This window comes from Amorphoplanes friuliensis DSM 7358 (assembly GCF_000494755.1).
Lineage (GTDB): Bacteria > Actinomycetota > Actinomycetes > Mycobacteriales > Micromonosporaceae > Actinoplanes > Actinoplanes friuliensis.
The window spans coordinates 252,471-310,141 of sequence record NC_022657.1 but is presented as its reverse complement, the minus strand read 5'-3'; the positions used below and the strand labels follow the sequence as shown (position 1 = coordinate 310,141).

Annotated in this window: 47 protein-coding genes (2 of these 47 cut by a window edge); 17 read left to right on the top strand and 30 right to left on the bottom strand. The window is 69.8% G+C overall.

All coding sequences use genetic code 11. The annotated features are described in order from the left end of the window. Nucleotides 1-585, top strand: partial view of a C40 family peptidase gene (locus AFR_RS01515; RefSeq protein WP_023357525.1) — the 3' portion only. 1,062 nt of this gene lie to the left of the window's left edge; only the last 585 of its 1,647 coding nucleotides appear in the window; its start codon lies off the left edge, out of view; its stop codon occupies nucleotides 583-585. A gap of 242 nt (nucleotides 586-827) precedes the next feature. Here AFR_RS01515 and AFR_RS43265 read toward each other — a convergent pair whose 3' ends face one another. Next, the gene (locus AFR_RS43265) at nucleotides 828-1,331 is read right to left on the bottom strand and encodes a hypothetical protein (protein WP_148307845.1); all 504 of its coding nucleotides are present in this window, start codon (nucleotides 1,329-1,331) and stop codon (nucleotides 828-830) included. Here AFR_RS43265 and AFR_RS45770 point away from each other — a divergent pair. The 3 genes from AFR_RS45770 (at nucleotide 1,309) to AFR_RS01495 (ending at nucleotide 5,251) form a co-directional block, all read left to right on the top strand. After that, a complete protein-coding gene (locus AFR_RS45770) occupies nucleotides 1,309-2,445 on the top strand; it encodes a hypothetical protein (RefSeq protein WP_148307844.1) in 1,137 nt (378 codons plus the stop codon). The two genes, AFR_RS43265 and AFR_RS45770, sit on opposite strands and share 23 nt — an antisense overlap. Before the next feature lie 416 nt (nucleotides 2,446-2,861). After that, complete coding sequence (locus AFR_RS01500; RefSeq protein WP_084298315.1) at nucleotides 2,862-4,529, top strand: DEAD/DEAH box helicase; 1,668 nt, start codon at nucleotides 2,862-2,864, stop codon at nucleotides 4,527-4,529. Nucleotides 4,530-4,630: 101 nt separating this feature from the next. Continuing rightward, a complete protein-coding gene (locus tag AFR_RS01495) occupies nucleotides 4,631-5,251 on the top strand; it encodes a putative glycolipid-binding domain-containing protein (RefSeq protein WP_023357521.1) in 621 nt (206 codons plus the stop codon). Here AFR_RS01495 and AFR_RS01490 read toward each other — a convergent pair. From AFR_RS01490 to AFR_RS01480, 3 genes are read right to left on the bottom strand one after another with little or no spacing between them, the layout of a single operon-like run. Continuing rightward, nucleotides 5,248-6,720, bottom strand: coding sequence for a hypothetical protein (locus tag AFR_RS01490; protein ID WP_023357520.1), 1,473 nt, complete (start codon nucleotides 6,718-6,720; stop codon nucleotides 5,248-5,250). The two genes, AFR_RS01495 and AFR_RS01490, sit on opposite strands and share 4 nt — an antisense overlap. Before the next feature lie 43 nt (nucleotides 6,721-6,763). Then, nucleotides 6,764-7,888: an L-cysteine desulfhydrase Cds1 gene (gene cds1, locus AFR_RS01485; RefSeq protein WP_023357519.1), complete on the bottom strand. Its 1,125-nt coding sequence runs from the start codon at nucleotides 7,886-7,888 to the stop codon at nucleotides 6,764-6,766. A 3-nt stretch (nucleotides 7,889-7,891) separates the two neighbouring features. Continuing rightward, nucleotides 7,892-8,353 carry an Lrp/AsnC family transcriptional regulator gene (locus AFR_RS01480; RefSeq protein ID WP_023357518.1) on the bottom strand — a complete coding sequence of 154 codons (462 nt, stop codon included), beginning with the start codon at nucleotides 8,351-8,353 and terminating at the stop codon, nucleotides 7,892-7,894. 220 nt (nucleotides 8,354-8,573) lie between these two features. On the opposite strand from AFR_RS01480, the gene AFR_RS01475 reads away from it, so the two are divergent. Then, complete coding sequence (locus AFR_RS01475; protein WP_023357517.1) at nucleotides 8,574-8,849, top strand: BldC family transcriptional regulator; 276 nt, start codon at nucleotides 8,574-8,576, stop codon at nucleotides 8,847-8,849. A gap of 37 nt (nucleotides 8,850-8,886) precedes the next feature. Here AFR_RS01475 and AFR_RS01470 read toward each other — a convergent pair whose 3' ends face one another. The 5 genes from AFR_RS01470 to AFR_RS01450 are packed head-to-tail and all read right to left on the bottom strand — an operon-like array spanning nucleotide 8,887 to nucleotide 13,632. Beyond that, nucleotides 8,887-9,513, bottom strand: a complete 627-nt coding sequence (locus AFR_RS01470) for a UbiX family flavin prenyltransferase (protein WP_023357516.1) — start codon at nucleotides 9,511-9,513, stop codon at nucleotides 8,887-8,889. 14 nt (nucleotides 9,514-9,527) lie between these two features. Beyond that, nucleotides 9,528-10,736, bottom strand: a complete 1,209-nt coding sequence (locus AFR_RS01465) for a hypothetical protein (RefSeq protein ID WP_148307843.1) — start codon at nucleotides 10,734-10,736, stop codon at nucleotides 9,528-9,530. Next, a complete protein-coding gene (locus tag AFR_RS01460; RefSeq protein WP_023357514.1) occupies nucleotides 10,717-11,244 on the bottom strand; it encodes a SigE family RNA polymerase sigma factor in 528 nt (175 codons plus the stop codon). Before AFR_RS01460 ends, AFR_RS01465 begins: the two co-directional genes overlap by 20 nt. Before the next feature lie 31 nt (nucleotides 11,245-11,275). Then, complete coding sequence (gene mqnP / locus AFR_RS01455; RefSeq protein ID WP_023357513.1) at nucleotides 11,276-12,172, bottom strand: menaquinone biosynthesis prenyltransferase MqnP; 897 nt, start codon at nucleotides 12,170-12,172, stop codon at nucleotides 11,276-11,278. Continuing rightward, nucleotides 12,169-13,632: a menaquinone biosynthesis decarboxylase gene (locus AFR_RS01450; protein WP_023357512.1), complete on the bottom strand. Its 1,464-nt coding sequence runs from the start codon at nucleotides 13,630-13,632 to the stop codon at nucleotides 12,169-12,171. The genes mqnP and AFR_RS01450 overlap by 4 nt, the downstream gene beginning before the upstream one ends. 176 nt (nucleotides 13,633-13,808) lie before the next feature. Here AFR_RS01450 and AFR_RS01445 point away from each other — a divergent pair, with 176 nt between their 5' ends. Next, nucleotides 13,809-14,651 carry a hypothetical protein gene (locus AFR_RS01445; protein ID WP_238547220.1) on the top strand — a complete coding sequence of 281 codons (843 nt, stop codon included), beginning with the start codon at nucleotides 13,809-13,811 and terminating at the stop codon, nucleotides 14,649-14,651. On the opposite strand, the gene AFR_RS46625 is transcribed toward AFR_RS01445, so the two are convergent. From AFR_RS46625 to AFR_RS01415, 8 genes are all read right to left on the bottom strand, one after another. Beyond that, nucleotides 14,626-14,793 (bottom strand): hypothetical protein, encoded by a 168-nt coding sequence (locus AFR_RS46625; RefSeq protein WP_158510504.1) that lies wholly within the window; start codon nucleotides 14,791-14,793, stop codon nucleotides 14,626-14,628. The two genes, AFR_RS01445 and AFR_RS46625, sit on opposite strands and share 26 nt — an antisense overlap. Further along, nucleotides 14,783-15,289 carry an RNA polymerase sigma factor gene (locus AFR_RS01440; RefSeq protein WP_023357510.1) on the bottom strand — a complete coding sequence of 169 codons (507 nt, stop codon included), beginning with the start codon at nucleotides 15,287-15,289 and terminating at the stop codon, nucleotides 14,783-14,785. Before AFR_RS01440 ends, AFR_RS46625 begins: the two co-directional genes overlap by 11 nt. Nucleotides 15,290-15,479: 190 nt before the next feature. Continuing rightward, a complete protein-coding gene (locus AFR_RS46620; protein ID WP_158510503.1) occupies nucleotides 15,480-15,644 on the bottom strand; it encodes a hypothetical protein in 165 nt (54 codons plus the stop codon). Between the two features lie 37 nt (nucleotides 15,645-15,681). Further along, a complete protein-coding gene (locus AFR_RS01435) occupies nucleotides 15,682-16,707 on the bottom strand; it encodes a LacI family DNA-binding transcriptional regulator (RefSeq protein WP_023357509.1) in 1,026 nt (341 codons plus the stop codon). Then, a complete protein-coding gene (locus AFR_RS01430; RefSeq protein ID WP_023357508.1) occupies nucleotides 16,704-18,287 on the bottom strand; it encodes a glycoside hydrolase family 13 protein in 1,584 nt (527 codons plus the stop codon). The genes AFR_RS01435 and AFR_RS01430 overlap by 4 nt, the downstream gene beginning before the upstream one ends. 11 nt (nucleotides 18,288-18,298) lie before the next feature. Then, entirely contained in the window at nucleotides 18,299-21,172 is a 2,874-nt protein-coding gene (locus AFR_RS01425) for a carbohydrate-binding protein (protein WP_023357507.1), read from the bottom strand. After that, nucleotides 21,169-22,524: an ABC transporter substrate-binding protein gene (locus tag AFR_RS01420; protein WP_023357506.1), complete on the bottom strand. Its 1,356-nt coding sequence runs from the start codon at nucleotides 22,522-22,524 to the stop codon at nucleotides 21,169-21,171. Before AFR_RS01420 ends, AFR_RS01425 begins: the two co-directional genes overlap by 4 nt. Before the next feature lie 187 nt (nucleotides 22,525-22,711). Continuing rightward, on the bottom strand, nucleotides 22,712-23,686 hold the full coding sequence (locus AFR_RS01415; protein WP_023357505.1) for a LacI family DNA-binding transcriptional regulator: 975 nt from the start codon (nucleotides 23,684-23,686) through the stop codon (nucleotides 22,712-22,714). A 1,392-nt stretch (nucleotides 23,687-25,078) separates the two neighbouring features. Between AFR_RS01415 and AFR_RS01410 the strand changes: the two genes are divergently transcribed. Further along, the gene (locus AFR_RS01410) at nucleotides 25,079-25,627 is read left to right on the top strand and encodes a helix-turn-helix domain-containing protein (protein ID WP_023357504.1); all 549 of its coding nucleotides are present in this window, start codon (nucleotides 25,079-25,081) and stop codon (nucleotides 25,625-25,627) included. On the opposite strand, the gene AFR_RS01405 is transcribed toward AFR_RS01410, so the two are convergent. From AFR_RS01405 to hemL, 8 genes are all read right to left on the bottom strand, one after another. Continuing rightward, entirely contained in the window at nucleotides 25,618-27,330 is a 1,713-nt protein-coding gene (locus AFR_RS01405) for an ABC transporter ATP-binding protein (protein ID WP_023357503.1), read from the bottom strand. The genes AFR_RS01410 and AFR_RS01405 overlap by 10 nt on opposite strands. A gap of 71 nt (nucleotides 27,331-27,401) precedes the next feature. Beyond that, nucleotides 27,402-29,102, bottom strand: a complete 1,701-nt coding sequence (locus tag AFR_RS01400) for an ABC transporter ATP-binding protein (protein ID WP_023357502.1) — start codon at nucleotides 29,100-29,102, stop codon at nucleotides 27,402-27,404. Between the two features lie 466 nt (nucleotides 29,103-29,568). Beyond that, the gene (gene ccsB / locus AFR_RS01395; protein WP_023357501.1) at nucleotides 29,569-30,543 is read right to left on the bottom strand and encodes a c-type cytochrome biogenesis protein CcsB; all 975 of its coding nucleotides are present in this window, start codon (nucleotides 30,541-30,543) and stop codon (nucleotides 29,569-29,571) included. Continuing rightward, on the bottom strand, nucleotides 30,543-32,162 hold the full coding sequence (resB, locus tag AFR_RS01390) for a cytochrome c biogenesis protein ResB (protein ID WP_023357500.1): 1,620 nt from the start codon (nucleotides 32,160-32,162) through the stop codon (nucleotides 30,543-30,545). Before resB ends, ccsB begins: the two co-directional genes overlap by 1 nt. Continuing rightward, nucleotides 32,159-32,989: a cytochrome c biogenesis CcdA family protein gene (locus AFR_RS01385; protein WP_023357499.1), complete on the bottom strand. Its 831-nt coding sequence runs from the start codon at nucleotides 32,987-32,989 to the stop codon at nucleotides 32,159-32,161. Before AFR_RS01385 ends, resB begins: the two co-directional genes overlap by 4 nt. Then, nucleotides 32,989-33,552, bottom strand: a complete 564-nt coding sequence (locus AFR_RS01380; protein ID WP_023357498.1) for a TlpA family protein disulfide reductase — start codon at nucleotides 33,550-33,552, stop codon at nucleotides 32,989-32,991. Before AFR_RS01380 ends, AFR_RS01385 begins: the two co-directional genes overlap by 1 nt. Beyond that, nucleotides 33,549-34,205 (bottom strand): histidine phosphatase family protein, encoded by a 657-nt coding sequence (locus tag AFR_RS01375; RefSeq protein WP_023357497.1) that lies wholly within the window; start codon nucleotides 34,203-34,205, stop codon nucleotides 33,549-33,551. The genes AFR_RS01380 and AFR_RS01375 overlap by 4 nt, the downstream gene beginning before the upstream one ends. Continuing rightward, nucleotides 34,202-35,539 (bottom strand): glutamate-1-semialdehyde 2,1-aminomutase, encoded by a 1,338-nt coding sequence (hemL, locus tag AFR_RS01370; RefSeq protein ID WP_023357496.1) that lies wholly within the window; start codon nucleotides 35,537-35,539, stop codon nucleotides 34,202-34,204. Before hemL ends, AFR_RS01375 begins: the two co-directional genes overlap by 4 nt. A 146-nt stretch (nucleotides 35,540-35,685) precedes the next feature. Here hemL and AFR_RS01365 point away from each other — a divergent pair, with 146 nt between their 5' ends. The 3 genes from AFR_RS01365 (at nucleotide 35,686) to AFR_RS01355 (ending at nucleotide 37,379) form a co-directional block, all read left to right on the top strand. After that, nucleotides 35,686-36,012, top strand: a complete 327-nt coding sequence (locus AFR_RS01365; RefSeq protein ID WP_023357495.1) for an STAS domain-containing protein — start codon at nucleotides 35,686-35,688, stop codon at nucleotides 36,010-36,012. A gap of 111 nt (nucleotides 36,013-36,123) precedes the next feature. Continuing rightward, nucleotides 36,124-36,498: a VOC family protein gene (locus AFR_RS01360; RefSeq protein WP_023357494.1), complete on the top strand. Its 375-nt coding sequence runs from the start codon at nucleotides 36,124-36,126 to the stop codon at nucleotides 36,496-36,498. 80 nt (nucleotides 36,499-36,578) lie between these two features. After that, nucleotides 36,579-37,379 carry an LLM class flavin-dependent oxidoreductase gene (locus tag AFR_RS01355; protein ID WP_023357493.1) on the top strand — a complete coding sequence of 267 codons (801 nt, stop codon included), beginning with the start codon at nucleotides 36,579-36,581 and terminating at the stop codon, nucleotides 37,377-37,379. On the opposite strand, the gene AFR_RS01350 is transcribed toward AFR_RS01355, so the two are convergent. Continuing rightward, complete coding sequence (locus AFR_RS01350; protein ID WP_023357492.1) at nucleotides 37,376-37,924, bottom strand: response regulator; 549 nt, start codon at nucleotides 37,922-37,924, stop codon at nucleotides 37,376-37,378. The genes AFR_RS01355 and AFR_RS01350 overlap by 4 nt on opposite strands. Next, the gene (locus AFR_RS01345; RefSeq protein WP_023357491.1) at nucleotides 37,917-42,317 is read right to left on the bottom strand and encodes a HAMP domain-containing hybrid sensor histidine kinase/response regulator; all 4,401 of its coding nucleotides are present in this window, start codon (nucleotides 42,315-42,317) and stop codon (nucleotides 37,917-37,919) included. Before AFR_RS01345 ends, AFR_RS01350 begins: the two co-directional genes overlap by 8 nt. Nucleotides 42,318-42,429: 112 nt before the next feature. Between AFR_RS01345 and AFR_RS01340 the strand changes: the two genes are divergently transcribed. The 6 genes from AFR_RS01340 to AFR_RS01315 all read left to right on the top strand — a co-directional run bounded on the left by AFR_RS01340 (nucleotide 42,430) and on the right by AFR_RS01315 (nucleotide 52,278). Next, complete coding sequence (locus AFR_RS01340; protein WP_052359286.1) at nucleotides 42,430-44,439, top strand: SpoIIE family protein phosphatase; 2,010 nt, start codon at nucleotides 42,430-42,432, stop codon at nucleotides 44,437-44,439. A gap of 347 nt (nucleotides 44,440-44,786) precedes the next feature. Continuing rightward, a complete protein-coding gene (locus AFR_RS01335; RefSeq protein ID WP_084298314.1) occupies nucleotides 44,787-45,554 on the top strand; it encodes a glycosyltransferase in 768 nt (255 codons plus the stop codon). After that, the gene (locus tag AFR_RS43260) at nucleotides 45,551-48,592 is read left to right on the top strand and encodes a glycosyltransferase (protein WP_148307840.1); all 3,042 of its coding nucleotides are present in this window, start codon (nucleotides 45,551-45,553) and stop codon (nucleotides 48,590-48,592) included. Before AFR_RS01335 ends, AFR_RS43260 begins: the two co-directional genes overlap by 4 nt. Further along, a complete protein-coding gene (locus AFR_RS43255) occupies nucleotides 48,589-51,096 on the top strand; it encodes a glycosyltransferase (RefSeq protein WP_023357487.1) in 2,508 nt (835 codons plus the stop codon). Before AFR_RS43260 ends, AFR_RS43255 begins: the two co-directional genes overlap by 4 nt. Beyond that, nucleotides 51,059-51,622, top strand: coding sequence for a dihydrofolate reductase family protein (locus AFR_RS01320; RefSeq protein ID WP_023357486.1), 564 nt, complete (start codon nucleotides 51,059-51,061; stop codon nucleotides 51,620-51,622). The genes AFR_RS43255 and AFR_RS01320 overlap by 38 nt, the downstream gene beginning before the upstream one ends. Before the next feature lie 41 nt (nucleotides 51,623-51,663). Beyond that, nucleotides 51,664-52,278: a dihydrofolate reductase family protein gene (locus tag AFR_RS01315; protein WP_041841653.1), complete on the top strand. Its 615-nt coding sequence runs from the start codon at nucleotides 51,664-51,666 to the stop codon at nucleotides 52,276-52,278. 87 nt (nucleotides 52,279-52,365) lie between these two features. Here AFR_RS01315 and AFR_RS01310 read toward each other — a convergent pair whose 3' ends face one another. After that, nucleotides 52,366-53,538 (bottom strand): FAD-binding oxidoreductase, encoded by a 1,173-nt coding sequence (locus tag AFR_RS01310; protein WP_023357484.1) that lies wholly within the window; start codon nucleotides 53,536-53,538, stop codon nucleotides 52,366-52,368. A 128-nt stretch (nucleotides 53,539-53,666) separates the two neighbouring features. On the opposite strand from AFR_RS01310, the gene AFR_RS01305 reads away from it, so the two are divergent. Beyond that, a complete protein-coding gene (locus AFR_RS01305; protein ID WP_023357483.1) occupies nucleotides 53,667-55,754 on the top strand; it encodes a S9 family peptidase in 2,088 nt (695 codons plus the stop codon). Nucleotides 55,755-55,800: 46 nt separating this feature from the next. Here the strand turns inward: AFR_RS01305 and AFR_RS01300 are convergent, their stop codons facing one another. Both AFR_RS01300 and AFR_RS01295 read right to left on the bottom strand, forming a co-directional pair. Further along, entirely contained in the window at nucleotides 55,801-57,321 is a 1,521-nt protein-coding gene (locus AFR_RS01300) for an FtsX-like permease family protein (RefSeq protein WP_023357482.1), read from the bottom strand. Further along, nucleotides 57,318-57,671: the 3' portion of an ABC transporter ATP-binding protein gene (locus AFR_RS01295; RefSeq protein WP_023357481.1), read on the bottom strand. 336 nt of this gene lie beyond the right edge of the window; the window shows 354 of its 690 coding nt (coding positions 337-690); the start codon falls outside the window, past its right edge; its stop codon occupies nucleotides 57,318-57,320. Before AFR_RS01295 ends, AFR_RS01300 begins: the two co-directional genes overlap by 4 nt.

Sequence of the window (57,671 nt, the reverse complement as noted above, 5' to 3'; positions counted from 1 at the left end):
TTCAGCTCCAGCAGCAGCTGGAAGGGCATCCACCACGTCGCGATGTACGCCGGCGACGGCATGATGGTCGAGGCGCCCCGCACGGGCCTCAACGTGCGGCTGACCCCCGTCCGCTGGACCCGGCTCTTCGGTGCGACGCGCATCTACGGCTCGGTCGAGGGCACCGTCGAAGGCCCCGCGCTCGGCTCCCCGGACCCGGAGACGCCCAGCGACAACCCGCCGGCGACCAAGCCCACGACAAAGCCGACGCGGCCCACCACCAAGCCGCCGACCACCAAGCCCACGACAAAGCCGACCACGCCTACGACAAAGCCGACCACCAAGCCGACAACCCCGACCACCAAGCCGACGACGCCGACGACGAAGCCGACGGACCCGACAACGCCGCCGACCACTCCGGCGACACCGCCGACAACGCCGGCCGCACCGACGACGCAGCCCACCGGCGCGACGCCGACCGGCTCGGACGACGACGCGGAAAGTTCGCCGTCGGACTCGGGCAGCTCGTCGACCAAGTCGGCCTCGGCCTCCGCGGCTGCGGCGTCGAAAGCTGCGGAGACATCAGCCTCGGCGTCCGGTGACTGACCGTTCTTCCTGATCTTCAAGCGGGGACCGGTTGACGCCGGGTGCGCTTATGAGCGCTGATATGGCACGGTAGTTACCAGCGCCCGGCAATCGACGTGCCCGGCGTCCGGCATTTTTGCGTCGGCACGCGGGTGACGGCGATCGGGAGGACCCATGGACGAGCAGCTGGCGAAACCGGACAGCGACGGCAGGACGCCGCCCGCTGCGCGGACGCCCGCGGGCAGCGCCGGGCCGCAGAACGATCAGGGATACGAGCTTCCGCCGCCGCCCGCGCCGGGTGCCCTCTGGGCCGGGACCAGCGATCGGCCGTCTTCCGGCGCGCCGGCGGGCAGCAACGGTTCGGCGCCGGCCAACGGCCACGCGGCAGGTTCGGTCTTCGGCAGCCCCTCAGGTTCCCCGGCCGCGCCCGTGAGCTCACCCTCAGCAGGCTCAGCGTCCGCGAACGCAGGCTCAGCGTCTGCGAACGCAGGATCCGCATCCGTGAACGCGTTTTCAGCGGGCTCCGCGTCGGTCAAGGCGCCTGCCGCCGGCTCCGCTTCCGTGCCCGTCAGCGCACCGGCCTCCACCGGATCGCCCGCAAGCGACTCAGCCTCGAGCGGCTCAGCGGCGAGCGGGTCGGCCGCGAGTGGATCGGCCGCGAGTGGATCGGCCGCGAGTGGGTCAGTCGCGCCGCACAGGTCGGCGTCAGCGCAGGTCAGCTCCGTCGGCGGGGCCACGCGACCGGTGTCCGTGCCGCCGAGCGCCAACGCCGCTCGCGCCACCGTCCCGGGGTCGATCGACCCGGCCGGTGCCCGGGCGACCACCTGGCCCAGCGGTCAGGCCAAGGTCTACGGCGCCCGGCCCCAGGAAGACGCCGAGCAGCCCGCCGGTGACAAGGCCGACAAGCCGGCCGCCGTCAGCTGGATGAACGTCCCGGAGAAGCCGAAGGCCGAGGACAAGCCGCAGGGCGCCGAGCCCGAGCCGGATCTGCCCGAGCCGTCGACCCCGGAGCCCTCGCAGCCCGCACCGGCCAAGCCCGAGCCCACCCGGCCCGAGCCTGCACCGCTGCCGACGCCGTCACCTACGCCGCCGTCCCCACCGGTGCCGACTCCCGGCCCGACACCGTCGCCGGCTCCCAGCCCCAGCCCGACACCGCCCGGCCCGGTTCCGCCCGGCCCCGGTCCCAGCCCGATTCCGCCGGGTCCTGGACCGAGCCCGATCCCGCCGGGTCCCGGGCCGAACCCGATCCCGCCCGGTCCTGGACCGAACCCTGTGCCGCCGGGTCCCGGGCCGTCGCCCGTTCCGGGTCCGCCGCCGGCACCGTTCCCGGGGCCGCCGATGATTCCGTCGGCGGGTGGTGGACTCCCGGCGTACACGATGCCGCCCTCGAGCGGGCCCGCCGCAGTGAGCGGTCCCTTCGCCCCGGGTGGCGCACAGCAGGACAGCCAGCCGCGGAGCGGTTCGACTTCGTACGGGGTAGGCGCATCGGGTGGTGCCCGGCAGCCGTTCGGCGGACCGGCCGCTCAGGTCAGCACTCCGCCGGCGCGGTCGACGACCTACGGGTCGGGATCCGGACAGCAGTCCTCGGCCGTCCCGCAGCAGCGGGGTCAGGGGACCGTCTACGGCGGCCTGGCCGATTACGCGCCGGCCGACATGACGATGCCGGTGAGCACCAACCCGGTGGAGAATTCCGGCTCGCTGACCGGCCACATCCTGGCTCAGGGCTGGCGCGACGGACCTGACACGCAGCGGCGGAGCAACGTCAAGGTGGTCGTGGCGATGCTCGTCGTGCTGCTCGTGCTGGTGGGTGTCAGCCTGGCTTTCCTCTTCACCGTGGGCGACGCTTTCAGTGACATGATCGGTGGCGTTTTCAAGGAATAGGTTGTCGGTTGCCCGTCTTCGCCCTAAGCTGGCGAGGTTGCGCCGAAGGGTGAGTCTGCCCACTACCGGCGCGGAATGCGGGCGGTGTCCCCGACGTTGACCCGTACACTGATGGAAGTAATTGACCTGGCGTGCCCTCAAGGCGCACGCCACGGGCGTTCTTGCGGTCATTTCAGCGGCCGGCTGTTGGTAGCCGCGGCGGGCCATTCGCGAGCATGCGCCCCCGTAGAGAGGTTCTCTTGACCACTTTCGCTGATCCCAGCACGTTCCCGTCCGCTTTCGAAACGCCCGCCGAATCCGGCGAAGCCCCCCGTACCGAGGCCCCCGCGGTCGCGCAGGAGACCCCTGCCGCCGAGGTCGAGCCGACCGAAACCCCCGCTGTCGAGGCCGAGACGATCGAGGCCACCGGCCCGGTCATGCCGACCTTCGCCGAGCTGGGTGTCCCCGCCGAGCTCGTGCGCGTGCTGAGCCGTGAGGGCATCACCACCCCGTTCGAGATCCAGGCTGCGACCATGCCCGACGCCCTCGCGGGCCGGGACGTGCTCGGCCGTGGCCAGACGGGCTCCGGCAAGACGCTGGCGTTCGGCCTGCCGCTGCTGGCCCGCGTGGCCAAGGGTGGCCGCGCCCTGCCGCACCAGCCCAAGGCCCTGATCCTGGTGCCGACCCGTGAGCTGGCGATGCAGGTTGCCGATGCGCTCATGCCGCTCGGCCGTTCCGTCGGCGTCTTCCTGAAGACCGCCGTCGGCGGCGTGCCGTACGACCGTCAGATGGACGCGCTCCGGCGCGGCGTCGAGGTCATCGTCGCGACCCCGGGCCGCCTCGGCGACCTGATCGAGCGTGGCGCCTGCAAGCTCGACGCGGTCGAGGTCACCGTCCTGGACGAGGCCGACCAGATGGCTGACATGGGCTTCCTGCCCGAGGTCACCGAGCTGCTGTCGAAGACCCCGGCCGACGCGCAGCGCCTGCTGTTCTCGGCGACGCTCGACGGTGACGTCGACACGCTGGTCAAGCGGTTCATGAACAACCCGGTCACGCACTCGACCAACCCGGCCGAGGCCAGCGTGTCCACCATGGAGCACCACATGCTCCTGATCCCGCCGCACGACAAGTTCCCGATCACCGCCTCGATCGCCAACCGGGAGGGCAAGACGATCGTCTTCGCCCGCACCCAGATGGGCGTCGACCGGCTGGTCGACCAGCTCGCGGCGGTCGGTGTCCGGGCCGGTGCCCTGCACGGCGGCAAGACGCAGCGGGTCCGCACCCGCACGCTGGCCGAGTTCAAGGAAGGCCGGACGAACGTGCTGGTCGCCACGGATGTCGCGGCTCGCGGCATCCACGTCGACGGCATCTCGCTGGTCATGCACGTGGACCCGCCGAAGGACCCCAAGGACTACCTGCACCGTGCCGGCCGTACGGCCCGCGCGGGCGAGTCCGGCGCGGTCGTGACGCTGGTCCTCCCGAAGCAGCGTCGCACCACGGCGTCGATGATGATGAAGGCGGGCGTCACGCCGGCTGAGCTGCGTGTGCGTCTCGGCGACGAGCAGCTCGCGAACGTCACCGGTGCCCGTGAGCCCAGTGGTGTGCCGGTGAAGCTCGAGCCCGAGCCGCGCGAGCGTGGCGACCGGCCGCGTCGTTTCGGCGACCGCCCGCAGCGTGGTGGCAGCAGCTACGGCGACCGTTCCCGCGGTGGCAGCAGCTACGGCGACCGTCCGCGCACCGGCGACCGGGACCGTTCCTTCGGTGACCGCCCCCGCAGCGGCTTCGGCGGAAGCGGCACTGGTGGTAGCGGTGGTGGCAGCTACGGCGACCGCCCCCGCACCGGCGACCGGGACCGTTCCTTCGGTGACCGTCCCCGCTCGGAGCAGCGCACCTACGGCGACCGGCCGGCGAGCGATCGCCCCACCGGCGACCGCACCTACGCTGACCGGCCGTCGACCGGCGGCGAGCAGCGCTCCTACGGCGACCGCTCGGCGCGCAACTTCGGCGAGCGTCCCGGCGGCTTCCGTCGCGAGAGTGGTCGTAACGACCGTCGCGAGACGGGCAACGGCCGTTACTCGACGGGTCGTCCGGCACACACGCACTGATCTGTAGCAGGCAACGAAGGCCCCGGCGCTCCCCCGCCGGGGCCTTCGGCTTGTCCGGCCCGGGTCGGTTCGAGGTGTGGCGGGACGGGTAATGGTCGGGCATGGCCGTTCTGCCGGGTTCTATCTTCTGGGAGCGTCGCGACACCGCGGGCGCCGAGCATGCGCTGGTCGACATCGGCGCCGGGCTGCGGGTGCGGGGTTCCGCCCTCGCCGTTGATCCGCTGGCCTACAGCGCCGCCTACGAGCTGATCACCGAGGCCGGTGGCAGCACGAAGTCGTTCGAGGTCAGCGCCGAGGGTGCCGGCTGGGCGCGGACGTTGCGGCTGGAGGCCGAGGACGGCCGCTGGCGGGTGAGCACCGGCGAGCAGGGTGACCTGGATGCGGCGTTGACCGCGGCCGGGCACGCGGGTGCGGGGTTGCCGGGCACCGAGGACCCGGATCTGCTCCTGGGGGCGTTCGACGTCGACCTGACCGGCTCGCCGCTGACCAACACGTTGCCGATCCGGCGTCTCGGGTTGCTCAAGGCGGAGCCCGGTGTGGCCCATCGGGTCAGTGTGGCCTGGGTGTTGCTGCCCAGCCTCGAGGTCATCCAGGCCGATCAGATCTACACCGCGCTGGGCGACGGGCGGGTCCGTTTTGCCAACGAGACCTTCAGCGCCGACCTGTCCGTCGACGCCGACGGCTTTGTCATCGACTATCCCGGGCTGGCGAAACGCGTCTAAGCCTTGTCGCGGATCCAGGCTATGCAGGCTTTGTCGACGGATGCGAAGGAGCGGCCGAATGCTTCCCGGGCGGCCGGGTCGAGGTCGCGGTTTTCGCGCAGGTAGAGCCGGACGAAGGTGAACAGCGCGCTCTGGCCGTACTTGCGGGCCATGCAGTCGGCGGCGAAGTGGCCCAGACCGTAGAAGGCGTCGCTGGCGTCCGGTCCGGCGTTGTCGGCAAGGCCGCGGGGAGCGATCGTCTTCGGTCGTTTGCTGCCGCTCATCGCCGAGCTCACCGCCGAACGCCGCCAGCTCGCGGTGGCCGGTTTCGGGTACCAGCCGATGTATTCGGCGATGCCTTCCTCGAGCCACATGTCGCCGCGGCCGCCGGTGCGGTACGCCCCACTGAGGGTCACCACGTGGCCGAGCTCGTGCTGGATGGTGCTCTCGAGGATCTGCCGGCTGCCCGACATCTGCCGGATGTTGAGCACGACGTCGGAGCCGGAGTCGCTGAGCGGCATGGCGTAACCGATCACCCACTTGTCGGTGATGCCGCCGTACCAGGTCTTCCACTGCTTGGCGCCGGCCAGGTAGATGCGGTATTTCTTCTGCGGGTTGCCGACCAGGCCGGCGAAGCGGTCGTTGACCGCGGCGGCCTTCTCGGCGATCGGCAGCACCTGCTTGAAGTATTTCCGCTCGGTGCGGTTGCCGATGAGCGTGACACGTTTGCCCTGCTGGATGACGAGGTCGCCGGACTCCCAGGGGGTCGGCTGCTGCTCGTCGCGGCTCTTCTTCGCGGTCAGGCCGGTGATCAGCCACCGGCCTTTGACGGACTTGAAGACCAGTTCCTGCTTGATCGTCGGCGGGCCGTCCGACTGGTTGTACTTCTCCTCGGGGCACTTGTCGCTGCTGAAGCAGTATTCGACGTGGGCCAGGACGCCGACGGTGTCCTTCTTCTTCTTGTCGGCGGCCGTGATCGAGGTGTCGTAGGTGAAGTGGTTGACGCCCAGACCGCGCAGCGATCTGAACATCGACCTGTACGTTGTGAGGAGCTTCGACTGGCCCGGGTCGAGAGCGGCCAGCCAGCCCTTCTCGTCGCCGCGCAGGAGAGCATCGGCCTGCGCCTTCAGCGTCGCGTTAGCGGCCTCGAACGGTGTCGCCGGGATGACCTTGGCCGGTGCGTCGACGGCGGCCGCCACGGCCTTCTCCGCCAGCGGGTCGCGGTTGACGACGTAGACGACTCCCGCGCCGATGGCCAGGGCCGCGACCAGCGTCAGGGCACCACCGACGAGCAGGCCGCGGCGGCGGCGCCGGACCGGCGGGACCTCACCGATCGGCGCCCCGAAGGTGGCCGGCCCGGTGTACGCGGCGGGATCGCTGTACCAGACGATCGGCGACGACGGGCCACGCTGCTGCGGGATGGCCGGAGCAGTCGGCTGTGCAGTCGACGGTGCAGTCGGCGGTGCGGGGAATTCCTCGGCGTCGTGCACTGCGCTCCTCGAACCCGGAGCGAACCCGAATCCCGTTCGCTGCTTAAGGGTCGATCCTTCCAGGTCCGCCGTCGCCGCGCTGCCCCCACTGTCCGGTTGCCAGGAACGTGCTGATGGTGGCTTGATGCGGCTCCAGATCGAGGCCCTGGGCGGCCACCCAGTCGTCGGAGTAGTAGGTGTCCGCGTACCGCTCGCCGCCGTCGCAGATCAGGGTGACCACCGATCCCGTACGCCCGGCGGCCAGCATCTCGGCGATCAGCCCGAACGCGCCCCACAGGTTCGTACCGGTGGAACCACCGACGCCGCGCCCGAGCACCGCCGAGCCGGACCGCATCGCGGCGAGCGACGCGGCGTCGGGCACGTGCACCATGCGGTCGACGACCGAGGGCTGGAAGGACGCCTCGACCTTGGGCCGTCCGATGCCCTCGATGCGCGAGCCGCGCCCGGTGCTGACGGACCAGTCGCTCGCGACGTACGCGGGCCAGAACGCCGAGCCCTCGGGGTCGACGACGCAGAGGCGGGTGGGAAAACGCCGGTAGCGAGCAAACCGCCCGATGGTCGCGCTGGTCCCGCCCGTGCCCGCCCCGACGACGATCCAGGCCGGTACGGGATGACGCTCGAGCCCCAGCTGCGCGTAGATCGACTCGGCGATGTTGTTGTTGCCGCGCCAGTCCGTGGCGCGTTCGGCGTGGGTGAACTGGTCCATGAAGTGGCCACCGAGGTCGGCTGCCAGCGTGCGTGCCGCGCCGACGGCAGCCGTCGGGTCGTCGACGAGGTGGCACTTGCCGCCCTGGAACTCGATCAGCGAGATCTTCTCGGGTGACGTGCTCGCGGGCATGACGGCGATGAACTCCAGCCCCAGCATCCGCGCGAAGTACGCCTCACTGACCGCCGTCGACCCCGAGGAAGCCTCGACGATCGGGGTGTCCGGGCCGATCCAGCCGTTGCAGAGGGCGTACAGGAAGAGGGATCGGGCGAGACGGTGCTTGAGGGAGCCGGTGGGGTGGGAGGACTCGTCCTTGAGGTAGAGGTCGATGCCCCAGGACCGCGGCAGCGGGAACGGGAGCAGGTGGGTGTCGGCCGAGCGGTTCGCGTCGGCCTCCACCAGCGCGATGGCGTTGCGTTCCCAGTCGCGGGCGGCGTCGTCGCAGCGGTCCAGCTGATGCATGTCTCAACCTACCGTCGGATCGAGGCCCGGCTGGGGGCGGTTCTCCCACTTGGTGGAGAGGGCGATCGCCGTGCGGGTCGAGGCGACGCCGGCGGTGCGGTTGATCCGGACGATCAGCTGCTCCAGCTCCGCGATCGTGCCGACCCGGACGGTGAGCTGGTACGACTCGACACCCGCCATGAAGTGGCAGGACTCGATCTCGGGCATGATCCGCAGCGCGGCGAGCACGTCGTCGGTGTCGGCGCCGGAGTCCTCGACGATGCCGATCAGGGCGGTCACACCGAGCCCGATCGCCTCGTGGTCAACTTCGGCCCGGTAGGCCCGGATGGTCCCGCCGGCCTCCAGTTTGCCGACCCGCTCGTGCACCGCGGGGGCCGAGAGACCCACCTGCCGGGCCAGTTCGGCGTACGACGAGCGGGCGTTCTCCCGCAGCAGGTCGATCAGGCGCAGGTCGATGGCGTCCATGGCTTCAGAGGTTAGTGCGACACTTCGGGTACCTCACGCCCGGTAGTGGGTAAGGATCGCCCGAGCAGGCAAGGATAATGGTCAACGTCGCAATCGGGGCTTTTTCCGCATTTCAGCGACTTGCTGTTTTTGGCGGTGCTCTAATGGCACTACGTCCCGATCGAGCACGCCGACACTCACCGTGACCACCGGCGCTCCAACACGACGCGAGGAGAGGGCCGTGGACACAGGAGATCGACTGCTGACGCCCGGGGAGGTGGCCGCGCTGTTCCGGGTGGATCCGAAGACGGTCACGCGCTGGGCAGCCGCCGGACGCATCGGCAGCATCCGTACTCCGGGTGGCCACCGCCGGTTCCGTGAGTCAGAGGTGCGAGCGCTGCTCGAAGGCGACGGTGTCGTCGAGGAGATGCGTGAGGACGACGCGGCCAATCGGCCCCGGAACGGCGGCCCGACCAACCCGGGTTCGAGTTACGGTCCGCCCAACGGATTGCGCTGACACCTCGCATAGGACATTAGTACCCCATTACGGACAACTAAACCTGGCGACCGGACCCGAGATCACCGGTCCAGCGGGTAAAAAGTTCGTGGGGTACGCCCAGAGCGTCCAGCACCTTGCCGGCCACGAAGTCCACGAGCTGCCCCGCGGTGGCTCGTGCACCGGCGCCGTAGAAGCCCGGACTGGCCGGCAGGACCACGGCACCGGCGTCGTGCAACGCGAGAAGATGCTCCAGGTGGCTGCGGGTCACCGGGGTCTCGCGCGGCACGATCACCGTGCGGCGGCGTTCCTTGAGGGTGACCTCGGCGGCTCGTTGCAGCAGATCCTTGGACAGCCCGATGGCGATGCCGGCACAGGCAGCCGTGCTGGCGGGCACGACCGCCATGCCCTTGGCGGGGTACGAGCCGCTGCTCGGCCCCGCCGCCAGGTCACCCGCGGGCCAGTAGGCCAGGTCACCGAGGTCCCGTCCCAGCCAGGCCGCGACGTCGTCCTTCCAGTGCGCGTCGCGGACCGTTGCACCCGTCTCGTCGAGCAGGGTGAGCCTGGCCGCCTTGGAGACGACCAGGTCCACCGATTCGCCGGCGTCCAGGAGCGCACCGAGCACCGCCCGCGCGTAGGGCGTACCGGAGGCTCCTGAGACACCGACGATCCAGGGTGTTCGCATCCCTCAAGGATGCGCTACGGCGTGGCGCTCTCGATCGGGAACCAGGTCGCGCCGTCCTCGATCGACGCGAAGGTGATCCCGGCGAGGATCTTCTTCAGCTCGGACGTCGGCTCCTGGCCGCTGCCCTCGATCTCCACCTGCCACTTGCCGCCCGGTGCCATGCGGTAGCAGAGCTTGGTGTTGCCGCTGTTGCAGTACGGCGCCAGCTGGTCGGCGCCCTGCGGCGGGCGGTTCTCGGAGAAGTCGGTGCGGTACAGGTTGATCCGGATGTCCTGGACCTTGCTGTTCTCGTCGTCGAGCACCGGCGTCTTCAGGCCGGTAGCCTTCTCCTCGGCCCCCTTGACCAGGCGCAGGTTGGTCCGCTGGAACTCGCCGGTGCCGTTCGGCCAGTCGGCGCCGCGGCCACCGGAGACCAGCTCGTATCCGGCCGGCACGAAGTTGAGCTTGGTGGCGACGGTGGCCGGGTACGCCTCGGCGCCGCTGAGGCCCTGAGCGATCGCCACGAGGTCCTTGCTGCTCGTCTCGTTCGGCTTGGAGGTGTTGATCACAGCCCAGGCGTTGCCGGCGTACTTCCAGGCGAGTCCGGGGTGGCCCTCGTCCTTCCGCGTCGGGTCGCCGTCGAGGTGGGCGTTCTTCTTGAAGAGACCGGACTTGCCGCCGACGCTGACCTTGGTGCCGTCGGCGAACAGGGCCGGGTCGAAGGCACCGGGCCGGTACACGGTCAGCAGCAGGCTCGAACCGGGCGCGGAGTACGCGATCTTGTAATCTTCCTTCTTCGGCTGCTCGCCCTCCTCGAGGGGGCGCTTGAGCTCGCCGTAGACCTCTTCGACCTCGTCACCGATCCGGATCGTCGCCTGCTGGAAGCCGGCGGTCACCAGGAACGGCTCATTGACCTGGTACTTCCCGGTCTTGTACCCGTGGAACGCGTACTCCCAGCGGCTCTCGGGGTAGGTCAGCGGCACGGCCTTCGGCTTGGCCTCGGACGGTGCCGCCGCCGCGGCGGCGGACGGCGTCGCCGGAGCGTCCTGGCGGGCGACGACCTGCGGCAGCACGACAACCCCGGCGACGGCGACAGCCAGGGCCGCGCCTCCGCCGACACTCCACAGGGTCCGGCGCCGGGCCTTCAGCTTGCGGCCCGCGGCGACCGCGTCGTCCACCCCGTAGCGGGGCGGCGGCGCGTCCGCCTTGGCCTCTTTCAGCAACTCAGACAGCTCTAGCTTCATGACGTCCCTCCCTTGTCCCCGCAGAAAGATCAACACCCAGGATTTCGCGCAGCGCTTCGAGCCCACGGGACGTGTAGCTCTTCACCGTGCCCTCGGGGCAGCCCATGGCCTCGGCGGTCTGCTGCACGCTCAGGCCCTCGAGGAACCGCAGGACCAGGACGGCCCGCAGCCTCGGAGGCACCTGCATCAACGCCTGCCGCAGATGCATCCGGTCGTCGACCATGCCGGTCCGGTCGGGCAGCGAACGCTCGGGCATCGCGTGGCTGTGCGACTTCTCCCGGCGCCACCAGGGCCGCCGGGTCTCGTCGATCGCCGCGCGGACCACCGCCGTGCGGGCGTAACTGTCCGGCCGGTCGACGCGGTTCCACTTCACGTACAGCTTGGCGAGCACCGTGAGGACCGCGTCCTCCGCCACCTGCCAGTCGCCGCACGTGAGGTAGGCCAGGCCGCGCAAGGGCTCCAGTTGTGCGCTGACGAAGTCCCGGAACTCCGTCTCTCTGTCACTCACGGGGACTAGACGGAAGGAGTGCCATGGCGGGTTACAACAAAATCAGATCGAGGAGCGCAAAGAGGAAGAGTGCGATCCCGACAAAGCCGTTGGCCGTGAAGAACGCCCGGTTGACCTTCGACAGGTCGTTCTCGGTGACCACGATGTGCTGGTAGGCGAACGCGACCGCGGTCAGCGCCAGCCCCACCCACCAGAGCCAGCCGAGCCCGACCAGCTGGCCGAACCAGACGAACAGCACAAACGTCACCACGTGCGTGACGGTCGAGATGCGCAGCGCCGTGCGGACCCCGAAGCGGGCCGGCGTCGAGTGCACACCGATCTGCCGGTCGACGTCGACGTCCTGGCAGGCGTAGATGATGTCGAAGCCGCCGATCCAGAGACCGACCGCAACACCGAGCACCCAGGCCGGCCCCGAACCGTCGAACGTGCCGGTGATCGCCAGCCAGGCACCCACGGGCGCGACCGCCTGGGCCAGCGCCAGCACGTAGTGCGGGAAGTTCGTGAACCGCTTCGCGTACGGGTAGACGATCAGCGGAATCACGGCCAGCGGCGACAGCACCAGGCACAGCCAGTTGAGCAGGCCCGCGGCCACGAAGAGCACGACCAGGGACACGGCCGCGCCGGTCCAGGCCGTGCGCACACTCACCGCCCCGGTCACCAGCTCCCGATTTTTGGTACGCGGGTTCAAGGCGTCGATCCTGCGGTCCAGGATGCGGTTGGCGGCCATGGCAAACGTACGCCCGGACACCATCGCGACCGTGACCAGCAACAGGTCGACCCAGTGCACACCGGTGCCGAGGCGATCCATCGCGACCAGCGCCGACAGGTACGCGAACGGCAGCGCGAAGACGGAGTGCTCGATGGCCACCAGCCGCAGGAAGGCCTTGACCTTGCCGGGCTGCTCGGGGGCCGACGCGACAGTGGTCACGAGATCCCGTACTCCTTCCAGCGTTTGTCGACGAGGGCGGCCACCTCCGGCGCCATGGTCATCTCTTCCGGCCAGCCGCGCGTGTAACCCTCGGCCGGCAGCTTACGGGTGGCGTCCAGGCCCGCCTTACCGCCCCAGAACTGCTGGTAGGACGCGTGGTCGAGGTGATCGACGGGCCCCTGCGTGACGAGCAGGTCGCGGTCGTAGTCGACGTTGCCGAACGCCCGGAAAGCGACCTCGTTGTAGTCGTGGACGTCACAGTCCTCGTCGACGATCACGATGAGCTTCGACAGCGACATCAGGTGGGCGCCCCAGATCGCGTTCATGATCTTCTGGGCGTGTTTGGGGTAGCGCTTGCGGATCGAGACGATCACGCAGTTGTGGAAGACACCGGCCGCCGGCATGTCGTAGTCGACGATGTCCGGGATCAGCATCTTGAGCAGCGGCAGGAAGATCCGCTCGGTGGCCTTGCCCAGCCCGTGGTCCTCCTGCGGCGGCTTCGACGTGACGATCGAGTGGTAGACCGGCTTCTTGCGCATCGTCATGCACTCGATGTGCAGCACCGGGAAAGGCTCGACCGGGGTGTAAAAGCCGGTGTGGTCGCCGAACGGTCCCTCGGGGGCGCGCTCCCCCGGCTCCAGGTAACCCTCGAGGATGATCTGCGCCTCCGCCGGGACCTGCAACGGCACGGTCAGGCAGTCGACCATCTCGACACGCTCACCGCGCAGGAAGCCCGCGAACAGGTACTCGTCGATGTCACCGGGCAGGGGTGCGCTGGCGGCGTAGCTGACCACCGGGTCACAGCCGATCGCGATCGCGACGGGCAGCCGCTCGCCCCGGCGTTCGGCGACGGCGTGGTGCGCGGTGCTGTCCTTGTGGATCTGCCAGTGCATGCCGAGGGTGTTCTTCGAGTGCTGCTGCAGCCGGTAGAGCCCCAGATTGCGCTTGCCGGTCTCCGGGTGCTTCGTGTGGGTCAGCCCGTAGTTGTGGAAGATGCCGCCGTCGCCGGGCCAGACCTGCAGGCCGGGCAGCTTGCCCAGGTCGACCTCGTCACCCTTGAGCACCACCTCCTGGCACGGCGCGCTCTTGACCTTCCGCGGCGGGATGGACTTGAGCTGCAGCACCTTGCCGATGCCCTCACGGATGCCCGACCAGCCGACCGGCAGCTCCGGCTGGATCAGCGAACCGATCCGGTCCCCGATCTCGTCCAGCGAATCGACGCCGAGTGCCATCGCCATCCGCTTCTCCGTACCGAAGAGGTTGATCACGATCGGCATCTCACCGCGCGTCGGCCGCTCGAAGAGCAGAGCCGGACCGCCGGCACGGACCGTCCGGGTCACCACCTCGCTGATCTCCAGCGTCGGATCGACCGGAACGCTGACCCGCCGCAGTTCACCGGCCTTCTCCAGGGCGGCGATGAAGCTCTGCAGATCGCTGTACGGGAAGCCCTTCGAAGCCATGTTCCCAGTCTTGCACCACGACCACGGCAGTGATCGCCGGGCGCGAACCGTCACTGGACGATCTCGTCCGGCGTTGAGCCATAGATTTGTTTTTCCGGACTGGGCAGGGCGAGGTGGGCAGCGTGAAGTTCCGGTCCGTAGCACGGTGGTGTGCCCTTGGTGGCCTGCTCACAGCCTTGGCGCTGACAGCACCGGCCGAGTCGCACCGTGGCCACCGCCTGCCCACCTGCCCGGTGGGTGAGGCGTCCACCACACCTCCGACCGGACCGGCCGGCCGCAGCACCCCGGGCGCCTGCCGGGCCCGCGGACCCATCCTCGAATCCGGCGTCCGCCTCGACCGCATCCGCGAAGCCATGACGACCCCCAGCGGCTACCACCACCTCGGCGCCGGCACCGGCGGCGAATGGGGCGGCGTCTCCGGCCGCATCGGCATCGTCGACGGCGGCGTCCGCCCCGGCACGTACGACTTCGTCGCCGGCCGTTTCATGGTCAAGCGCGACCTGGGCGGCGGCAACATCGCCTGGCTCGAGGCCGGCTGGGCCGAGACCGGCTGGGCGGGCGCCGGCCGCCAGCACATCTACACCTTCAACACCAACACGAAGACCTGGCAGTTCTACGACCAGTACCAGCTGCGCCCGGGCGACAAAGCATGGCTCGACCTGCACACCGACGGCAACAACGTCTGGCAGGCGTGGCTCTGGTGGAACAACCGCTGGAACCTCCTGACCGCCCAGCAGCTCCCGATCGGCCCCACCGCCTACGTCGAGCAATACGTGGAGGTCCACGTCGACGCCAGCCGCGCCGCCCGCCTGCTCGTCCCCCCGGTCACGGTCGACAACGTCCAGCTCCGCCCGCCCGGCGCCGGCAGCATGCCCCGCTACTGGCGCGAGGACGTCGACACCCAGGTCGGCGACATGGCGCAACAACGCACCGGCGGCTTCTGCCTCAACTGGCTCACCCGCTACGACACCTGGACCGCCGGCGACTGCCAGGTCACCCGCACTCCCCCGAAGCGCTAGGCGGCGGTTCGCCCTCCCCCACGTCGCGCTGAAGCTCACGCCATCGGTCGTCGACGTCGACCTCGGCCGCCAGCGTCTTCAGGGCCGAGCTGGTGGCCCGATCGAGGAGCCGATCGAGGGCCTCGGTGCTGTCATGATCCATCGTTCGCCTCCTTCTCCGGATGGTGTTCGTCGATCGCCCGGGTGAGATTCCGCCGTGCATGGCGCAGGTGCGAGCGCACGGTGCTGTCCTTACGACCGGTGATCTGCGAGATCGCCAGCGGGTCGTAGCCGTCCATCGTCAGCGCCATCACCTCCCGTTGCGCCTCGGGAAGGGCCCGGAGCAGATCGAGCACCCGGCGCGCCTCCGCCTCGAAGGACTCAGCGCCGACACCGGGCGGTCCGGCTGCCCGCAGCGCCGCCTCCTGGTTGCGTTTGACCTGGTACCCGGTTCGTCTGACCACCCGCAGGACAGCCGTCCGGACGTAGGCCCGCGGGTTCTCGATCCTGGCCCAGCCGGCCCAGGCCGCTTTCATCGCCTCCTGCGCCACGTCCTCGGTTTCCGCGCGCGCGGCACCGACGCGCACGGCAAACCAGATCAGCGGCCTCAACTCGGCGCGATAGAAGTCCTCGAACTTCGTCCCAGCGTGCTCGACCACGCGCTACTCCGATCGGACAGGTTGCCGCCCACGGACGGCACTCTTCGAGGGGCCGGACGGCCCCGGAGCGTCGGGTAGCGCACATCAGTCGTTGGCTGCAGGCAACGACTCATGTCCAGCACCCGCCGGTTCTCCTGGATCTCATCAGGTAAGTGCGGCTGACCGCGTCAGCGTGCAGCCGTCCCGCCGATCAGGGGAAGCGGCGGTGTAGATAAACGGCAAATGATGCGAAGGCGGTAGCGGCAGCGATCGCCGTCACGGCCAGCGAGCCGGAGCTCACCCAGGCGGCAGGCACGCTGATCAGCGCTGTGTTCAGTGCCAGCACAGCTTCACTGTTCTCGTCGTGGTTCGGCATGGTCCCTTCCCGGACCCACCACTTCGGAGGGTCTCGATCAGGAAAGTGCCGCGACCCCGGTCTTGCGTGCAGCGCCGGTGGTGTTGCGGACCACGAGTTCGGGTTCGAAGAGGAGTTCTTCGTTTCGGCCGGGGTGGCCGTCGATCTGGTGGAGGAGCAGGGAGACCGCCGCGTGGCCCATCGCGTCGACCGGCTGGCGGATCGTGGTCAGCGGCGGGTCCGTGCAGGCCATCACCGGGGAGTCGTCGTAGCCGATGATCGACACGTCGCCCGGCACCGAGCGGCCCATGCGGTGGGCGGCGCGGATCGCGCCGATGGCGGCGACGTCGCTGGCGCAGATGAGGGCGCCCGCGCCTTCGGTGATCATGCGGGCGGCGGCGACCTGGGCTTCGGCCATGGCGAACGGGGAGCGGCCGATGAGGGCCGGGCCGTCGTGGCCGTGGCGTTCGCGGGCCGCGAGGTACGCCGCCAGTTTGCGAGCGCTCGGCACGTGGTCGGCCGGGCCGAGCAGCAGCCCGATGCGGTCGTGCCCGAGGGCCGCCAGGTGGCCGTAGGCCTGGTCGATGCCGTGGCCGTCGTCGGTGCAGACCTGGGGGAAGCCGAGTCCTTCGACCGCGGCGTTGACCAGCACGGTCGGCAGGGACCGTTCGCGCAGGGCTGCGTAGTGGGTGTGGTCGGCGTCCGCTTCCTGGTAGAGGCCGCCGCCGAAGAGGACGCCGGAGACCTGTTGTTCCAGGAGGATCGAGACGTAGTCCGCCTCGGGGACCCCGTCGACCGTACGGGTGCAGAGCACCGGGCTGAAGCCGCGCTTGGCGAGAGCGCCCGCCATGGCCTCGGCGAGAGCTGGGAAGACCGGGTTGGTCATTTCCGGGAGCACGATGCCGACGAGGCGGGCGCGTTCGCCGCGGAGTTTGTTGGGGCGTTCGTAGCCGAGGACGTCGAGGGCCGTGAGGACCGCGTCCCGGGTGGCCTGCGAGATGCCGGGTTTGTCGTTGAGCACGCGGGACACCGTGGCCTGGCTGACCCCGACGTGCTGGGCGACGTCGGCGAGTCTGCGGGTCATGAGGGCGAGTCTAGGGTTTGCAGCCAGACGGCCGCGTCGGGCGGAAGGTCACCGTCCGCGAGCGGGCCGCTGGCGAGTACGATCGCCGAGCCGGCCGGCAGCGGCACGGGCGCAGCGGACAGGTTGACCAGGCAGGCGAAGGTGCCCCGGCTGAAGGCGAGCACGCCGTCCGGCGCGTCCAGCCAGGTCATCGGGCCGTCCAGCGTTCGGCGCGCGGACAGGGCCGAACGGTAGAGATGCAGCATCGAGTCCGGGTCGGATTCCTGGGCCTCCACGGACAGAGCCGCCCAGGACGCCGGCTGCGGCAGCCAGGTTTCGCCGGTGGTGTTGAAGCCCAGGGCCGGGCCGGTGGACGTCCACGGCAGCGGGATCCGGCAGCCGTCGCGGCCGGGGTCGGAGCCGCCGCTGCGCGTGTACATCGGGTCGTCGCGGATCTCGTCCGGCAGGTCCTCGACCTCGGGCAGGCCGAGCTCCTCGCCCTGGTAGACGTAGACCGAGCCGGGCAGGGACGTGGTCAGCAGGGCGGCGGCCCGGGCGCGGCGTTCACCGAGGGCCGGGTCGGTCGGCTGGAGGTGCCGGGCTCCGCGCAGCGCAAACTCGAAGGCGGTGTCGGCGCGGGCGTACCGGGTGACGTGCCGGGTGACGTCGTGGTTGGAGAGGACCCAGGTGCTCGGAGCGCCGACCTGGGCGTGCGAGGCGAGCGTGTCGTCGATGACGCGGCGCAGCGCCTTGGCGTCCCAGGGGCAGCCGAGGAAGTCGAAATTGAACGCGGTGTGCATCTCGTCCGGCCGCAGATACTTGGCGAACCGGTCGGAGTCGGCGAGCCAGACCTCGCCGATCAGCGCGCGGGGCTCCTCGTACGAGTCGGCGATGCGGCGCCACGCGCGGTAGATCTCGTGGGTGCCGTCCTGGTCGACGTACGGGTGCGGCTCGCCGTCCTTGATCTCGCCCAGGCCGGGGTCCTTGACACACATGGCCGCCGAGTCGATGCGGATGCCGTCGACGCCGAGGTCGAACCAGAACCGCAGGATGTCCTCGAACTCGGCGCGGACCTCGGGGTGGTTCCAGTTGAAGTCGGGTTGTTCACGGGCGAAGAGGTGCAGGTACCACTGGCCGTCGGGCAGTTGTGTCCAGGCGGGCCCGCCGAAGGTCGACTGCCAGTCGTTGGGCGGCAGCGAGCCCCGGCCCGCCCGGAACCAGAATCGGTCCCGGGCGGGTTCCCCCAGGCGCGCACCCAAGGCTTCCTGAAACCACTTGTGCTGATCGGAGCAGTGGTTCGGCACGACATCCACGATGGAGCGGATGCCGAGGTGGTGCGCTTCGGCGATGAGGTCCCGTGCCTCGTCGAGCGTCCCGAACATCGGGTCGATGTCGCGGTAGTCGGCCACGTCGTACCCCGCGTCGGCCATCGGCGACGGGTACCAGGGGCTGAACCAGATGGCGTCGATGCCCAGGTCGCGCAGGTGACCGAGGCGGGCGCGGATGCCGGCCAGATCACCGATCCCGTCACCGTTCGCATCCGCGAACGACCGCGGGTAGACCTGATAGATCGCGGCGTGACGCCACCAGTTCCGAGACACGATTCCCCCTGCTAGAAGCCGCTGTTGCCGGCGCCGCGGTTGATGGTGAAGCCGGCGTTGTTGGCCAGCCCCGGACCGCCGTTCCCAGTAACCGTTACGTAACTGAACGTACCCGTGCCGGGTGAGTTGAACTCCAGACCGAGCGTTCCGGTGCCGTTGAAGGCCACGTGGTCGAGCGTCAGGTTGGTCACCGCCTTCTGCCAGCTCAGCAACAGGCCCTGGTAACTGCTGTCGTTGACCTCGAGGTCCCGGAAGACCACCGCACCGGTGATGTCGTTCGCCTCGGCGTAAACCCACAGCGCCCCGATGTCGCTGCCCCAGTCCAGGCTGTGTGATCCCGTACGCGTGAGCGTGTTCCGCTGCACGGTGGTCGTGCCGCCGAACGGGTTGGCGCTGTGCCAGCTCGACACCGTGACGCCGGAGCCCTGGAACACCACGTCGGAGAAGAGGCTGTCCTCGACGCGGTTGCCGGTGCCGCCGTAGATGCCGACCGTGTTGGCCAGCAGGGGCAGCGCCGCCGAGTTGAAGGCGAACACCGTGTTGCTGACCGTGCCGGTGTTGCTCCAGGACCAGAGGGCCATCGAGTCGTCGCCGGTGTTGCGGAACGTCGACTGTTCCAGGCGGCTGTTCTTCGTGTTGCCGGTGAAGTTGGTGCCGTCCGCCATGGTGTTGCGGATGCGCAGGCCGGCCGCGTACAGGCCGTCGGTGGTGCCGTTGACCCAGAGGCCGACCTTGGCGTGGTTGGTGGCCACGTGGTGGATCAGCGATCCGGTGCCGAAGTCACCCTCGATGGCCGCGTCCGAGTTGGCGCAGCAGTCGGGGTCGCGTGTGGTGACGTCGCCGTCGAAGGTGAAGTCGCCGAGCGTCGTGTTGCTGCCGGTGACCATGAAGCCGCCGCGGCGGTTCAGGCCGTTGAGCGTCGTGCGCCAGATGCCCGCACCGCGGACGTCGACACCGGCGACAGTGACGATCGAGCCGAGCACAAACGTGCCGGCCGGGATGTAGACGCCCTTGCCCTGCGAGACCGCGGTCCGGAACGCGCCTGAGTCGTCGCTGCTGTCGTTGGGTGTCGCGCCGTACGCCGTGACGTTCACGTAGCCGGCCGGTGCGGGGTAGGCGGCGTCGGCCACCTCGGCCTCGATCAGGTCGACGGTCACGTACGCCGAGGCGGTCGTGTCCTTCTGCACCTTGAGGACCGTGCCCGCCGGGTACGTCTGCGGCAGCAGCACCCGTGAGTCGTCGAAGAACCGGTGCGGGTTGACGCCGCCCGGTGCCGCGTCGAACGGGTAGGCGCCGTACATCCACGCGTACTTCGAGGTCAGGGCCAGATCGGTGACCTTGGTGCCGCCCGCGTAGACCGCCAGCGGCGCCGTCGAGCCGTCCGGCACGCTTGCTCGTACCGTGATGGCGTTGGCGGGTTTGCTCAGGGTGACCTGCACGTACTGGCCGGTCCCGGTGAGCTTGACCGCCCGCCGGCCCGAGGCTTCCGCCTGCTCGGTCGTGTAGGTGCGGTTCGCCGCGAGCACGGTGCCGTTGGTCTGCCCGGCCTCGGCCTCGTAGGTCGTGTAGGGCACGGTCGCGCCCCTCGCCGCCAAGGCAGTGCTGCCCGCGACGGCCACGTTGTCGAGTTGCACACCGCCGGAGTCGCCCGCGTCGACCTGATATCCGAGCAGGTTGAGGCCCGTGCGCAGCGGCACGTCCCGCGCGACGGTCTGCCAGCCGGTGCCGGCGGCCAGGCTCAGCTGCGCCTGCTTCAGGCCGTTGGCATAAACCGACACCGTCCGCGCGCCGCCGGTCGCATTCCGGAAGCGCAAGGTGGTCGCGACCGTCCCGGCCGCGGCCAGATTCACGGTACGCACGACCCGCGCGCCGCCGGTGAGGCCGGTGACAAAACCGGATCCCGTGTACCCGGCCACATCCGTCGCCGTGCTCGCGCCCCCGGCCAGGAACGCGCTCTCGAGCTCGAGCCCACTGCCCCCGGTGGGAGGCGGCGTGGTGCTCACCGAGCCGACCGCAATGTTGTCGAGATTGACGTTGCCGCTGTCCGCGGTGCCGTACTTGACCGCGATCGTGTTGGCGCCCGAGTTCAGGGTCACGTTCTGGGCGGCGGTGCCCCACGTGTCCCAGTTGGCCGTGGCCGGCAGGCTGATCTGCTGCGTCGTGCCGTTGACCACCAGCGACATCGTGCGTGCGGCGCCCGTGCCGTTCGCGTACCGGAGGGTCACCGGGGCGCTGCCCGCCGAGGCCGCGCTGACCGCGAAGCTCGCCGTGGCGTTGCCCTTGTTGGCGTCCGTGAAACCGCCGACAAACCCGGATCCGGTGTAACCGGGGTGGTCGGTCTCGGTCGCCGCGCCCCCACTGAGCTGCGCGGACTCGGCCTCGTAGATGCCGGAAGCCGGCGGCGGGGCCGGTGCGACCGCCAGACTGTCCACATTGATGTTGCCGTTGTCGGCGGTGCCGAACTTGACCGCAATCGTGTTGGTGCCGGAGTTCAGCGTCACGGCCTGAGAGGTGCTGCCCCAGGTGTCCCAGTTGGCCGTCGCGGGCAGGCTGAGCTGCCGTGTCGTGCCGTTGACCACCAGCGACATCGTGCGAGCGCCGCCCGTGCCGTTCGCGTACCGGAGGGTCAGGGTGTTGCCGCCCGCGGTCGCGCCGCTGATCGCAAAGCCTGCGGTGGCGTTGCCTTTGTTGCCGTCGGTGAACCCGCCCACGAAGCCCGAACCGGTGTATCCGCCGTGGTCGGTGGCCTTGACGGCACCCCCGCTGAGCTGCGCCGACTCAGCCTCGTAAGTGGTGGTCGCGGCGTTCGCCCACGGCATGACGGTCAGGACACCGGCGACCAGGACGGCTGCCATCGCGCCGCCGAGCCAGAGTCTTGTGCTCATTTGGCTGCTCCCAGTACGCCGTTGACCTGAGCCTCGGCGTCGGCAAGGAGCTTGTCGATGTCGGCGTTCCGGTCGGTGAGCACCTTCTGCATGGGCACGTCGAGGACGGCGTAGACCTGCTGGGCCAGCGGCGGCTCGAGCTTGAGGGGGATGCTGGTCTCGGTCGCGGCGAACGGCGCGAAGTTCTCGACCGGCACGTTCTTCAGCTTGTCGCGCTCGGCGACCAGGGTCTTGTCCGAGGGCGAGCCGGCGACCCAGATGTTCGGCTGGGGCAGGCCGACGGGCTCCTTGTTCTTGTTGGCCCGGCCCAGGCTCTCCGCGATCCGGTCCGGCGCGACCGTCTTGTACGACAGCCAGGTCAGGCCCGCCTTGATCTTCGCGGGGCTCAGACCCGCCTTGAACATGTACCCGTCACCGCCGCCGAGCGTCCCCTTGCCGTCCGGGATCGACCCGAGCCCGTACGTGTCGAACTTGCCCTTGTACTGGTTGACGATGTTCACGATGTCGCTGCCGGTGCCGAGGTACATGCCGAGCTTGTTGCTGCCCATCATCTGCAGCAGGTCGGAGTATTCGAGCAGCTGCTTCTGACCCATGCTGTTGTCGGTCCAGCGCATGTCCTTGAGCTGCTGCAACACCTGCTTACCGGTGGCGGTGTTGAACGCCGCCTTCCAGGTCTCGCCGTCCTGTGTCGCGACGTCGCCACCCAGCGAGTACGTCTCCGCGGTGAAGTGCCAGCCACCGGTGTTGTTCTTGCTGTAGTCGCCGTAGCCGACCACACCGCCACCCAGGGCGTTGATCTTCTTGGCCGCCTCGCGGACCTCGGCCCAAGTCCGGGGCGGGGTCGCGGGGTCGAGACCGGCCTTCTTGAACAGCTCCCGGTTGTAGACCAGGCCCATCGAGTAGTTCTGTGACGGCAGCCCGTACGCGTGCCCGGATTCGTCGGAGAAGATCCGCAGCAGCTCCGGCTTGAGGTCCTTGGTGTTCGGGAACTCGCCGAGGTACTTGCTGATGTCCGAGACCTGGCGCTTGCGGATCAGCGCCTGCGGGTCGGTGAAGTAGACGTAGAAGACGTCCTCGAGCTGGCCACCGGCGAGCTTCGCGGAGAACGTCTGGGGATCCATCATCCCCTCTTTGGCCTCGATCTTGATGTCCGGGTACTTGTCCATGAACTTCGTGACGTCTTCCTCGAAGTTCTTCCGGTTGACCGGGTCGGTGTCCGGCGGCAGGCCGTTGACGGTGATGGTCACCGGGCCGGTCGCGGCCTCCTCGGTGCTGTCGCCCGAGCCGGAGCAGGCGCTGCTCAGCAGCAGCGCGCCCAGCGCAAACGTGGTCGCCAGAAGTCGTCTTCTCATCGCGGGGATGTCCCTCCATCGGAGCAGTGGCCGCGACGAGCTGTGACATCGGCGTTTCGGTGGTGTTGCCGGCCGATAACCGTCCCGCGGCGTAGGCCGAGGATAGGACTGTCGTTGTGACGAAGTCCATAGGATCACGCAAATTTAAGTTGGGTTTGCGGTCGCTCGTTTGCACGAGCGTGCAAACTTACGACTTCTGTGGCGCGGTCGTGCCTCGGACGATCAGCTCGGGGTCGAAGGTGATCTCGTCACCGACCAGCGGCCGGCCGTCGAGCTGCGCGAGCAGGGAAGACACCGCGGCCGCTGCCATCTCACGGACGGGCTGACGCATCGTGGTCAGCGGCGGATCGGTCACGCCCATGAACGTCGAGTCGTCGAAGCCGACGACCGACACGTCGCCCGGCACGTCGAGGCCGGCCTTGCGGACGCCCCGGATCGCACCCAGGGCCAGGGCGTCGCTGGCACAGACCAGGCCGGTCACACCCTTGTCGAGCAGCCTGTTCGCCGCGGCCCGGCCGCCCTCCATCGAGAAGACCGTGTGCTCGACCAGGTCGTGGTCACCCCGGAAGCCGGCGAGCTTGCGCATCGACGGCACGTGCCCCACCGGGCCGAGGATGAGACCGATCCGCTCGTGACCCAGCCCGGTCAGATGCGCCGTGGCCTGCTCGACCGCGATCGCATCGTCGATGCTGACCTGCGGCACACCCAAATTTTGATCGGCGGCGTTGATCAGCACCATGGGCAGGCGACGCTCGGTCAGCTGCTTGCCCTGCTCGGCGCCGGCGTCGGCAAAACTGCTGCCCACGAAGATGATCCCGCCGACCTGGTTGGCCAGCAGCATCTGGATGTAGTGCGCCTCGGAGACCCCGTCGGAGGTCCGCGTGCAGAGCACCGGGACCAGGCCACGCTGGATCAGCGACACCCCGATGACGTCGGCGAACGCCGGGAACACCGGGTTGGACAGGTCGGGCAGCACCAGGCCGATGAGGCGGGCCCGCTCCGCGCGTACAGGCCGGGGCCGGGGATATCCGAAGACGTCGAGAGCGGTCAGGACCGCGTCGCGGGTCGCCTGGGCCACCCCGGGACGGTCGTGCAGCACGCGGCTGACGGTCGCCTCGGAAACGCCTGCGTACTGGGCAACAGCCAGGAGCCTGCTCGTCACGCCGTTCAGGGTACGCGTCGTGCAAACGCTTGCAAGAGTTGTGCAAACGAGCGGGCCGCCGCTGTCCGCGACACGACACGCTGGGGCGTGCCAGGAAATAACGCGCAACACGTTCACTTCAGGGATCAACCGTCTCACGCTGAGTGAAGATGAACGGGTCAAACTCCGCACATGCCGTGAATGGTCTGTAGCTCGCATATAGGTCTGTCGATCTTCGGTGCCGTAAACCGTGAAAGCCGCTTCACGCATCTGCATTTGATATGCAGTCAGTGAGCTGAAGGACCATACCTACCACCCGTTGTCGGCACGATAATTGCACCCGTGAAGATGAGCCCGCCTCGCGTCCATTATTCGGAGTGACCATCCACTGTGGGAGGCGGCCAGATCAACGCCCGATCACGGCGACCGGCCGGAAGCGGTTCCGCCGGTAAATCGGCACGGGGGTCCGAACGGGTAGCTCTGATCATTCGAAAGGGCAACCATTCCTGACCTTGCGGACCCGGTGGCCCGGTGATCATTGTTCCGCCGCGTTTCGCCGGGTTTCACCACCGGACGATCATCACATTTGCCGATGCGCAGGTGGAGATGGCAAATACCTCCGCGGCGTTTCGTGTTGTTGCCTGCAGGTAGCGCCCCGAGCCGGGCCCCGCGCACCCTCTCCCTGCAGTGGGCGGGCCTCCTCACCGGACACGGGACGGAGGTTCCGCCGCCGGTCTGGAGATGGGTCCGGACGACCGGTAGGGTGGTCACCGCGGAAGTTCCCGATTTTCGCTCGATGTCGCGTCTGATTGGTCTCGGGCCGATGTCTGATCAGCAGGGCCCGGAAAGCCGCTATGGTGGCAGTCTTTCCGGAAGTGATCGAGGGGTCGGCCCGGCATTGTCACGATGCCATTCCGGCCCCTTTGTCATTGCGACGACGGGCTACCCACGGGTAGCCCATTGTGCGTTCCGTGGTAAACAAACTTTAGCGTCGACCAGATCTGCAACTTGCAGGTACAGGCCACCCTTCGGCGGGCCCGCGCAACGGCAACAGAGCGTGGTGGAATACGTCGGCGTGCTGGTGCACAATCGATCGCGGTGCTGCGGACCTGTCCACCATCAGGTCCGCACCGCTTTCTGAGCAACGGCCCGAGACCACATCTGCTTGTGTGCCATCGAAGGAGTACCTCCAGTGACTTTCCGCTACATCGTCCGGCGCCCGCCCTGGCGCGCCGGCATCGGCCCGGGGGCGCCGGCGTCGTGCCCGCGCCTGGCCCTGGACAGCCCTCCACGGGCGTCTGCGCTCTGCCTCCCGTCGACCGCTGCTTCGCTGGCGCTCCCGTCGGTCGCGGCCCCGCCAGTGCTTCCGTCCGTCGCTGCCCCGCCGGTGCTCCCGTGCGGAGGTCGCGCGTGATGACCAGCACCGACGTGCCCGGTGGCGGCCGGCACCGGGCCCGCTTCCCCGCCTCCGGCACCTTCGCCGAGCCGGCCGGAACGGCGGGACGCCCGTCGAGCGCCTCCCTGGCCCGGGAGCACGAGCTGGCCCGCATGCGGGCCAAACTGATGGACCCGGAAACCGCAGCCCGCGACCTCGCCGAGCGCCTGACCTTCGCTCACGTGAACGCCGGCAAACCCGCGCTCAGCGTGCTGGGCGAGGCGGTCCACTACAGCAAGGCCACACTGTCCAAAGTGTTCGCGGGCAAGATGGTGCCGTCCTGGCCACTCGTGGAAGACCTGGCCGTGGCCCTGCGGGTGCCGCCGCAGACGGTGGTGCAGGAATGGCTGCTGCTGTGGACCGCGGCGAACACTCTGCGCCGCAACCCCGACGCCGGACGTCCCGCTCCTGGCACCACGGCGGCCACCACCGACGCCGGTTACACCTGCCCGAAATGCGGCAGCTGGGTGGTCGACACGGCCCTGCACACCGGGTGGCACCTGCAGATCTCCGACCCTCAGCGGTAGGCGCGTTCCTGGAGGGCGTACAGCTCGGCGTAACCGCCACCCGCGGCCATCAGCTCGGCGTGGGTGCCGTGCTCCGCCACCTGCCCGTCCTCCAGGACGACGATCACGTCGGCCATGCGTACGGTGGTGAACCGGTGCGAGACCAGGACCGTGACAGCGCCCTGCCGGGTGGCCCTGCGGACCTGCTCGACGAAGTGCTGGAAAAGGTCGTGCTCGGCGAGCGGGTCGAGCGCCGCGGTCGGCTCGTCCAGAACGACACACAGCGGCGGCCGGTCGCCGGACACCTCCCGCATCAGCGACCGGGCCAGGGCGAGCCGCTGCCACTGACCGAGGGACGGTTCGACACCCCCGAACGCCGCGCCGAGCTGGGTGTCGAGGCCCTGCGGGAGCCGCTCCAGCACGTCGGCAGCGCCAGCGCGGTCGACGGCCGCGGTAACCGAGGGGCGGTCTCGGATGTGCCGGACACTGCCCAGGCCGACCGTCTCGCGGGTCAGCAGCCGGATGCGGGCGAAGTCCTGGTAGACGCCGGAGAGACGGTCACGCCAGCCCGACCGGTCGATGCCCGCGAGCGGCTCGCCGTCGACGGTGATGTGGCCGCCGGTCGGCTCGTAGACACCCGTGAGCAGCTTGATCAGGGTCGACTTGCCGGCACCGTTGGCGCCGACGATCGCCACGGTGCTGCCCGGCGTCAGGTGCAGGCTGATGCCGTGCAGAACGTCGGTGTCGGCCGACGGGTAGCGGAACCGCACGTCGTGCAGCGTGATGCCACCGCCCAGAACGTCGGGTGCGGGTGTGCCCGGGCGTGCGGCTTCCTCGGCGTACCTTCGCAGCCACCAGAAGTGGTCGACGACCTGACCCGCCTCGGCGACCGTGCTGAGGCTGTCGAGCACCGTTCGCAGCTGCGCCTGCAACTGCGTGGCCAGCGAGACCACCAGCACGGCCGCGCCCACGGTCGCCCGTCCGTCACCGATGAGGTCGGCCACGACCAGCAACGCGGCCGCGACCCCGGCCGCATAGAGCAGCCAGGCCCCGGCCTGAGCGGCCGCGGCCCGCAACCGGGCCCGGGTCTCCGCGGCGGCGGCCTCCCGCCACAGCGCGGACGCACGATCGTTCAAGATCTCACCGGTACCCGCGAGCATGACCTCCTTGGCCGGTTCGGGCTCGATGCAGAGCTCGTGCAGGCGCTGCTCCCGGCGCAGCAGCTCGGTGTTGTCGTCCCGCGACCGGCGCAGCAGCCGGTCCGAATGGCGGTTCGCAAAGAACAGCGGCACGGCCAGCACCGCCAGCAGGCACAACACCGGACCGACCCACACCAGCAGACCGATGGTGACCGCCAGACTCACCACGGCCGCCGCGGCGTCGAGAGTGGACCAGGGCATCGCGGCCAGCGACTGCGAATTCTTGAACAGCCGGTTCCAGCGGTCGATGTACGGGCCGTGCTCGACGTGCGTGATCGTCGGGATCGACGAGATCGCCCGCTGCGTCTCCTCGTTGAGCCGGCCCCGCACCCGGCCCACCAGATAGATCCACAGGTTGCTCTGCACCCGCCCGGCCACAGCCGAAACGCCGTACGCGAGTGTGCCGAGGGCCACCGCTCCCGCAACCGCACCGGTCCGGTGGGCGGCGCTGCTGTCGACGAGCCAGAGCTGGCTCAGACCCAGAGCAGCGATCACACCGGCCTGACCGATGATCAACACGAACATGACCAGGGAGGCTCGCCTGTCTGTGCGTACCGTCAAGGAGGTGACGTGGCGCAGAAGGCGCAACCACCGGGTCATGGTCTGTCCGCCTGGAAGGTCTCGGCCTGCACGGTGAAGAAGCGCGCATAATCGCCGCCCAGGGCGAGCAGCTCCTCGTGCGTGCCGTCCTCGGCGACCCGCCCGCCGCGCAACAGGATGATCCGGTCGGCGGGCCGCACGGTGGAGAGCCGGTGCGAGATGAGCACCGTCGTCGTGCCGTGCACCCGGCTGACGACCCGCTCGTGAAACTCGGCCTCGGCCCGGATGTCGAGATGCGCGGTGGGTTCGTCGAGCACCAGCACCCGCCGGCCCGCCGCGACGGCAAAAAGCACCCGGGCGAGAGCCACCCGCTGCCACTGACCGCCGGACAGGTCGGTGCCGTCGGCGCCTTCCCGCCAGAGCGAGGTGTCCAGCCCGGCGGGCAGATCGCTGCTGCCGGCGCGGTCGAGGGCGTCCAGCACGGCATCGTCGTTGCTCTGCTCGGGTGCCGCGAAGGTGACGTTGTCGCGCAGGCTGGCGGGATAGCGCACGAAGTCCTGGAACAGCACGGCCAGCCGCCGGCGCCAGGCGAGAAGATCCAGGTCGGCGAGGTCGATGCCGTCGACGGTGATGCGCCCGCTGTCGGGCCGGTAGAGCCCACCCAGCAACTTGACGAAGGTGGTCTTGCCGGCGCCGTTCTCACCGACGACCGCCACGGTCTCCCCCGGGCGCAGCGTCACCGACAGGCCGTCGAGCACCGGCCGGGTCGCCCCCGGATAGCTGAAAACCACGTTCTCGAAGCGGATCGTCGGGGTGCCCGGCACTTCCCGCCCCGCGACCGGCACTGCCTCTCCGTGCTCCGCGTTCAGCTCGTCGGCGGCCTCGATGCCGCGGAGACCGTACTCGATGTCGTAGGCCTCCATGCCCATGTTGCTGATCGCCATCACGCCGAACGCCGCGAGGACAAACGTGATGAGCTGCGCAGGATCAAGCCCGCCGTCGAGCACGGCGGCGGCGGGAAAGGCCAGCGCTGCCGTGGCCGCACCGACCAGCAACCCGGCCGTCCACCACTGCCGGCGCAGCACACCCAGCAGCTCCCGGAAAACCGGCGCATAGGTACGCGCAGCAGCCGCCCGGAACCGCCCACCGAACCAGTCGCTCAACCCGAACAACCGCACATCCTTCGCGGCGCCGATCACGGCCAGCTCGGCAACGTAGAACTCCATACGCTGCCCGGCGGTGTCCGCGTCCAGCCGGTCGATGATCCGCAACCACTGCCGCCGGAGAATCGCACGAATCACCAGCGACACCACGAGCAGCCCGACGGCCAGCGCCGGCTCGAACACCGCCAAAAGCCCGGCCGCGGCAAACGCACTCACCATCCGGAAAATCAACTCGGCCTGCCCGGTGACCGCGGTCCCGGCCGACCGCTCCCGCGCAATGCCCATGCCACTGTCGACAGCCCGCGAGGCCCTGTCTTGAAAGGTTTGACTCTCGAGCCGGTCGAGCCCCGGCAACCGGATCGCGAGCGCCCGCAGCCGGGCCCGCTGGCCGCCGTCGATCCGCTTCCCGGCCAGCACCGTCACCGGCGTCAACACGAGCCAGATCAACTGATCGAAAAGAAAAACCCCGGCCACCAAGCCCGCAGCCACCAGCGCCCGCTGATCAAGACCGGCGCTGCCCAGTGAGGCAACCAGCCAGCCGACCGACAGGGCCCGCAAGGTCGGAATGGCCGCCCGGGCGAGTTGGAGCAGCACGAGGACCCCGGCTAGGCCGCCACCTGCCCGCGGCAGCAACCGCAAAAGCCGGACGCGCGCTTTGATCGTGCCCAGCAAGCCACACCCCCGCGATCGGCCGCCATCGATCCTCGCCCACCCGGCGGCACGAACACAATCGCTTTAGCGCTCCCCAGCGCCTCCCGCAGATCGAACACGACAGTCGCCGCAAATCGAAAGCGAAGGCGCCGCAGATCGAAACTCGCCGGCGGCCCTAGCCAGCCGTCACCTGCGCCGACCATGCGGCCAGAACGTCCGCTGCGGCCTGTCTGAGGCCACCACAAGCCGACGACGCGGGTTTGACTTTGTCCGCGCGGAGCGGGGACGAGGGTGAGTACGCACGCAGCCGGCAATCGGCGGGAGCGACGGTCAGCACCGCCCACCCGGCTACGACAGAAAGACCTTGACCTGTAAGCGGGTTCTCGTAACCGCGAGCTACGACTCTCGCCTACATGCCGCCGGCGTTGGCGTAGCTGTGGAGGCCTTCGAAGAAGAGGTTGACGCCGAAGAGGTTCATCAGCATGGTGGCGAAGCCGACCAGGGCGATCCACGTTGCCGTGGTGCGCTTCACGCTCGGGGTGGCTCGGGCGTGGAGGTACGCGGCGTAGACGACCCAGGAGATGAAGGCCCAGACCTCTTTGGGGTCCCAGCCCCAGTAGCGGCCCCAGGAGGCTTCGGCCCAGAGCGGGCCGGCGATCAGGGCGCCGAAGGTGAAGAGGGGGAAGGCGAACGCGTGCAGGCGGAATGTCAGGCGTTCGAGGGTGGCGGCGGGCGGGACCTTCGCGCCCAGGGTGTACGGGAAGCGGCGCTTGCCCTGGTCGTAGCCGGTTTTGACCAGGAACATCGCGGCTGGGACGGCGCCGATGAGCAGGATGCCGGACGCCAGGATGATCGTCGAGACGTGGATGATGTACCAGTACGAGTTCAGTGCCGGGACCAGCGGGCCGACCGGGGTGTACGCGATCAGGCCGGCCGCGCCCAGGAGCACCACCAGGGCCAGCGCGGCGAAGAGGCCGAGGTGGCGGACCGTGGGTTTGCGGGTGAGGACGCCCAGCCAGACTGCGGAGGCGACCAGGGTCACGACGAGGATGAACTCGTACATGTTGCCCCAGGGCATGCGGTCGGCGGCGAGGCCGCGGGTGACCACTGTGGCGAAGTGCAGGGCGAAGGCGAGCCAGTTGAGGCCGACGCCGATCAGGCCGAGGAGGGCGCCGCGGTCGCGTTTCGGCGGCTCCTCGACAACAAGATCATCGGGCGGTGGTGAGACCGGGGCGCCGGCGCCGACGAGTTGCTGGGCCGGGCGGGTGGCGGCGCGGCCGATGTGGCTGCGGTTGCCGAACGCGTACTCGGCGGCGTAACAGACCATTGCGGCCAGGTAGGCCAGCACGGTCAGGGCCATCAACTGGTTGGACCAATCCGCCATCACGGCGTCCTCTCATCCCGCACCGCGGCCACGACCTGCGCGAACTCCTCTTCGAAGCCCGGATAGTCGGTGCGCGGCAGGCCACCGGCCTCCATCAAACTACCGCCGTCGCCGGCCCCGGACGTCTCAGGGGGCGAAACACGGAACCACACCCGGCGACGGCGTCCGCCGAGCGACAGCATCAGCCCCAGCAGGCCGACGACCGCACCACCGAGCACCAGGGGCTGGGTGGGGTCGTAACGGACCGACAGGGTGGCGAACTGGCGGGTGCCGAGGAACTCGAGCTTGGTGCCGTCGTCGAGCGTCCACGTCTGGCCGACCGCGAGACGCTGCGGGCGTACGCCGCTGACCTGCTTGAGCTGGCCGTTGGCGAGCTGCGAGCGGTCGAGCGCGTAGACCGAGCCGGGCAGGCCCGCGTCGACACCCAGATTTCCCCGGTACGCGGACAGGTACAGCGCCGGGTCGCGTTCGGCGGGGAACACCGAGTTCGGGGTGCCCTTCGGGTCGACCGTGGGCAGGTAGACGCCCTCGAAGGCGACCTGGAGGTCCTCGTCGCGCTTGTTCGTCTTGGGGTCGATGTTGACGTCGGGGAACTGCACGACGCCCTCGCTGGTCTGCATCGCGTCGCGCGGGAGGAACGGCACGATCCTGGTCTGCTGCTCGCCGAAGCGGTCCGTGTAGCGCAGGATCGGGGCGTACCCGTGCCCGAGCAGGTGGACGCTGGCCTGCGGCAGGCGCAGCGGGTGGTTGACCGTGAACTCCTCGGCCCGCCACGGACCGTCCTGCTTGTCCTGCACGTCGACCTTGGCACCGAACGACTTCGGCTGGCCGGTGTCCTGGAACGTCGCGGAGAAGTCGGTCAGCCGCAGGCAGAAGAAGGGCAGGTTCGACGCGTCGATGCGCGGGCCGAGGGACGACTCGTCGTACTGCGTCACCGAGTTGCAGAAGCCGCGGTCGTTGCCCTGGACGAGGAGGCGGTTGCCGTGCCAGCCGTACCAGTGGCCGAAACCGACACCGACCAGGACCGCGAGCAGCGCGAAGTGGAAGAAGAGGTTGCCGGTCTCTTTGAGGTAGCCCTTTTCGGCGGAGACCGTCCAGGTGCCGTCGGAACGCTCACGCACCACGGTCCGGAAGCGGCGGCGGCGCAGGGTCGCCGCGATGGTCGCGGCGGCGGCGGCCGGGTCGTCGGGTCGCGCTTCTGCCGCCGCATGCTGCGGCAGCCGCTCCAGCCTGCGAGGAGCTTCCGGGGGTACGGTGCGGAGCGCGCGGAAGTGGTCAGCCAGGCGCGGCACCACACAGCCGATCAGCGACGTGAAGAGCAGCAGGTAGATCGCCGCGAACCAGGGTGACGCGTAGACGTCGAAGCCACCGAGACGGTCCAGGAACGGCGCCAGCTCGGGGTGCTCACGGAAGTAGCCGGCGACGTTCTCCGCGTTGACCGAACGCTGCGGCAGCACCGAGCCCGGGATAGCCGCGACAGCCAGCAGGAAAAGCAGGACCAGGGCCGTACGCATGCTGGTGAGCTGCCGCCACGAGTTGCGCAGCAGAGCCCACGCGCGGTTGGGCCGGCGCGGCGGCGGGGCGTCCGCGGGCGCCGGGCGCTCCTCGACGACGGTCACAGCAGCGTCCCGGCGTCGAAGTTGAACGTGGTCACGAGCCAGATGAGGAAGTTGTTCCAGCCGCCGGTGACCAGGGCGATGCCGACCGCGATCAGCAGCACACCGCCGACGCGGGTCACCCAGCGGCTGTTGCGGCGTACGGCCTTGAAGACGCCGAGCAGCCGCCGGAAGAAGAGGCCGAAGAGCACGAACGGAATGCCCAGGCCCAAGCTGTACGCCAGGGCGAGCACCACCGCGCGGTCGGTCTGCCCGCTGGTGGTGGCCAGGCCGAGGACCGCCCCGAGGGTGGGTCCGGTGCAGGGCAGCCAGGAGAGGCCGAAGAGCGCACCGAAGACGGGTGCGCCGGCCAGTCCGGCGTTCGGGATCCATTTGACCCGGGCCTGACCCTGCAGGCCGGGAACGACGCCGAGGAAGACCAGGCCGAGGACGATGATCAGGCTGCCGAGGACGATGTTCAGGGTGCGTTCGTGGGTCTTGAGCGCCAGGCCGATGTTGGCGACCAGGGTGGCGAGCAGCATGAAGACCACCGCGAAGCCGACCACAAAGAGGACGGTGCCGGCGAGCACACGCCCGCGGCCGGCAGTCTGCGTCTCCGGCGGTTTGGTCTTCACCGCCACGGATCCGGCGGCAGCAACCTCTTCTTTTGGTGCAACGCCGAGGGCGGAGTCGAGATCCGCACCGGCGAGCCCGGTCACGTACGACAGGTAGCCCGGCATCAGCGGCAGCACACACGGCGACAGGAAGCTGACCAGCCCGGCGATCGCGGCAGCACCGATGGCGAGCAGCAGCGGGCCGTTGCTCGCGACGTCGGCGAAGGTCTCACCCATCAGCCGGTCTCCTCGGCCGCGATACGTTCCACCAACGGTTGTAGCTCACCGACCGTGGTGGCGCGGCGCAGGCCCACGGCGATCCGGCCCTGACGGTCCAGGATCAGTGTCGCGGGGGTGCTGACCTGGGTGACGTCGAACTTCAGGGCGACACTGCCGTCCTGGTCGAAGATGCTCTGATAGGTGACCCGGCCCCGGTCGAACGCCTTCGCGGCGTCCCGGTCGTCGCGCGAGTTGACCCCGACAAAGGTGACGTTCTTCGCCTTGGTCGCCTGGAACGTCTGCTCCAGGTCGTCGGCCTCCGCCCGGCACGGGTTGCACCACGAACCCCAGAAGTTGACGACGACAACCTTGCCGCGGTCCTGCGAGACGTCGTACTTGTTGCCGTCGAGCAGCTCACCGGTGACCGCGCGGGCCTCCGGGCGCTGGTCAGGCGTGCACTCGATGACACCCTCGGGGTTGGTCGTGCACTTCTTCTCCCAGCTCTCACTGCCGCAACCGGCCAGCAGACCGGCTGCGACCGTGGCGGCGAGCACGACTGCGGAGAACCGGCGCACGGTCATGCCCCCTTGGCCGTCCGGGCGCTGGGAGACATCGCCACGAGCGCGGCGGCCGGCTCGGCGTACTCGACCCCGACGATCTTGGCGTCCTCGAAGACGAAGGACGTCAGGCTGGCCAGGCCGCACTGACGTTTGCGCGGGTCGTGCCAGAGACGCTTCTTCTCGACATAGCGGCGCAGCGTCCAGATCGGCAACTGGTGCGAGACGCAGACGGCCTCGTGCCCCTCGGCGGCAACCCGCGCGGCCTGGATCGCGGCGAACATCCGCTGGGCGATGACCAGGTAGGCCTCACCCCAGGACGGCGTGATCGGATCGCGCAGCACCCACCAGTTCCGCGGGTTGGTGAACGCGCCGTCGCCGACGGACACCTTCTTGCCCTCGAAGAAGTTCGCGCTCTCGATCAGCCGGGTGTCGGTGGCCGTCTCCAGCTTGAACTGGGCCGCGAACGGCTCGGCCGTCTCCTGCGCACGCTCGAGCGGGCTCGCCACCACGTGCGTGATGTCACGGTCCGTGAGTGCCTCGGTGGCGGCCTTGGCCATCTGGCGGCCCAGCTCCGAGAGGTGGAAATCGGGCAGGCGGCCGTACAGGATCTTGCCCGGGTTGTGGACCTCGCCGTGCCTCAGCACGTGCACCGTGGTCCTGGTCGGCTCGCTCAAGATGAGGCTCCCCCCGCTGCTGCGGCCGCGCGCGCTGCTGCGGGCAGCGCCGCGCCGATCTGCTCCAACGCGGCGTCGTCCAGCGCCGCCGAAACGAACCACGACTCGAACGCGCTCGGCGGCAGGTAGACGCCGCGCGACAGCATCGCGTGGAAGAACGCCTTGAACGCCCCCGCGTTCTGGGTCTTCGCCGAGTCGTAGTCCACGACGTCGACGTCCGTGAAGAAGATCGAGAACATGTTGCCGGCGTAGGACAGCCGGTGCGGCACGCCAGCGGTGTTCAGCGCGTCCGAGGTCAGCGCGCCGACGGTCGCGGACAGCTCGTCGAGGCGCTTGTAAACGCTGTCGTCGGCCAGTCGCAGGCTGGTCAGCCCGGCCGCGCAGGCCAGCGGGTTTCCCGACAGCGTGCCGGCCTGATAGACCGGACCGGCCGGCGCCAGGCGGGACATGATCTCGGTGCGGCCCCCGAAGGCCGCGGCGGGCAGACCCCCACCCATGACCTTCCCGTACGTGAAAAGGTCCGCGTCGACGGGCTCGAGACCCGCCCAGCCGCCCGGCGACACCCGGAAACCGGTCATCACCTCGTCGACCACGAGCAGGGCGCCGTTCGCCCGGGTGATCTCGGCCAGCCGCTGGTTGAAGCCCTCACGCGGCGCGATCACGCCCATGTTCCCGGCTGCGGCCTCGGTGATGACCGCGGCGATGTCGTCGTTCTCGCGGAAGACAGCCTCGACCGCGGAGATGTCGTTGTAGGGCAGCACGATCGTCTCGCTGGCCGCCGCACCGGTCACCCCGGGCGAGTCGGGCAGGCCCAGCGTCGCGACGCCGGAGCCGGCCGCAGCCAGCAGCGCGTCGACGTGCCCGTGATAGCAGCCGGCGAACTTCACGATCTTGCTGCGGCCGGTGAACCCGCGGGCCAGCCGGATCGCGGTCATCGTGGCCTCGGTGCCCGAGCTGACCAGGCGCACCTGCTCCACCGGCGTACGCCGGACGATCTCCTCGGCCAGCTCGACCTCACCCTCGGTGGGCGTACCGAAGCTGGTCCCCAGAGCGGCCGCGCGCTGGACCGCGGCGACGATCGCCGGGTGCGCGTGCCCGTGGATCAGCGGGCCCCACGAGCAGACCAGGTCCACGTAACGACGGCCGTCGGCGTCGACCATCCACGGGCCCTCGCCGCGGACCATGAACCGGGGCGTCCCGCCCACGGACTTGAACGCTCGCACGGGTGAATTGACCCCGCCGGGAACGATGTCCTTGGCGCGGTCAAACAGGGCCTGGGAGACCGGGGCCTCGTCCGGGTACGGACTGCCCGCGGCTGGGTATGAGGTGGTCACGGTGGATCCTATTCTGTCAGCGCCCTCCGGCGGCCGCCTTAGCAGCCCCGGGGCCGGGTTGTACAGGTCACCATCGGACGAGCGGCCGGGACGCACCGAACCGTGCCCGGCAGGCTGGATGCACCAGCCCGCGATAGGCTGATCCGGTGGAGCGACCGGAGCTGTCCATCGCGGTTCAGCGAGCCCCCGACGAGGTTGTCTTCCACCTCGCCGGGGAGATCGACGTGCTCACGGTGACCAAATTGACGGCCATGGTCAACGAAACCCTCCTCGAACCGCCCGCCCGGATCGTCCTGGACATGGCCGGTGTGACCTTCTGCGACTCACAGGGCCTGGGCACGCTGGTCGTGCTCAGCCGTAAGGCCCAGCATGCCCGCACGGTGCTGGCTCTCGCCAACGTCGGCGACTTCCTGTTGCGCGTCCTGGACATCACGGGCCTGCGCAGCGCCCTGATGATTTCCTCCAGCACCTGATAAATTCCTCCTGAGCCCCGGATGGGCCGACTCGGAGGGAAGGCGTTCCGTGGGTTCATCCGTCGTGCATGGCTGCTCTCCGAGTTCTCGGATCGAGCAGCGAGGAAAGCCTTGAGCGCAACGTTCAACCACACCATCATCGCGTCGAAGAACCGCCACGAATCGGCGGCGTTCTTCCACGACCTCCTCGAAGCCGAAGAGGCCCCGGCCTGGGGCTTTTTCGCCAACCTGAAGCTGGACGGCGGGGTGCTCCTGCAGTTCGCGGAGCCGCCCGTCGACATCCAGCCGCAGCACTACGCGTTCCTGCTCGACGACGAGCTCTTCGACCGTGCGTACGCCAAGGTCCGCGAGCGCGGGATCGAGCACTGGGCCGACCCGCAGATGAAGCGGGCCGGCGAGACGAACACCGAGCACGGTGGTCGCGGCGTCTACTTCCGGGACCCCGCCGGTCACTTCGTCGAGCTGATCACCCGCCCGTACCTGTGACGGGTCTACGCCACCCGGCGTAGTCCGGAGGCCGCCCGTGGGAGGACGTCCCGGCCCACGGGCGGCACCAGGGTGGAGCCATGAGTTTTCGATTCGGCGTTGTTGCCGGCCGGGCGCGGACCGGTGCGGAGTGGATCACCACAGCACAGCGGGCCGAGGAGCTTGGCTACGACAGCCTGCTCGTGCCCGACACCCTGCACACGCTGTCACCGTTCGCCGCGCTCGCCGCGGCCGCCACCGCGACGACCACGCTGCGGCTCGGCACCTACGTGCTCAGTGCACCGAACAGGTCACCGGGCCTCGTCGCCTGGGAGACCCGCAGTCTGCAGCTGCTCAGCAGCGGCCGGTTCGAGCTGGGCATCGGCGGCGGCCGGCCGGGTGCCGAACGCGACGCCGCTGCGCTGGGCGGGGAGTTCGGCTCTCCCGGCGAGCGGCTGCGGCGGGTCGCGGAGACCATCCGGCAGGTGCGGGAAGACCCCGATGCGCCACCCGTCCTGGTCGCGGCGAGCGGGCCGCGCATGCTTCGCCTGGCCGTCGAGCAGGCCGACATCGTCGCGCTCGGCCTCCCACCGCAGACAACCGAGGAGGAGCTGGCGGCGACGGTCGCAGGGCTGGGAAACAGCCCTGCTGAGCTGCACGTCAACGTCGCCGCAGTGGCCGAGTCGGTCGACGGCATCCCGGAGTGGCTGTCGCGCATGGTCGGCGGCGATCCCCGCGAGATGGCCGCGGCCGGCGGGATCGCTTTCCTGATCGGCACGGCCGAGCAGATCGCGGACAAGCTGCTCCGCCGCCGCGACGAGCTCGGCATCTCCTACATCGGAGTCAGCGGCCTCTTCCTGGAGCAGTTCGCCCCCGTGCTGAAGCTGCTGCGCTCGGCCTAGTTGCCCCAGCGGGCCTTTTCGAGCAGGTCGAGGGCCTCGGCGGCGGCTTCGTCGCCGCCGGCGCGGAGGGTGCGGGCGGCCTCGTCGACCAGGTCGGTCAGACGTTGCCACTGCGTCTCGCGTTCGCGGGTGGCCTCGGCCTGAGCCTTGAGCTGCTGGGTCTTGGTCCAGAGCTCGACGAAGATGGACACCTTCGCGCGCAGCACCCACGGGTCGAACGGCTTGGTCAGGTAGTCGACCGCGCCGACGGCGTAACCACGGAGGGCCAGCTGGGCGTCGCGGTCGGCGGCCGTCAGGAACAGGATCGGGACGTGCCGGGTGCGTTCGCGGCGCTTGATGTGGCCGGCGGTCTCGAAGCCGTCCATGTTGGGCATCTGCGCGTCGAGCAGGATCACGGCGAAGTCGTCGACCAGCAGCTGCTTCAGCGCCGCCTCGCCGCTCTCCACCGCGACCGCCTGCACGGGCAGGCCCTGCAGGATCGCCTCCAGGGCCAGCAGGTTGTCGCGCCGGTCGTCGACCAGCAGGGCCTTGGCTCGCTCAGCCACGCTCACTCTCCGTCCCGGAGGTATCGGATGCGTTCACCCATCGGGCCATCAGCTCGATCAGCTCGTCCAGGTCGACGGGCTTGGTGATGTAGTCACTGGCACCTGCGGCGAGCGCCGACTCGCGGTCGCCGGGCATCGCCTTCGCCGTCAGGAACACTACCGGTAGGTCCGCGAAGCGCTGATTGCGGCGAATTCCGCGGGTTGTCTCGTAGCCGTCCTGCTCGGGCATCATCGCGTCCATCAGGACGATGTCGACCTCGGGGTGCTCGGCCAGCAGCCGGACACCGTCGACGCCGTTGTCGGAGTAGAGGACGTTCAGGCCGTGCATCTCGAGGGCGCTGGTCAGGGCAAAGACGTTCCGGACGTCGTCGTCGACGATCAGGACCGTCGCGCCGTCGAGCTGGCGGCTGGCCGGGCTGACCGTGTGGGTCTCCACCTCCGGGCGGGCGGTGATCAGGGGCAGGTCCAGGGACGACAGCTGGGCGCGGCGGGGTTGCGCCGGCGCGGCCGGCAGCTGCGGCAGGGAGGGCGCCGGGACCGCGTCGGCCACCAGGGCGTCCGGCATGTAGAGCGTGAACGTCGAGCCTTCGCCGGGCGCCGACGAGACCACGATCGTGCCGCCGAGCAGCGCCGCGAACTCGCGGCTGATCGACAGGCCCAGGCCGGTGCCGCCGTACTTGCGGCTGGTCGTGCCGTCGGCCTGCTGGAACGCCTCGAAGATCAGGCTGAGCTTCTCGTCGGAGATGCCGATGCCGGTGTCGGTCACCGCGAACGCCACCACCTGGTTGGCCGCGGCCAGCCCGGGGATGTCGAAATCGATGTGGGCCGGCGCCGGGTAGATCTTCAGGGTCACCGAGCCGTTGTCGGTGAACTTGACCGCGTTGGAGAGCAGGTTGCGCAGGATCTGCTGCAGCCGCTGCGCGTCCGTGACGATCGAGTCGGGCAGGTCGGCGGAGACGTCCACCCGGAACTCGAGGCTCTTCTCCTCGGCCTGCGGGGTGAAGGCCTGCTCGACGTAACTGCGGACACCGTCGAAGTCGACCTGGTCCGGCTCGACGTCCATCCGGCCGGCCTCGATCTTGCTGAGGTCGAGGATGTCGTCGATCAGCGACAGCAGGTCGGAGCCGGCGCTGTGAATCGTGCGCGCGAACTCGATCTGCTTCTCCGTCAGGTTGTGCTCGGAGTTGTCGGCCAGCAGCCGGGCCAGCAGCAGCAGCGAGTTCAGCGGCGTCCGCAGCTCGTGGCTCATGTTGGCCAGGAACTCCGTCTTGTAGGCCGACGCCCGCGACAGCTGCTGCGCCTTCTCCTCCAGGCCGAGCCGGGCCAGTTCGATCTCGCGGTTCTTCGTCTCGATGTTGGCCTTCTGCTCGCTGAGCAGCTGCGCCTTGTCCTCCAGTTCGGCGTTGGTGCGCTGGAGCTCCGCCGACTGGTCCTGCATCTCCCGGGCCAGGCGCTGCGACTGCGAGAGCAGTTCCTCCGTACGCCGGTTGGCCTGGATCGTGTTGAGCGCGACGCCGATGGTGGCGACCAGGCGCTCCAGGAACGTCAGGTGCAGACCGGAGAACGCGGCGACCGACGCGAACTCGATCACGCCGAGCATCTCGCCCTCGAAGAGCACCGGCAGGACGACCAGGTCGCTCGGCGGCATCGACATGAGGCCCGAGCGCATCGTCAGCACACCGTCGTGTGTCGCGCGTACGCGGATGGTCCGGCGGGAGACGGCGGCCTGGCCGACCAGTCCCTCACCGGGCCCGAAGGTGACCTCCTGGTTGCGGGCGACGTATCCGTAGGAGGCGGCGAGGCGCAGCCGCATCACGGCTTCCTCGTGGTCGACCATGAAGAACGCCCCGAGCTGCGCGTCGACCAGCGGCGTCACCTCGGTCATGATCATGCGGCAGACCTCGCCGAGGTCACGCTGGCCCTGGAGCAGACCGGCGATGCGGGCCAGGTTGGAGTCGAGCCAGCCCTGTTCCGCGTTCGCCTTGGTCGTCTCGCGCAGCGTCACGATCATCTGGTTGATGTTGTCCTTGAGCTCCGCGACCTCACCCTGGGCCTCGACGGCCACGCTCTGGGTCAGGTCACCGCGGGTGACCGACGTGGACACCTGCGCGATGGCCCGCAGCTGGATGGTCAGTGTCGAGGCGAGCTGGTTGACGTTGTCGGTGAGGTCGCGCCACGTACCGGAGACGCCCTTGACCTCGGCCTGACCGCCGAGCTTGCCCTCGATGCCGACCTCGCGGCCGACGCGGGTGACCTCGTTGGCGAAGGACGAGAGCTGGTCGACCATCGTGTTGACGGTGTCCTTGAGCTCGAGGATCTCGCCGCGGGCGTCAACGGTGATCTTCTGCGACATGTCGCCCTTCGCGACGGCCGTGGTGACCGACGCGATGTTGCGGACCTGGGCGGTGAGGTTCGAGGCCATGTAGTTGACGTTGTCGGTCAGGTCGCGCCAGGTGCCGGCGACACCGCGGACCTGCGCCTGGCCACCGAGCTTGCCTTCCGAGCCCACCTCGCGGGCCACCCGCGTGACCTCGTCGGCGAAGGACGACAGCTGGTCGACCATCGTGTTGACGGTCGACTTCAGCTCCAGGATCTCGCCCTGGGCGTCGACCGTGATCTTCTGCGACAGGTCGCCGCGCGCGACGGCGGTGGAGACCTGGGCGATGTTACGAACCTGGGCCGTGAGGTTCGAGGCCATCGAGTTCACGTTGTCGGTCAGGTCGCGCCACGTGCCCGCGACACCGCGGACCTGCGCCTGACCACCGAGCTTGCCCTCGGTGCCGACCTCACGGGCCACCCGCGTGACCTCGTCGGCGAACGACGACAGCTGGTCGACCATCGTGTTGACGGTCGACTTCAGCTCCAGGATCTCGCCGCGGGCGTCAACGGTGATCTTCTGGCCCAGGTCACCCTTCGAGACGGCCGTGGTGACCGAGGCGATGTTGCGGACCTGACTGGTCAGGTTCGACGCCATGTAGTTGACGTTGTCGGTCAGGTCGCGCCACGTACCGGAGACACCCTTGACCTCGGCCTGACCGCCGAGCTTGCCCTCGGAACCGACCTCGCGGGCCACGCGCGTGACCTCGTCGGCGAACGACGACAGCTGGTCGACCATGGTGTTGATCGTGTTCTTCAGCTCGGCGATCTCGCCGCGGGCGTCAACCGTGATCTTCTGCGAGAGGTCACCCTTGGCGACGGCCGTGGAGACCTGGGAGATGTTGCGGACCTGGTCGGTGAGGTTGGCGGCGAGCTGGTTGACGTTCTCGGTGAGGTCACGCCAGGTGCCGGAGACGCCGCGGACCTGGGCCTGACCACCCAGCCGGCCCTCGGTGCCGACCTCGCGGGCCACCCGCGTGACCTCGTCGGCGAACGACGACAGCTGGTCGACCATCGTGTTGACGGTGTCCTTGAGCTCGAGGATCTCGCCCTGCGCGGCCACCGTGATCTTCTGCGACAGGTCACCCTTGGCGACCGCGGTGGAGACCTGCGCGATGTTCCGGACCTGGCTGGTCAGGTTGGACGCCATCGAGTTCACCGAGTCGGTGAGGTCCTTCCAGGTGCCGGCGACGTTCGGCACGTCCGCCTGACCGCCCAGCTTGCCCTCGGTGCCGACCTCGCGGGCCACCCGCGTGACCTGCTCGGCGAAGAGCCGCAGCGTGTCGGTCACGCCGTTCATGGTGTCGGCCAGCTCGGCCACCTCACCCCGGGCCGACACGGTGATCTTCTGCGACAGGTCACCGCGGGCCATCGCCGTCGCGACCTGGGAGATCGAGCGCACCTGATGGGTCAGGTTCGAGGCCATCGTGTTGACGGAGTCGGTGAGGTCCTTCCAGGTGCCGGCCACACCGCGGACGTCGGCCTGACCACCGAGCTCACCCTGCGTACCCACCTCGCGGGCCACCCGGGTCACCTCGGCGGCGAACGAGGACAACTGGTCCACCATCGTGTTCACGACACGACCGATGCGGAGGAATTCACCCCGGAGGGGTCGCCCGTCCATCTCGAGTGCCATGTGCTGCGACAGGTCACCCTCCGCCACCGCGACGATGACCCGGGAGATCTCCGTCGTCGGCCGGCCGAGGTCGTCGATGAGCGAGTTGACCGAGCGCGCGCTGTCCGCCCAGGCGCCGTCGAGGCCCTCCTCGTCCAGGCGCTCGGTCAGGCGGCCGTCCCGTCCGACGATGCGGCTGATGCGGCGTACCTCGAGGTTTTGCCGCTCCTGCAACGACACCACCTCGTTGAACGCGTCCGCGACCTCACCGGCGGCGCCACTGCGCCGGGGCAGCCGGACCTTCAGATCGCCACGACGAACGCGGCGCAGAGCTTCCGCGAGCTCGACGAGCACTTCAGTCTCGTCGGGCACGCCGACATTGACCTGTTTGGTCGCAGTCATGCTGTCCTCACTCGCTGTCCAACGGCTGGGGGCGATCCATCATCCCTCGCCCGGGGTGGTCTGTGCGAGGTGTGGCTTGGTGCATCGCCGGTCGGCAGGAGAGGATGCAGTCGTGTCGGTGGAGGCAGGACATGTTTCGAGCGCCCTCGTGCGCCGCGTACGCCTGCCCAACGACCGGCGTACGCCGGCGGCCGCGCGGGCCCTCGTGCGCTCGATCCTCGAGGAGACCGGGCTGGATTCCCTGGTCAACGAGGCGCTGCTGCTGACGACGGAGCTCTCGACGAACGCCGTCGTGCATGCCGGCACCGAGCTGGACATCGAGGTCGAGGCCGACCGGGGCGGGCTCACCGTCACCGTCACCGACTTTGCGCCCGGACCGGTCGAACAGCTCGCTGTGGGCCCTCGCAACGACAAGTCGGACATCGGCGAGGTAGCGGAGCGTGGTCGCGGGCTGCTGCTCGTGGATCACTTCGCGAGCCGCTGGGGCACCGTGCACGAGGGCACCGGCAAGGGCGTCTGGTTCCGGCTGGAGCGCAAGGGCCCGCTGGGCGCCGAGCCCGCAGCCACCGAGGAGATCACCCCGTCGGTCGGTGAGCTGACCGCACTGCTGCAGATCGGGCCGGAACGAAACTCCGACGACGGTCTCGCCGAGTTCGCCACCGAGCTGCTCTCCCGCCTGGCCCGGCTGACCGGTGCCACCGGCGGTGTCGTCCGGCTCGATCTCGGTGACGGCGGCGGACGTCAGCTGCTGGCACGGCACGGCCGGGCGCCACGGGACGACGCCGAGACCATCCGGGTGCCACTGACGGTGCAGCGGCCGTACTCCGGAGAGCTCGAGCTGGACGCCTCACCCGCCGGATATGCGCAGCCGCTGGCCACCATCGTCGCCGAGCGGTTCTCGCTGCACCTGGAGAACGACCGCCTGCGCCGCGCCGACCTGCGCCGGCAGACCTGGCTGACCTTCCTCGCCGAGGCCAGCGAGCTGCTCGCACAGTCCCTCGACGTCAACCTGACGATGGCGCTGATCCCGCAGCTCGTGGTGCCCCGGCTCGGCCAGTGGTGTGCGGTGCACACCACCGACGCCTGGGGGCGCCTCCAGCTCGCCGCGGCCACGCACGCCGACGAGACCCTGGTGCCGCAGCTGCACGCCATGCTGGCCGAGGCCGGCCCCGAGTCGGTCCTGGCCCGCCTCGAGGAGGCGTCCCGCCTGGGCCAGCAGGTCATGTTCGGTACGCCCCCGGAGGGCTTCGCCGTCCCGCTGGTCGCCCGCGGGCAGCGGCTCGGCACCCTCGCGGTCGGCCGGCACCTGCGCCACCGCCACGACGGTGACGAGGTCGCCGTGCTGGAGGACGTCGCCCGCCGCGCCGCGCTCGCCATCGACAACGCCCGGATCCACGACGAACGCCGCAAGGTCGCCCGCACGCTGCAAGCGTCGCTGCTGCCACCGGCGCTGCCGCACGTCCCGGGCATCGGCTTCGCCGCCGAGTACGTCCCCACGGGCTCCGAGGTCGGCGGCGACTTCTACGACGTCGTCAGCTCCGGCGACGACAGCTGGGTCGTCGTCGTGGGTGACGTCTCCGGCAAGGGCGTCCAGGCCGCCACCGTGACGGGCCTGGTCCGCGACGTGATCCGCATCCTCGTCGACGACGGCAAACCGATGACGGAGATCCTCTGCCGGGTCAACCGCACGCTGGTCCAGCGCGGCGGCGGTCGCTACTGCACCCTGGCCATGGCGTCGGTCTCCCGCGCCGGCACCGACCTCGAGGTCTGCCTCCACCTGGCCGGTCACGACCGGGCCGTTCTCGTACGCGCGGACGGCAAGACCTCGTTCGTCGGCGAAGGCGGCACCGCACTCGGCCTGCTCGAACAGATCGCCTCGCCGGACGCCGCCGTGACCCTCGGGCCGGGCGACTCACTGATCTTCTACACGGACGGCGTGACCGAACGCCGCCGCGGCCGCGAACTGTTCGGCACGGGCCGTCTGCGCGACGCGGCGACTCCGCTGGCGGGATACCCGGCCGACGTGATGGCGGCCCGGCTGCGGTCCACGACCATCAACTTCTCGGTCGAGGAACCCCGCGACGACATCGCGATCCTGGTGCTCCGCAACGACGCCCTCTGATTCGTGACGGACGACACGGCGTCCCCGGGTGCCGTGAAAACAATGCGGAAACATTGTCGAGACGCCCTTTTCATGATCCGTTTTGCGTTCCGCGCGAGGTTTTGTCGCTGCGGATAGTCCGCTTCGCGGTGAATGCCGAAAAGATCAGACCGCTTCTCGGTTCTTGTGCGGGGACAGTCGTCGTAGTGGCGTACACGAATGGACGGACCGGTTTCTGAAGGTCGGACCGACCGGTGAAAGTGGTCTTTCTTCTCGCCCGAAAAGGTGAGCGACCCCCCTAATTGCCGCTGACAGGATTCTCGCGATTCCAGTCCACCAGCGAGTTCCAAGGGGCGGATTGCGTGATGATGGCGGCATTTTCTGGCAGCGGGGGCGGGCCTGAGCTCGAGATCCTCATCCCGGCGTACAACGAGGAGCGGCGGCTCAGCGAGACGATCTTCGCGTTGGCCCGGCACCTGCGATGGCGCGGTATCGACGGCTCCCTGCGGGTCATCGACAACGGCAGCAGCGACCGGACCGCCGAGTGTGTCGACCGCGCGGCCGCTGCCGGTGTCCCCGTGACGGTGACCGGGTGTTCCCGCCGGGGCAAGGGCGCCGCGGTGGCACGGGGAATGCTGACCAGCCGGGCGCGCTGGGTGGGTTTCTGCGACGCCGACCTGGCCACACCGGCCGAGGCCATCGACGATGCCCTGCACCACCTGCGGGCCGGTTCGGAGGTCGTGATCGGTTCGCGGCGCTGCGAGGGTGCCGAGCTGCAACTGCGTCAGCCGCTGGTCCGCCGGGTGGGTGGCGCGGGGTTCCGGATGCTGGCCCGCCGCTATTCCGGACCGGTCGCCGACACCCAGTGCGGCTTCAAGTTTTTTGCGGCGCCGGCTGCCCGGGCCGTCTTCTCCCAGGTCAGGCTCTCGGGTTTTGCCTTCGATCTGGAGGTCGTGGCCCGTTCCCGCGCGCTGGGTCTGGCGGTGACCGAGATCCCGGTGGCCTGGCGCGACCAGGAGGGTTCGACGTTCCGGCTGGTCTCGGACGGCCGCAAGGTCGCCGGTGAACTGTGGCGGCTGCACCGTGAGGTGCCGGCGGTCGGCCGGTTCCGGCGGTCCGCGGCGGGCGCCCGGTGAGTGGTCTCTATTCCAGCAATCCCTGGCGCGGCCGGCATGTGGTCATCTGCAACTGGCGCGACAGTGGTCATCCGATGGGCGGCGGCGCCGAGCTCTACTGCGAACGGGTCGCCGCGGAGCTGCACGCCGACGGTGTCCGGGTCACCTACCTGACCGCACGGGCCAAGGGCCAGTCCAAGCGGGAGGACACCACCTTCGGCACGGTCGTCCGAGGTGGCGGCACATACACGGTCTACCTGTTCGTTCTGCTGTGGCTGCTGCTCCACCGGCGCACGATCGACGGTGTCATCGACTCCCAGAACGGCATCCCCTTCTTCACACCGCTGGCGCTGCGCCGCCGTACACCCGTGGCGCTGCTCATCCATCACGTGCACCAGGACCAGTTCCTGGTGCACTTCCCCCAGCCGGCCGCCCGGGTCGGGCAGTTCCTGGAGAACCAGGCCAGCAGCTGGGTCTACGGCAAACGGGCGATGGCCGCGGTCTCGCCGTCCTCCCGCGCCGAGATCCGCCGGCGCCTGTCGCTGCGTGGTCCCGTGCACCTCGCGCCCTGCGGTCAGGAGATGCCGCCACCTCGTCACCGCCGGCCGGCGCCGGTGCCGCGCATCGTCTGCGTGGGCCGCCTGGTCACCCAGAAGCGCTTCGACGTGCTGCTCCGGGCGATGCCCGAGCTGAACCGGCGGCTGCCCGGCGTCGAGCTGCATCTGGTCGGCGACGGCGAGGCCCGGCCCGAGCTGGAACGGCTCGCCGCCGAGCTCGGCCCGGCGGCACGGGTGCGGTTCCACGGCCGGGTGGACGACGCCACCCGCGACGCCCTGGTCGACTCGGCCTGGGTCACGGCGAGTGCCTCCATGGGCGAGGGCTGGGGCCTGTCCATCATGGAGGCCGCAGCAGCCGGCGTGCCCGCGGTCGCCTTCTCCGTGCCGGGGCTGCGGGACACCATCCGGCCCGGCGAGACCGGCTGGCTGGTCGAGCCCACCGGCGACCTGCCGACGGCACTGGCGGACACCCTGGTCGAGGCGCTGCGCACGCTGGTCGAGGCGCGTGCCTCCCAGGAGTGGTCCGCGCGGTGTGTCGCCTGGGCCGGTCGCTTCACCTGGGCCGCGACCGCCGCGCACCTGTCCGCGGTCCTCACCGCCGAGAAGAACCGCCTGGCGACGATCCGCGTGGAACGCCGCCCGGGCTCGGACAACGCGGCCCTGATCAGGCTGCCCTCGGCCCTCCTGGCCGGCGCCGATCTCACCACCCTGCGGGTGACCGACCTGGTGGAGATCGACCAGGATCAGGCGGCGCTGCTGCTGACCGGCGCTGACGAGCAGGACGGCCGCCGGGTCCTGGCCCGGATCGGCGTCGACGCCTCTCACCCCGGCGTCCGCGTACGCCTGGCCCGGCATCGTGACCTGCTCGGCTGGCGGACGCACCCGCCGACCCGTGGCGCGGCCGGGGAACGCGCGACCGGCCTCGCCGCCGTACCGCCGCCCCGGAAACGCGCCGAGACGCTGGCCCGCCTGGCGATGGTTCCCGCGGCCGTGTTCGTCCTCGCCCTGACCGTGCGCCTGATCGCGATCAGCCGGGCCTACGACATCTTCGTGGACGAGATCTCGTACGCCGATGTCGCCCGCAACCTCGCCACCGGCCAGGGGCTCGTCCTCAACGGCGGCCCGTTCCACCTGCACCCGCCGGGATTCTTCCTGGTGCTGGCCGGGTTCTTCGACCTCTTCGGGATGCCCGCCGACACCGCCTCGCTGGTGCTGCACGCGCGCCCGGTCTCGGCCGTCGCCGGTGCCATCGTCTGCGCCGGTACGACGTTGCTGCTGGTCCGGGTCGTACGCCTCCCGATCGCCGCCACCGCGGGTGTGCTGCTCGCCGTCGACCCGTTCCTGCTGCGTTTCGACAGCCGGGTGATGCTGGAAGCGCCGGCCATGGCGGCTGCCGTCGTCGGCCTGGTGCTGCTGACGGTCCGGCCGCGCGGCCACCGTACGGCGGTGGCCTGGGGTGTGGTGTGCGGACTGCTGCTGGCGAGCGCGATCCTCACCAAGGAGTGGTACGCCTTCGTCACCGCGGTCCCGCTCGTCCTGCTGTGCTTCAGCGTCGACCGGGTGCAGCGTCGGATGCGCCTGACCGCGCTCGCGACGACGGTGCTCGGTTACGCCTCCTACGTGCTGGTGATGGCCTCACTGGGCATGCTCCCGGAGTGGTGGTCGGAGAAGGTCGGCGGCCTGGCCCGTGCCGCCGGTGTCCATCAGGCCACCGGCTTCAACCAGCCGGGTGCGGAGTCGTTCACCTCCCGCATCGCCGCCAACCTGTCGACGTTCGGGGCCTCGTACGGGCTGATCGTCATCGGTGGCATGGTGACCGCGGCGCTGGTCGTCGCCCGGAACCGGCGGCCGTGGCAGTTCCTGTTCACCGCGGGCGGCGGCTCGGTGGTGACGGCGCTGGGTGTGGGGGCGTTCGCCTTCATCGGTTACGCGGTCACCCTCGGGACGCTCGAGGAGCAGATGTTCTACCCGGTCATGGTCACCAGCGTGATGATCATCGCGGCCGGGCTCGACATGGCACTGCGTGCGCAGGCCCGCAACGGCTTCACGATCCGCCGCCGGCTGACCGGTGCGGTGGCCGTGGCTGCCGCCGCGGTGGCCCTGATCGGTGACGGCAGCATCTGGGCGGGCATCCGGACCACCCCGGACGACACGTACCGGCAGTTGCTGGCCTGGGCACCCCGGGGGTTCCCGGCGGACAGCACGGTGGCGGCGACCGAGGACGTCGCGCAGTTCGTGCTGTCGGGCGTACGCCTGGGTCAGTGGTCTGATCTGCCCGCTCTGACCAGCAACAACGTCGACTATGTGGTCGTCTCGACCGCGCTGGCCGAGCGCGGCTACGGCAAGGCCCGGCCGGACTTCGTCGCCGCTCTCGATCGCGGCGCAGCCGTCGTTTTTTCCGCACACGGCCGGACGATGGGTGAGTTGCGGGTCTACGACGTCCGCAAACTGGTCGGTACGGCCACCGCGCGCACCGTGGCCGTCAAGGCGGTCACCCGATGAGCGCTCAGCGGGGCACCGGCGCGCTGCTCGCCGCGACAGCGTTCACCGGCGCGGCCAACTACGGGTTGTCGCTGATCCTGGTCCACCTGCTGTCCCCCGGTGAGTTCTCCCGTTTTGCCGCCGTCTCGACCCTGCTGCTGACGGTCGGCACGGTTGCCGGCGCCGCGGTGCCGTGGGTGCTGGCCCGGGAAACGGCTCTGAGCGGGCGCGGTGACCCTCGCCGGCGTCAGGCGATCCGCTTCGGTCTGATCGCGAGCCTGGTGCTCGGCGTGGTGGCGGCCACGGCGGTCGTCTTCGCCGCGGCGTCCTACTCCGGGACCGGACTGCTGCTCGGTGCGGCGGCCGCGACGGTGCTCATCCTGCTCTGCGCGGTCGGCGTCGGCGTACTCCAGGGCGAGCAGTCGTTCCTCAGGCTGGCCGGCGTCCGCGTTCTCGAGGTCGCGATCCGCATCACCCTCGCCGTGCTGGCCGCCCTCGTGGGCTGGGGCAGCGCCGGCGTGATCGGCGCCTTTGCCGTCGGTGCGGGAACGGCTGCCCTGTGGAGCCTCCTCGCCGTCGGCCGGGACCTGTGGGCGCCTTCGACCGGCACCGTCGCCTCCGAGACGTGGACCCTGGCGCGGCACGCCGGTGCGCTGGCCGCGGGTCAGGCCGCGCTCTCCCTGCTGCTGTCCCTGGACGTCATCATCGGCGCGGCGGTGCAGGCCGGAGGCGACGGGCTCGCCGGCTACCAGGCACTGCTCGTGCTCGCCCGGGTGCCGCTGTTCCTGGCGACCGCGCTGGCCACCGCGGTGTTCCCGCGGCTGGTGAGCACCACCGGCACCCGCACCTTCCTCCCGACGTTGCGCACGTTTCTGATCCTCGGGGCGGCGATCACCGCCGCCGTGGCGAGCGTCCCGGCCGCGCTGGTCGAGGTCGTGCTACCCACCGAGTACGTGGCATCGCTGCATCTGCTGGCACCGCTCGCGCTGGCCGGGTTCGGGGGCGCGCTGGCTACTTTGCTGGTGGCGTACCTGCAGGCCCGGGAACGGCTGGGTGCCGCCGTCGCTGTCCTGACCGTCGCGCTGGTCGCGGCGGGGTGCGGCTATCCCCTGGCAGCACCGGATCCGTCCACGCTCGCCTGGGCCTCCGCGGTCGCGATGCTGGGCGCCTCGGCCGGCCTCCTCACGATCATCAAGGACACCCGCGTGGTGCTGACCGCGGTCGGGCCGCTGCTGCTCGGCGGTGCCGCCTGGCTCGTGCTCCACAGCCTGACCGGGCACCTGGTGAGCTGGCTGATCTGCGCCGCGGTCGTCGGCGGTGCCGCCGTCCTCCTGGTCCGCCCTCGCCCTCGCCCCGAGGGCCCCCTGCGCATCCTGCATCTCGGCTTCGAGGATCCGGCCCGGCCCGGAGCGGGCGGCGGTTCCGTCCGTACGCACGAAGTCAACCGCCGCATCGTCGACAGCGGCGCCGAAGTGGTCGTGATGTGCAGCCGTTATCCGGGATTTGCAGAAAGGGAACAGGACGGCGTCCGCTATGTGCCCTGCGGAATCCCCGTTCCCGGTGGACATTTCCCGTCACTGCTCTCCTATTTCGCCGCCGTCCTCACGGGATTGTGGCAAATGGAGAGACGCTTCCGTCCCGACGTGATCGTCGAGGACTTCGCCGCGCCTTTCTCCAGCATCGCGGTTCCCTATCTGACGCGTACGCCGGTGGTCGGAGTCGTGCAGTGGCTGTTCGCCGCCGACAAGACAGCGCAGTACCACCTGCCGTTCCACCTCGTCGAAGCCCTGGGCGTGAAAGCGCACGACAAGCTGATCGCCGTCAGCGAGGACCTCGCCCAGGAACTGCGCACCCGCAACCCGGCCGCGGAGGTCCACGCGCTGCCCAACGGGCTCGAACCAGCCGCCTGGCAGGGCACAGCCGCCTTCGGGCGTGGCGACCACATCCTCTTCCTGGGGCGGCTCGAGATTGCCCAGAAGGGCATGGACCTGCTCCTGGACGCGTACGCCGCAGCAGCGCCCTATCTGAGCTCCGACCTCCACCTGGCGGGGGACGGGCCGGACGAGGCGGTCCTGCGGGAACGCGCCCGCCGCCTGGGGATCGAGGACCGGGTGCGGTGGCTCGGCCGGGTCAGCGGCGCCGCCCGGTTCGATCTGCTCGCCCGGGCCCGGCTGGTCTGCATGCCGAGCCGCTACGAGACGTTCGGGATGGTGGCGGCCGAGGCGCTCGCCGTCGGTACGCCGGTCGTCGCGTTCGACATCCCGTGCCTGCGTGCGCTGGTGCAGGCCGAAGTGGGGGTTCCCGTTCCGGCCGGTGACGTCGGGGCTCTGACCGAGGCGCTCATCTCGCTGGCGAACGACCCGGCACGCTGCCGTCGTCTGGGCGCCGCCGGCCCGCCGTCCGTCCGGCACCTCGACTGGGACACCGTCGCCGCCGATCAGCTGGCGATCTACCGTTCTGTCGTACCCCTTTGGCAAGGTGTGGGTCGTGCCGAAGACGCAGTTCTACACAGCGACCAGCATTGACGGATTCATCGCCGACGAGGACAACTCGCTCGACTGGCTGTTCAAGGCCGACAGCGATCCGGGCAGCAACCCGTTCACCGCGTTCTTCGCCGAGGTGGGGGCGTTCGCCATGGGAGCGACCACCTACGAGTGGGTGCTGGAGCACGACCAGCTCGACAAGGAGCCGGTGAAGTGGGCCGACTACTACGGCGACGTCCCGGCCTGGGTCTTCACCCACCGCGACCTGCCGCGAGTGCCGGGCGCCGATCTCACCTTCGTCCAGGGCGACGTCCGAGAGGTCCACGCCGCCATGACCGAGCGGGCCGCCGGCAAGAACATCTGGCTGGTCGGCGGGGGTGAGCTCGCCGGGGCGTTCGCCGATGCCGGGCTGCTCGACGAGCTGATCCTCGGGGTGGCGCCGGTGACCCTGGGTGGCGGGGCGCCGCTGCTCCCCCGGCGCCTCGAGGCGGCGCGGCTGACGCTCACCGGTGTCGAGCAGCGTGGGCAGTTCGCCTATCTGACCTATGCGGTGGGCCGGGTGGAGTGATTCACCCTTTTTGACCGCTAAGCCGTGGCATCGTGTTTGACGTGGCAAAGACGCAGTACTACACGGCGACCAGCGTCGACGGCTTCACCGCCGATCTGGACAATTCGCTCGACTGGCTGTTCGAGGTCGACGAAGGCACGGACAACCCGTTCGGTGCGTTCTTCTCCAACGTCGGCGCCTTCGCCATGGGCGCCGCCACCTACGAGTGGGTGCTGAAGAACGACAACGTCATCGACGAGCCGGAGAACTGGCACGAGATGTACGGCGACGTCCCCTGCTGGGTCTTCACCCACCGGGACCTGCCCGTCGTCCCGGACGCCAACGTCTTCATGGTCAGCGGCGACGTGAAACGCGTCCACGAGGCCATGATGGTCGCCGCCCAGGGCCGCAACGTCTGGCTCGCCGGCGGCGGTGACCTGGTCGGGGAGTTCGCCGACGCCGATCTGCTCGACGAGATCATCCTGGCGGTGGCGCCGGCGATGCTCGGCTCGGGCACACCGCTGCTGCCGCGGCGGCTGACCTCGCAGCAGATGGTCCTGACGAACGTCGCGCAGATGGGCCAGTTCGCCTACCTCAGTTACGCGGTCGGCTCCCTGGCCAAACTCGGCCGCCACCTGGCCGCCGACGCCATCTCCCGCGAGCACGCCCTCCGCTGACACCGGGCCAGAGAGCCCGACTCGGGCTCGAGAAGCCGCCACCGGGCTCGGGAGGCCGCCGCCGGCCCCCGAAGCTGGCGTCAGCGGTCAGAAGAGGTCTCGGCGGCCGGCCATGTCGATGTTGGTGCTGATCGGCGACGGTGCCGTGATCACCACGCATCGGCCACCGCGGGCCAGCAGCACCCCGCGCACCGCGTCCAGGATGCCCTCGACGCGGTCCGGTGTCAGCGTGCCGGGCAGCACCGCGTGCACCGTGCCGCTTCCCGCGGAGCCGCGCACCGGCACCGGCATCCCGGCCGCGTCACGCAGGGCATAGACCGCTGAGTGCAGATCGGCGATCGGCACGGAGATCCGCAACGCCACGTCTCCGCGGGAGAACGGGTATCTCCCCCACCACCGTGGCGCGGTCGGGGTGACCGAGGCTGCGTCGCCCAGCGACTTGGCGACCTGCTCGGCGCGTTCGGTGGCGTCGGCCGGGGTGCCCTCCAGCAGCACAGCGACCGATCCCGGGGGCTGGCTGATCATCCGGCCGGCAGGCGTCGGCAGGTCGACCTCGATCGCGCTGGGCTCGGCCCGCTGGGCCAGGATCTGCGCGACCAGGTTGTGGACCTGCAGCGGCGTCGACACCGGGACCGTGACCCAGCGGCGGGCCGCCGGCAGGGGACGCAGCCGGACCTTGGCCGACAGGATGACCCCGTCGACCTCCGCGATGCCGGGGCGGCCTTCCTCGCCGTCGGATTCGCCGGCCACGCCGTCGCGGCCGACATATCTGATGCTGTCGACCTGGGCCGCCGGGCTGCCGAAGCGGTGGCGCAGCGGGCCGGACTCGTTGACCGCGAGGATGCCGCCGAGTGTCGCTCCCGCCGAGGGCGGGTCGACCGCCAGCCGCTGGCCGCGCAGGGCCAGGGCGGCCTGCACCGCGCGGATCGTCGTGCCGGTGCCGATCTCGGCGGTGGACTCCTCCGGGCGGTGGTCCCAGATGCCGTCGAGGCGCCGGGTGTCGAGGACCATGTCGATGCCCTGGGGTGGCACCCCCCAGTCGATTTTGGAGCCGGATCCTCGGGGGACCACGGCGAGGCCACGTTCAGCGGCCAGGCGCAGGGTGTCCATGGCCGCGTGCGTCGTGGCCGGGGCCGCGACGAAGCTCGGCAGGTGTCCGGCGACCATGTCGGCCGCGCCGGCCTCCCGGGCGAAGTCCGGTCCGCAGATGTCGATCAGCGCGCGAAGCAGGGGCTCGCGGCCGGGTAGAGCAGTCACCATCAGCTACCCCCACACAGTTACACCCCTGAAGATCGTCCACTCTGGCATATCGTACACATGTTCGAATGACGCGGGGAGAGACCCATGTGCGGGCGACGATCCGCGACTGACCGGTAACGTGGTTCAGCGTGACCACCGACATGCCCACGACACCGCCCGCGGTTCGTCAGGTGCCCGCTGAGCGCACCTTTCACGGCGACACCGTCACGGACGAGTTCGCCTGGCTCGCCGAGAAGGAAAACCCGGACACGATCGCCTATCTGGAGGCGGAGAACGCCTGGACCAAGGCGGCGACCGCGCACCTGAGCGACCTCCAGTCCACCGTCTTCGAGGAGATCAAGGGCCGGACCCAGGAGACGGATCTGTCGGTGCCGAGCCGCAAGGGCGGCTACTGGTATTACACCCGGACCGTCGAGGGCAAGCAGTACGGCATCCAGTGCCGCGTGCCGGCCGCCCCGGACGAGGCCGACCCGCCCGCCACGGGCGACGGGGCCCCGCTGCCCGGCGAGGAGGTGCTGCTGGACGGCAACGAACTGGCCGAGGGCAAGAACTTCTTCGCGCTGGGCACCTTCGACATCACCCCGGACGGCGACCGGCTCGCCTACTCCGTGGATTTCGACGGCGACGAACGCTTCACCCTCAAGGTCAAGGACCTGCGTACGGGTGAGGTGCTGGCCGACGAGGTCCCGGACACGTTCTACGGCAGCGCCTGGTCGGCCGACGGCTCCACGCTGTTCTACATCACGGTCGACGACGCCTGGCGCCCCAACAAGGTGTGGCGGCACATCGTCGGGCAGCCGGCGAGCGACGACGTGGTGATCTTCGAGGAGGCGGACGAGCGCTTCTGGGTCGGTGTGGAGCTCAGCCGCAGCGAGAAGTTCATCATCATCGACGCCAACAGCAAGGTGACCAGCGAGGTCCGGGTCATCGACGCTTCGGCGCCGACGGCCGAGCCGGCGCTGATCCGTGAGCGCGTGCAGGGTGTCGAATATTCGATCGAGCACCACGGGCACCGCTTCCTGATCCTGCACAACGAGAACGCCGAGGATTTTGCGGTCGCGTGGACGTCCGTGGACAACCCGGGCGAGTGGGTGGAGCTGATCCCGCACCAGCCCGGCACGCGGCTCGAGTCGGTCGACGCGTTCCAGCGGCACATCGTCATCTCGCAGCGGCGGGACGGGCTGACCGGGCTGCGCGTGATGGCCGACGGCAGCACGGACAGCTACGACATGGAGTTCCCGGAGCCGATCTACAGCGTCGGGCTGGCCGGCAACCCGGAGTACGACACCAACGTCGTCCGCATCAGCTACACCTCGATGATCACGCCGGATTCGGTGTACGACGTGGACCTGATCACGCGGGCGATGGTGCTGCGCAAGCAGAAGCCGGTGCTCGGCGAGTTCAACCCGGACGACTACGAGCAGTTCCGCGAGTGGGCCAACGCGGCCGACGGCACCAAGGTGCCGATCTCGGTCGTCGCCCGCAAGGGCGTCACCCGCGACGGCACGGCACCCCTGCTCCTGTACGGCTACGGCTCGTACGAGATCAGCATGGACCCGTACTTCTCCATCGCCCGCCTGTCGCTGCTGGACCGCGGCGTCGTCTACGCCATCGCGCACGTGCGCGGCGGTGGCGAGATGGGCCGGCGCTGGTACGAAGAGGGCAAGATGCTCGCGAAGAAGAACACGTTCACGGACTTCGTGGCGGCCGCCGAGGCGCTGGTCGCGTCGTCGTGGACGTCCGCGGACCGTCTGGTCGCCCGGGGTGGTTCGGCCGGTGGCCTGTTGATGGGCGCGATCGCCAACATCGCCCCGGAGGCTTTCGCGGGCATCGTCGCGCAGGTGCCGTTCGTCGACCCGCTGACGTCCATCCTGGACCCGTCGCTGCCGTTGACGGTCACCGAGTGGGAGGAGTGGGGCAACCCGCTCGAGAACGCCGACGTGTACGCGTACATGAAGTCCTACAGCCCGTACGAGAACGTCGCGAAGCTGAAGTATCCGGCGATCCTGGCCGTGACCAGCCTGAACGACACCCGGGTGCTCTACCACGAGCCGGCCAAGTGGGTCGCGCGGCTGCGGGCGGTGGCGCCCGACGGGTCGTACCTGCTCAAGACCGAGATGGGCGCCGGGCACGGCGGACCGAGCGGCCGGTACGACGCCTGGAAAGAGGAGGCGTTCGTGACCGCCTGGATCCTGGGCACGGTCGGTCTCGCCTGAGACAGAGACGTCGTGGCCCGGCCGGATGGCCGGGCCACACGCCTTTCTAGACGATCCGGAGCTCGTCGAGCTCGGTGCTCCGGCGCAGGAAGATCAGACCCACCCCGACCGCGAGCAGCATGAGCACGAGGGCGCCGCCGCCGAGCACTGCAAGATCACCGAACGGTACGGGCACCTGCAGCGTCACTTCCCGGTAGGTCTTCCACAGCGGTGAATCCGGGTCGGCGCACTGCGCCTGAGTGCCGTCGCAGGTCGTGCCCCCGCCCGCCGAGGCTTCGGTCGCGATGCCCCTGAGCAGGCTGATCCCGACGGTGAGGGCGACGAGCACGGCCGGCACCAGCGGCGCGAACGTCTGCCAGGCGAGTGATTCGCCCAGGACCTTGCGCGGCACACCCGCGGCCACCAGTGACGCGTTGGTGCGACGGCGCGACACGATGCCCTCGGCGACCGCCACCATGATGCCGGCGGCCGCCACCACGATGCCGGCGAAGACCGCGATCCGGATCAGGTCCACGGAGTTCAGGTAGAAGTCGGTGCCGTCGCCGTACCCGTCCTCGGTGCCGTTCAGCCGGTTCGCGGCGTCGTTCGCGGCGAATTGGGTGGTCATGTAGATGCGGTAGCCGACCACACCCCCACCGACCACCAGCGCGGCGAGCAGGGCCGACATGGTGCGGCTGCCGTTCCACGGATCGGCCATCAGCCGGCGGCCGGCCAGCAGGGCTGCCGGTCGGCGACCGAAGCGGTGCAGCAGTCGCCCCGCGGTGTAGCTGATCCAGCCCGTGCCGATGACAACACCCGCGACGGCCAGCAGCACCACGGCAAAGCCGACCAGGACCACCAGACGACCGCCGATCCCGCCACTGGTGTGCCCCAGCCATTCGCCGAGCGGCCGGATGACGATCGGCGCAAAGATACCGACGAGGATCAGGACGCCGGGCCAGAGCCGCGGCGCCTTCGACCTCGTACGCCGGACCACCCCGAGCGGGGTGATGATGACCCGCCGCAGCAGGAACGCACCGATCAGCCCGGCGAGCACCGGCACCAGCAGCAGGACCAGCAGGAACGAGACCACCGAGGGCAACTGGTCGGACGGCAGGTAGAGAAGCCCGTCGCCGTTGCGCGCGTTCAGCGATTGCTGCAGCACCAGAAACACGGCGGTGCCCACGATCGATCCGAGCAGCGAAGCAACAGCAGTTTCCGTGGCGGCGATGAGGACGGCCTGTCCGGGGGTGGCACCGGCCAGCCGCATGGCCGCGAGCCGGCGGTCGCGGGCGGGGCTGCCGAACCGGATGCTCTGACCGGCCAGGAACAGCACCGGCACGGCCAGCAGGAGCAGGGTGATCACCACGCCGGGCCGCAGACCCGGCTCGGCGATGAGTGGGCTGGCGTAGTCGTTCCAGGCCTCGGAGCCCTGGTCGGACGTGCCCAGCTCCGGCACCGCGACCACCGTCGCCGCCGCGAGCAGCACCACGGCGGCCAGGACGGAACTGCCCGCGGTCAGGCTCATGCGGAGCACGTCGGTGCGACCGCCGGCGACCGCCAGCCGGCCCAGCGTCGACGGTTTCACGAGCCGATCCCGAGGCCGAGGCCGCTGGGGTCGAGGGCGCCGTCGCGCAGGGCGATCTCACGGTCCGCGTACGCGGCGATCTGCGGCTCGTGGGTCACCAGCACCACGGAGGTGCCCTGCTCGCGGGTGACGTGCACGATCTCGGTCAGCACCTGCTCGCCGGTGAGCACGTCCAGTGCGCCGGTGGGCTCGTCGGCGAAGAGCACCTTGGGCTCGGTCACCAGCGCCCGGGCGACCGCACAGCGCTGCTGCTGGCCACCGGACATCTTGCCGGGCACCTGGTCGGCGAGGTCACCGACGCCGAACCGGCCGAGCCACATCGTCGCGGCCTTCCGCGCCTCTCGCCGCCC

Coding starts and splice junctions, on each gene's coding strand:
- cds1 (WP_023357519.1), bottom strand. CDS start 7,888: ATGCATCAGCTGGACCGCTGCGACGACGCCGCCCGCGACTGGGAACGC.
- AFR_RS01435 (WP_023357509.1), bottom strand. CDS start 16,707: ATGACCCGCAGACTCGCCGACGTCGCCCAGCACGTCGGGGTCAGCCAG.
- AFR_RS01500 (WP_084298315.1), top strand. CDS start 2,862: ATGCCGACCTTCGCCGAGCTGGGTGTCCCCGCCGAGCTCGTGCGCGTG.
- AFR_RS01355 (WP_023357493.1), top strand. CDS start 36,579: ATGAGTTTTCGATTCGGCGTTGTTGCCGGCCGGGCGCGGACCGGTGCG.
- AFR_RS01385 (WP_023357499.1), bottom strand. CDS start 32,989: ATGGGTGAGACCTTCGCCGACGTCGCGAGCAACGGCCCGCTGCTGCTC.
- AFR_RS01495 (WP_023357521.1), top strand. CDS start 4,631: ATGGCCGTTCTGCCGGGTTCTATCTTCTGGGAGCGTCGCGACACCGCG.
- AFR_RS43255 (WP_023357487.1), top strand. CDS start 48,589: ATGAGCGCTCAGCGGGGCACCGGCGCGCTGCTCGCCGCGACAGCGTTC.
- AFR_RS01380 (WP_023357498.1), bottom strand. CDS start 33,552: ATGACCGTGCGCCGGTTCTCCGCAGTCGTGCTCGCCGCCACGGTCGCA.
- AFR_RS01405 (WP_023357503.1), bottom strand. CDS start 27,330: ATGTTCGTGTTGATCATCGGTCAGGCCGGTGTGATCGCTGCTCTGGGT.
- ccsB (WP_023357501.1), bottom strand. CDS start 30,543: ATGGCGGATTGGTCCAACCAGTTGATGGCCCTGACCGTGCTGGCCTAC.
- AFR_RS01425 (WP_023357507.1), bottom strand. CDS start 21,172: ATGAGCACAAGACTCTGGCTCGGCGGCGCGATGGCAGCCGTCCTGGTC.
- AFR_RS01335 (WP_084298314.1), top strand. CDS start 44,787: ATGGCGGCATTTTCTGGCAGCGGGGGCGGGCCTGAGCTCGAGATCCTC.
- AFR_RS01345 (WP_023357491.1), bottom strand. CDS start 42,317: ATGACTGCGACCAAACAGGTCAATGTCGGCGTGCCCGACGAGACTGAA.
- AFR_RS01310 (WP_023357484.1), bottom strand. CDS start 53,538: ATGGTGACTGCTCTACCCGGCCGCGAGCCCCTGCTTCGCGCGCTGATC.
- AFR_RS46625 (WP_158510504.1), bottom strand. CDS start 14,793: ATGGATCATGACAGCACCGAGGCCCTCGATCGGCTCCTCGATCGGGCC.
- AFR_RS01465 (WP_148307843.1), bottom strand. CDS start 10,736: ATGAAGCTAGAGCTGTCTGAGTTGCTGAAAGAGGCCAAGGCGGACGCG.
- AFR_RS46620 (WP_158510503.1), bottom strand. CDS start 15,644: ATGCCGAACCACGACGAGAACAGTGAAGCTGTGCTGGCACTGAACACA.
- AFR_RS01470 (WP_023357516.1), bottom strand. CDS start 9,513: ATGCGAACACCCTGGATCGTCGGTGTCTCAGGAGCCTCCGGTACGCCC.
- AFR_RS01450 (WP_023357512.1), bottom strand. CDS start 13,632: ATGGCTTCGAAGGGCTTCCCGTACAGCGATCTGCAGAGCTTCATCGCC.
- AFR_RS01420 (WP_023357506.1), bottom strand. CDS start 22,524: ATGAGAAGACGACTTCTGGCGACCACGTTTGCGCTGGGCGCGCTGCTG.
- AFR_RS01410 (WP_023357504.1), top strand. CDS start 25,079: ATGACCAGCACCGACGTGCCCGGTGGCGGCCGGCACCGGGCCCGCTTC.
- AFR_RS01480 (WP_023357518.1), bottom strand. CDS start 8,353: ATGGACGCCATCGACCTGCGCCTGATCGACCTGCTGCGGGAGAACGCC.